We start from the raw sequence: 57,671 nt of genomic DNA, 5'->3' as shown, positions 1-57,671 counted from the left end.
GGTTACCAATTAAAAACCGTGCTTTCCGGGTCGATGGAGCCAGGCATTCAAACAGGTTCGATTATTGCTGTAAATTTAGACGTGGATGCAACAAAGCTCCAAGTTGGTGACGTCATTACGTTCCGAGAGACTGAAGAAATGCTAATAACACACAGAATTACCGAGGTTGTGAATAGTGGGGATACGGTATTATTTCGGACAAAAGGTGACAATAATAACGCGGAAGATATGAATCCGGTACTGTCTGAAAACGTGGTCGCACAATATACAGGATTTACAATCCCGTACGTTGGCTACTTCGTCAACTTTGCACAGTCTAAAAATGGTGCTCTACTGTTATTAATTCCAGGGTTTTTGTTACTCATTCATTCTGTCGTGACGCTGTGGAGAGTGTTTGCCCAAATCGAGTTGCCTCAGAAAAAGCAAGCGACAGTAGTCGGCGAAGAAAGCGGAAATCGCTCGTCTTAACGCAGTCGCTCAAGGAGGCATAAGGTTGATGAAGTCAATTCGAATCTCGTTCGTTGTCATATTCATGATCGGGTTATTGTACTTTTCTTTACCAGTCATAGACGCAGAGGCTGAGGGAGCACCTGCGCAACAAGATGTTGATATTAACATCTCTCCAGGAGGGGCCCCCTTATTCCAAGTTGAGAATATGAAACCTGGTGATTGGGCACCTCGGACGGTGACCGTGCAAAACGTTGGTATCCAAGACTTTGACTATTCAGTGCGCGTTCAAAATACAGGGGATCCTAAACTGTTTAATGCGTTAGTACTTGAAATAAAAGCTGGAGATCATACTTTGTATGAAGGGAAAATGACTGATTTCGACGCAATTCCGTCTAGAAAGCTAGTAAGCGGAAGCGAAGAATCGCTCGAAATGGTCATTCGTTTTCCAGAGCACCTTGGAAACGATTATCAAGGACTCGAAGCAGCATTTACATTCCAATTTGTAGCAGAAGGGCAAGGCAATCTAGTAGTCCATACGATGACAGAAGGACTGATTGGGAGTAGTGGAATATCGCAAACACTACCTACGTTTCCTTTCTCTCTCACGAACACCATCTACCTTCTTATAACTGGGCTATGTCTACTCACTGCAACCCTTATTATCATGCGCCAATACAACCGAATGAAACCGGTATAAACACATTTATCAACGATCCAAGCTGCCAAAGCACCCACCTATGCCTTGGCAGCTTTCCTCTCTTTAGAGGGGTGGTGTCTGTTGGGATGTAAGACCTATAAAACCGGTGCCTGTCCCCGGAACAATTCTGAATGAACTGATTTATATTGTCGAATCTATAGGTGATTGTTTCGACTTTTGGTGACATGAAAAGGTAAGAAGTGTTAAAAATAGTATGTTGATTGCCGCGCGTTTTGACATTTTATTGCCAGAGTATGCTGTAGAATAGGAGTAGAAGTAAGTGAATACGAGGAGACTGTGAAGTGCGTTCCTTATGTGGGCACCTGGGACGTATGGAGTAATTGGTGCAACCGACCTGATTAATATCGGACCGTCATCCGATTTAGTTAGGTTTTTATTTTGTTGAGAGGAGGAAGTGTACAAGCTTTGGCATCGTAAGTAAACACTTATCATTGACACAGTAATATACTAGTAATCGCACGTTGAACCTACACAACTACGACATGAAAACTTAAATGAAACCAATAATGATAAGAGGGGTTGTCGGTGTATGAATGTTGTAATTGTAGATGATCATCCGTTAATAAGAGCGGGTTTAGCGTCCATTCTTGGTAACGAGCAATCTTTAAAGTTGGTCGGAGAGGCAGCCAATCGTCTGGAGGCCATTAATCTGTTAACTACGTTGCATCCCGACATTGTCATTGTCGATTTGGAATTAGGAATGGAATCAGGGTTAGATGTCATTGTTGAGGCGAGAAGGCAAGGAGTCGTTTGCGAATTTGTCGTTCTCTCTTCTTCATCTTCTGAAGAAGATTTTAAACAAGCGAAAAACTTAGGGATATCGGGGTACATTTTAAAAGAATCTTTGCCGGAAGAGTTGGTTCTTGCTTTACGCATGATCAGTAACGGCAGAAACTATTATGATCAAAAATTCTTTGACTTCCTATTGAAAACACGAAAGTCTCCAACGGCTTCCCGCCAAGTTGAAACATTAACACGAAAAGAAGTTGAAGTGTTAATTGAATTAGGCAAAGGACTCTCCAACAAAGAAATTTCAGAGATCCTATTTGTGACTGAGTACACAGTTAAAAAGCATGTCAGTCAGATTTTGGCGAAATTAAATCTTTCCGATCGGACGCAAGCTGCGCTTTATGCAAACGCGAAAGGGCTTGTCCGCTATGTTGTGAATTAAGATTCAGAAACCAAATCCGGAAATACTGGATTTGGTTTTTTTATTTAAAAGTTTTTAGCGATGAACCGGTTCATAAGTATACGTTGTTATTCAAAAGTAGTAGAAGAAAATACTCGAAAGGCTACGTATGAGTCTCCAATGGATAAGTGAAGAGTATCCTTACGAGGGAGGAATTGGGAATGAATAGATTTTATACTGGAAACAGGTGAAAAAAGCTCTTGTACAAGACTTGTGAATTGTAGTTCTAGGTGGGGGCTAACGTATTGTGAATTTCAATAGAAAATTGTCACATTACGGAATTAAGCGGGGGGATGGTGATTGTGAGAAAACTTGTAATTGCTCTATGTATTTGCAGCTTTCTGTTCGTAGGTACTTCAATTTATGCACATGCGACTGCAAATATGTCATTGCTAGATTGGTATAACCGACAATTTCAGCGCGTAGTTGGACAAGTGTCTGACGAAGTACAAACCGGTCTTATTTCATTAGAAGTGTCTATTGAGAACCGAAAAAAGCAGTACCTCGTTGGAATTGGAAAGGGAATTGAGGAAATCGTTCTGACGACTTCGACAACTGCTAAAGCAGACATTGAGAAGTATAAAGAAGATTACGTCACTCGACTTGCAGAAACTGAAGCAACACTCTTGGAAAAAGAATTACTGAACATTGAGCAAGAGATGATGAAGACAGAAAAAGAGATTGAAAACAGTGCATTCGCTATTTTAGAAGAGCTCTTACGTGAAAAGAGCGCTGAAGACACAACAAAACAGTAAAGTGAAAAAACCTAAACATTTAAGGAGGAAATGAATTTGAAAATGACAGTGAAAAAGAAAATGGCTGCTGGTGCCATCTCAGTAGGGTTACTATCTGGAATTGGGCTAGCATTTGCGAATACGGATGCAGGAGGAGCACTAAAAACTTGGTATAGCGGTATCTTTAACAATGCTTCCGCTGAAGTTACGGATTCAATCGATCAATACGTGATGGATCAACGGGATGATTTATTGGATGATTACAATGGGATGAAAGCGGGTGCTGGGGAGAGTATCGACTTTGCTAAAAACTTTGAAATCGGTGAATCTTCAGCTGCAATTAATAATGCTAAACAAAGCCATCTCGACAGTCTCGGTGCTGCCAAAGCTCAAATATTGGAAGGGATGGAACAACAGTTTGATGCTGTTCATCAACGAGAATACCTACGGATACAAGAAGCCGGTGATAGAGCACTTCAAGCTGCACGCGCTGACTTGACGAGCTATACAGGTACTAAAGGGACAGCGGCAATTGAAGAAGTAACGACACAACTAAATGCAGTAAAAGAGCAGGCGGTTGCAGATCTAGGGCAAGCGATTGCAAACGCGAAAAGTGCAATTACAGCTCAGGTGGAAACAGAAAAAGCAAGCACTGTCAACAGCTTGAAACTACATGTTGATCAAAAAATTGAAGATGTATTCGACGAAATTCATGGAATTATTGGAGATTTAGTAGCCGCTCAAGAAGCTTTAATTGAAGCAAAAGCAGCTGAACTCGAAGCTGCAGCTATAACAGCATTGGACGATGTCGTTTCAGGAATCAATGAATAATTAACAACTAAGTAGGGCCCGCCCCGTTGTGGGTCCTACTATTTACGTTTGGAGGGTGTGCTGTGGATAAAAGAGAGGCGCGTAAACGGAGAAGAAAGAAGAAAAGTCGTGTGGAAGTAGCAAAGTTCCTCATTGGAGCTGTTCTTTTAATCGGAATTATTGGCAGCAGTGTATCAATTACGTTTGCTAGTCAAGATGTTCAATCTCTATTGACAAGTTGGTTTGATACACAAAGAGGAAACGCGATTGAAGATATCAAAGGCACAATTGATACAGAACGTGAGTTTCAAATGGAACGCTTAAAAGAAGAGCTGCAATCGGAAATTCAATCGGCAAATGAACGACTTCAAACATTTACGGAAGATGAAAAGACAAAACGGACAGCAGCATTACGAAGCTATACCGATGCACTTATTCAACAGTTTTCGGTTGATAACACCGAAGAAGAAAACTACGTGGTACATGAATTGGAAAGTATTTTTCAAAATGCCGTCAGTAAGATGGAACAAGTGATGGCAAATAGCGCTTCAAAAGATGGTCCGATATCGGAAAGCCCGCCTGAAGCTGAAGGGCAACCAGTTGAAGACCCAGTCTCTGAAAAAGATCCTGTTTCTGAACCAAATCCTGAGCCAAGTCCCGAGCCCGACCCAAGTGAAGATGCTGAAAATGAAATCAGCGAAGCAAAGGATGGTGACCAATAATGCATATGATTGAAATGGAAGCGAAGACGACAGATCGTGCGAATGAACGAGGTACATCACGAGAAAGCGTCCTTAGTTGGTTGAAGTTTCTGCTTTTCATCGCGGCAATATTTTTTATCTTCCGCTTTGCAATCGGTATTACAGTCATAAGTGGAAATTCTATGGCACCCACAATTCAAGATCGGACGATTATTGTGACGAGTAACCTACTTTATTCACCTGAGCTAAACGACATTATTCAATTTGAAGATGTCAATGGCTTTGATGTCATCAAACGCATTATTGCTATGCCGAATGATACGGTGGAAATTAATAATGGTCATCTATACGTAAATGGACAAATGCTTGAAGAGGACTATGCAATGGGTGTTCCGAACGACATGGCGCTAGTGACTGTACCAGAAGGTGCGTATTTTGTCGTCGGGGATAATCGGACGCCAGGTGAAAGCTTGGACAGTCGAAATGTGGAGTTTGGTTTTATTCCAAAAGAGCGCATAAAAGGCGAAATGCTCTTCTCGCTATTCCCATTTGAGTTTTAGTGTGAAAAGGGAATGCTGGCATATAAGAAAACATAGTATTTTGTAGTTTTGCTCGTTAATATTTTCCGAAATGAATATCCCGACAAGTCCTGACATACAGTGGTTTTGTGTGTTTTAAGGGCTTGTTCAACTATAAACAATGAGTAGTCGGTATTTGCTAAACAACTCGAAGGTAAATGGTATTTACACATATTAGTAGACGCCATGGAGACGCCATTATACTACCTAAGCAATTTTGAAAGGGGTGATGGGGTTAGTTTTTGTGCAACATGCATCGTCTTTTACAAGAAAGGGAGGAATGGAAGTTGAGGAAAAAGCGCAGTAGAAGTAGGATTTTTAGCATTGCGATGACGTTCCTAATGGTGTTCTCGATACTTACACCTGGAATGGTAAGCGCAGAACAAACGAACAAATTGCACCAATCTTTCAAGGAATCTTCATCAGTTTCAAAGAATAAAGTGAGCAATACTTTACTAGACAGTTTTAAAGATGAAGAAATGGTAACGTTCTTAATCAAATTTAAAGAACAAGCTGATACAGAAAAAGTTGCGGCTCAAGCGAAAATGGATGCAGGAAAAGCGAGTCTATCAGCTGCAAAGACAGAGTTGATGGTTCGTTCTGCTGTTGTTTCTGAGTTGAAAGCAACTTCGCTTGAAACGCAGGAAGATGTGAAAGAATTCCTTGAAAAGCAAATGGAAGAAGGATTTGTAAAAGAAATTACTCCCTATTATATCGTCAATGGGATAGCTGTTACAGCTACGAAGGAAGTTGCTGAAAAGGTTGCTTCATTCTCTGAAGTTGCAAAAGTTCTTCCGAATGAAACACGTCAGCTATTCACAACGAAATCTGCAAATGCAACAGCGCCTACTTCTGGAATCGCAAACGTTGAATGGAACGTTGAGCGTGTGAAAGCCCCTCAAGCATGGGCGATGGGCTTTGATGGAACTGGTACTGTCGTTGCGAGTATCGATACGGGCGTTCAATGGGATCACCCTGCCTTAAAAGAGAAGTACCGTGGATACAATGCAGTAACTGGGCAAGTCGATCATAATTATAACTGGTTCGATGCGACTGCAGGTCGTTCTGCAGCGTATGACGATCATGGGCACGGGACACACGTTACGGGCACGATGGTCGGTAGTGAGCCGAATGGGTCAAACCAAGTCGGAGTAGCTCCTGGTGCGAAATGGATTGCAGTAAAAGCATTTACAGCCAATGGTGGAACAGACCGTGATTTACTAGCAGCAGCACAATGGATTCTAGCACCAACTGATGCAAATGGGAATGCGCGTGTCGATTTAGCACCTGACGTTGTTAACAACTCATGGGGTGGCGGCCGCGGTTTAGATGAGTGGTACCGTGACGTCGTTAGAAACTGGCGTGCAGCGGAAATTTTCCCTGAATTCTCTGCAGGGAATACGACGTTGTCAAACCCAGGTGGCCCAGGATCAGTTGCAAATCCAGCAAACTATCCAGAGTCTTTTGCTACGGGTGCAACAGACATTAACAATAAGGTAGGAAGCTTCTCATTACGGGGTCCATCACCTTATGGGGAGATTAAACCCGATATTTCAGCACCCGGCGTAAACATTCGTTCTTCTGTGCCGGGTGGCGGCTATGAAGGTGGATGGAATGGTACGTCGATGGCAGGACCAGCTGTATCGGCAGTAGCGGCGATGCTTCGCCAAGCAAATGCCAATATTACAGTAGATGAAATGGAGCAAATTTTGTTAGATACGGCAATTCCTTTAACGGATAGTCAATATCCTACGACACCTAACCATGGTTACGGTTACGGGCTTGTCGATGCACATGCAGCAGTTTCGGCAATTGCAAGTGGGCTTGGAAAACTCAGTGGTCAAGTAACGAAAGACGGTGAGGATTCTGAAGCTCCAGTATACGAACACACTGCACCTGCAGAGACATTTGCTGGTATGGATTTAGACTTATCAATTCAAGTGAGTGATAACATTAGCGTTTCTTCTGTCAACTTCCAGTATGTTGACGGTGAAGGTGCGTGGCAAACGGTTGAAGCTCCACGTAAATCCGGAGATTACAAATCTGGAGTATATGGCGTATCCATTTCAGGGGATCAAGTAGTCGGTCCTGAATTCAAATACAAATGGGTCATTAGCGATTTTGGTAACAATGAAGTGACAACTGATGAATACGTCGTTGCTGTGAATGAAGGCATTACCGTTGGGTATTTTGAGGATTTTGAAAATGCACCGGCTGGTTGGCAATCATTTGGAGACAATAACTCTTGGCAATGGGGTGTTCCAACTTCAGGCCCAGGAAATGCGGCTTCAGGTGAAAAAGTGTATGCAACGAATCTAGCAGGAAATTACGATAGCAGAATGAATGCAACGCTTGTCATGCCTCCGGTTGATTTGCCAGAAGGCAATTCATATTTACAATTCAAACACTGGCACAATTTTGAACAATCCAGTTCTGGAAGAGCGTGGGATTACGGTCATATTGTGATTTCTACAGATATGGTGAATTGGACACAGCTTCAAAAGGTGCAAGGTTTATCAAACGGATGGATTAATGGACAAATCGATTTGTCTGCTTATAGTGGGCAACGTGTCTATATTGGATTTAACGCATTCTCAGATGGTAGTGTTGTTAGACCTGGTTGGTACATTGACGATGTGGCGTTAAGTGATGTAGTGCAACCTGCAAGTCCTTCCGTAGGTAAAATCGAGTTACCAGAACTTACAGAAGAAGAACTTGAAATGGAGAAAGAAAAAGAAGCAACAGAAAAACCAATTGATCCAACAACAATTCAGCCAGTCATGACGAAAGAGGAAGTTGCTTCTCCTTCAGTTGACATGAAGAAAAATCAGCCATCGGTGTTGCCGTTAGGTGCTCAAGTTAGCATTCTCGAAGCAAATCGTTCCGTTAATACAAGCCCAGCTGACGGTTCGTATTCCCTAACGCTTGGAGCGGGAACATACACAGCGAAAGCAGAAGCTTATGGTTACCAATCACAAGAACAAACAGTAACGATTACCGAAGATGCAACAACAACAGCTAACTTTACGTTAGAAGAAACACCTATCTCAACAGTAAGTGGAACAATTACTTCTGATGGTATCCCAGTAGAAGGTGCAACAGTTCTGTTACTAGAAGATGCAAACGTTACGCCTGTGGTAACAGATGCAAACGGTAACTATTCATTGACTGCGTATGCAGGTAACTACACAATGAAGATTGTTGCAAGCGGTTTCCATAGTAAAGAAGAGAGTATAACACTTGGTTCTCAAGCACTTGTGAAAAACATTGTTCTCGAACCATTCTTTACGTATCCTGGTGGCGTAATTGCTTATGATGATGGTACGGCAGAAAATGCTCGTGCATTCTATGAAGCTGGAAATGGTTGGGGCGTGAAGATGTCTCTACCTGAAGGAAAGAGTTCTGGAATCGTATCTGAAGGGATTTTCCGATTCTGGGATACAGAATGGCCAGTACCAGGCGGAACAAATTTTGCAATTGAAGTATGGGATGCAAAAGGTGCAAATGGTGCTCCAGGTAAGAAAATTGCTGGGCCAATCCAAGCGCAAGCGAAGCGTGATGGCGGATGGACTCACGTAAACTTGCAAGAACACAACATTGCAGTCGATGGCGATTTCTACATGGTTTATATTCAAACACAAGTCAATACAGCTTCTCCAGGTCTTGCAACGGATGAAAATGGTCCGAATGCTAAGAGAAGTTACCAATATGTCGGATCGGCGTGGGCACCATCCCCTGCAGCTGAAGGGAACTACATGATCCGTGCACGTGTTGACTATGAAGTAGCTGGTCCGCAAATCACGACACCGGGTTCAATTACGAATAAAGCAAATGTTGTCGTTGAAGGTACTGCATCACCAACAACAACGATTACATTGAAAAACAATGGAAAGAATGTTAGTTCAGTAGTTGTTGGGGATAATGGGGCATTCTCATTCCCGACTGTTCTGACAGAAGGTGAAAACGTCTTTACAGCCGTTTCTACAATTAACGGCAGGGTAACAGGCGAGTCAGCACCTGTGGCATTTACGTTGGATACAAAGAAGCCGATTCTCACAATTACAAGCCCGAGAAATGGTTCCAAAACAAAAAACGAAGTAGTGACGGTAACAGGTAAAGTTGCAGATGCAAACTTGAAATCTGTAACGGTCAATGGCCAAAAAGCTACAGTTACGGATAAAGGAACTTACTCGAAGCGCATTCTTCTTGATGAAGGAGAAAACGTCATTAAAGTCGTTGCAAAAGATGAAGCAGGCAATCAAGAAACAAAAACTGTAACGGTCTCAGCTAAATTCTCAGAAGAACTGACAATTACCAATTTGACACCTGCAGAAGATGTGTACGTCTCAGTTGGTCAAACTGTGAAAATTGAGTTCGATAGCGAAGCGGGTCTTGCGGCAACGTTCTCTGTTCACATGCCACTTACAAATGTCGGCCTGAGCAGAGGCAACGCATTTGAACTTCCGATACGCGAAGTTCGCCCTGGCCACTACGTAGGCTACTGGACAATCCCGTTCGGTGTAGCAGCTGAAGGAGCACAAATTGAAGTCAAAGTCAGAGACATCTTCGGCAACGAAACGAAAAAAATCGCACCAGGCAAACTTTTCATCAACGTCCAATAACAAAGGTGCCAGTCCCCAACACAATTCGGAATTGTTTTGGTGCCTGTCCCCGACAAAATTCGAAATTGTTTAAATGCTGTCTAGAAAGCTCTGTGCAACGCAGCTGTTTGCACAGAGCTTTTTCTACTGTCTAACTGTTGGGAATTATGGATTTAGCTTGTTTTTGGGTATACTTGGTGAAAGGAGATGAATGAGATGGGTGTGAAAAATTCCGATCGTTTTATTGTGGCTTACAACCGGATTGAAAAAACTTTATCAATGAAAGTAGATGATAATGGTTATTTACCGTTTTATAGACTTATTGATAAAGCGAAAATAAAAAATTCCGTTGTTCGCAAGTACGAAGATGATTTAAGGGAGTTTGGCGATTTGCGGAATGCAATTGTTCATCATCGAACAGATATCGATTATGTAATTGCAGAACCTCATGATGACATTGTTGAACGAATCGAAGAAATTGAACAAAGACTAAGCAATCCACTAAGTGTTGGTGCATTATTTGGATGCAAAGTACATACATTGCAAGCGAGTGATCATTTGACCTTGGCTTTACGAATGATGCGTGACAATAAGTTCAGCCAAGTGCCGATTTATGAGGAGGGAAAGTTTAAAGGTCTGATTACTGCAGCAGGTATTACGTATTGGTTGGCGGGTCAATCGACAGAAGATTCGATTTCCCGGGAAATACCGACACTTTCTACAGTTTATAACTATGAAAAACGAAAGGAATCTTTCGAGTTTGTCGAGAAAGACCTTTCTGTGTATGAAGCGGATGATTATTTTAAGAGGGCCATTTCAAGGGGAACTCGATTGGAAGCGTTACTCATAACAGAAAATGCTGAACCTGACGAAGATTTGATTGGTATTATTACTCCATTTGATTTGTTAAGGATACGATAGGACAGAACAGTCTGTATATTAGGCAGAAGTATATTAATGAAACTACAAAGTTCGTCTGGCAGTCAAAAATTGCTATGCTATTCTATAAATCGATTGCGTGAAGCTGGGTGTAGATCTTGGGCTTCACGCGAACTTTTTATGAAGATTAATGCATTTTCTCATGTGACAGCTGGTTTTATGTAGCGGTTGTATATAATTATATGATCATCCATAAGCTTTTTGATGAGCCCTCTTTCTCCTCAAATAATCCTCGTCTGCACGTATCTTATCCCAGTATTCCTTAAAGATAGCAGCAGACTCTGCTTTACCTGCATCAATATCGCGTTCTTTCACCGAACCATCCTCGTTATACTTGCGCCCGCCCTTATAATTGGCGTAACGTCGTGCACGTGTATAACCCATTTGAATGAATTTCCGAGCCATATCCATCCCAACGAAATCATCCTTTTTTCGGTACGCTTCAAACATCGAATAAATCTTTTCGGCAGATTTTTGAGCAATTGCAGGCGTCTTAAAACGCCAGTGTGGCAAGATTTCGCTCTTGTAAGGTTCCACAAGCAAAACGCCTTGTTCTCCTCGTCCTACCCGATACAATTCAGGCTTCTCACGCAAATTGAGGCTACTGTAATCTAATTCATAATCAAAAGCCACCGACCTCACCCCTTTTTTTCCACCTATTCCCGAAAACCCACAAGTCAAACGAAGATGAAAATTGTGAAAAAACAATTCTGAATTGTGCGGGTGCCTGTCCCCAAAACAAATCAGAATTAAACGGGGGACAGGCACCTGATCAATTCATGCTATTCAGCCGATACGCATAATCAGTCAAGTGGGCTATTGATTTTTTCCAAGACTTTCTATATGCTTAGTGAGAATTGAATAGCATATTTTGGTTCTTTGCAGTTTTCGCAAAGATTAAAAAGGAATCAGGTGAGAATCCTGAACGGTCCGGCCACTGTAAATAGGGAGTGACTTCTACAATGCCACTGGTTAACTAACTGGGAAGGCGGAAGGAACGATGGATACCTATAAGTCAGGAGACTTGCCAAAATATAAATGCGATACGCCTTCCGGAGAAAGGTTGCATGATGTATTTTTACAATGGGTCCTTGCTTGTAAATACGTACGATACATATGCTCTTGCCTCTCATCTGGAGGCGAGGGCTTTTATATTTTCACTACAACTTAAATGAGAAGGGAAGTAGACATGTTGGGGAAAATAAGTAGAAAAATCTTTACATCCGTGATGAGTATGCTTTTAGTAATTTCACTTTTTGCGCCTAATGTACAAGCGGAAAGTGAAGCAGAATTGCAACAAAAAGAACTAGGAAAGGGAAATCAAGAACATGGATTAGCACAGCAAGTTGACGTTGAAGCGAACGACTTGTCTGAAGAACTTTTGACTGAACAAGTAGAACAGCCAGTTGCATCCGTTGATACTATTTTACAAAACGTCTTTTCGTTCTATGAAAATGGACGACAGAACAAAGAGTTTTTTCAATGGGGAATTCCAGAGTTAAACTGGACTGAAATTGTAGCATTGGATGCGGTAGGTAAGTACCTTCATGAAGAAACGACAGTATTGCCTGATTGGGTTGAAAATGAACCATACCTACCTGAGAATAATAGAGGGACAGAACATATCCGCTATATCTTCGGACTACTTGCGTTAGATAAGGACCCGTCCGCAGCTTGGGAAACGAAAAGAAATCTATTTGCAGAATTAGCAGCCCAACAAAAAGAGGTAGACGGTTCAATTGGTGCTGTCAATAAACATATGTGGGCGATGCTTGCACTTGATACTGGAGAGAGATTAGGGTATCCAGTTGGAACTTGGGATGAAAATGCAAAGACAAAAGCTTTACATTTTTTATTATCTCAAGAACTAGAAGGCGGTGGATTTGCCTTTTACGGTACGAAGGTAGATCCAGATATGACAGGAATGGCACTCCTCCCCCTTGCAAATTACCAAGATGAAAGTGCAGCAGTAGAAGCAATAAATCGTGCAAAGCAAGTTCTGCTTACTATTCAACTTGACACCGCGGGATGGGCTGCTTTCAATAAAGAAAATTCGAATAGTATTGCAACAGTCGTTTCAGGACTAGTCGCAATTGGTGAAGATATTTCTTCTGAAAAGTGGACTAAAAATGGATTGACGCCCCTAGATGCTTTAGGGACATTCCAGTTACCGAATGGGGCATTTACGTATACGAAAGACCATCTATTAACGAACATGATGGCGACTGAGCAATCCCTTATTGCATTACAGGAAATCAAAACAGGTAAATCAGTTTGGTATCAATTTACAAATCCCGCAAATCCACCTGAACCAGAAGATCCTACGCATGAACCTATTGTTGTAGGGGGTGAAGAGTATACATTACCTACTTATGAACATGTTGATGTGGAAAAGCCAATCGTTTTACAAATTAATCAAGCAACACTACCGAAAATAACAGCAGAGCGCGCAGGCGCTACATTAGAGATTGACGGTGAGACCGTTGTAACGTCGTCAGACTGGGATCGTTTACTTCAAGTTCCAACTAAGAAAGCTACAACTCAAGAAGAGCATGATAAAATTTCTAACGGCATTAACGGTACATTAGAATCCATACAAACACATATAAAAGTTGGCGGAGAAAAGTCGATCGTATTTGACAGACATGTCACCCTACGCATGGCGGGCTTTGGAAATAAAGAAGCAGGTTTTATTGATACAACTGGTCGGTTCGCAGAAATTCCAAAGATGTCTCCGGATTCTCAACACGATGTATTTTCATATAAAGAAGGCGACGATCTCGTTATAAAGACCAAACATTTCACACAGTTTTTAGTGTATGAGAAAAGTGAGCCTTCTCCTTCTGTACCTCCAACATCACCAAGTACTGTGACATTCTCAGTGGAGAAGAGAACGATGGGGCAAGGGGACATAATATCGTCAACAACAGCAGCCATTCAACCGGGAGATACGGCGTATACAGTGCTCAAACGCATTGCTGAGGAAAGATCCATTGCTATTCGTGCAACGGGTGATGGTCCTACGCTTTATGTTCAATCAATTGATGGCCTCGCTGAATTTGACGGGGGTCCTCAGAGCGGTTGGATGTATTCCGTCAATGGCATTTTCCCTGAGTTCAGTGCGGGCATCTACAAGTTAAAAGATGGCGATGTCCTTCGTTGGCAATATACGAAAAATCTCGGTGAAGACCTTGGCCATTCATGGAATCCACCAGATAACACTGAAACAAACAAACCGGGTGATAACACTATACCCCCTCAATTACCGGAAGACGCGGCAAAACAAATTTCAACATCCATAAAAGACACACAACAAAAGCTTTTGAAAGATGGCGTGAAAAGTGACTGGGAAGCAATTGGCCTCTTCCAATCTGGTATTAACGTACCGAAAAGTTATGTAAAGACATTCCATGAGCAAGTACAAGACCAGATTATCTCAAAATCTGGAAAAGGTCGTATGAAGATTACAGATGTTGAGCGCCTCGTCATGACGGCAGGTGTGTTAGGCATTGACCCAACGAATGTGGACGGGAAAGGCTTTAACTTGCTTGATAAAATTTACAACAGTGAACCACGAATTACGGGCGAAGATAGTTTGACGTTCCAAGGGAATAATGGTGTCATTTTCGCGTTGATTGCGTTGGATTCCAAAAACTACGAAGTACCGAAGAACGCAAAATGGACACGTGAAAAGTTAGTTGCGCAATTGCTGAAAACGCAGAAAGATGATGGTTCCTGGAGTTTGGAAACGTCAAAAGAAGGCTCGACAAGTATTGACATTACAGCGATGGCGTTGACGGCTTTGGCACCGTATCGTAAGCAACCAGAAGTCAAAAAGGCTATCGACAATTCCGTAGCCTTTCTGTCAAAAGCGCAAGGTTCGACAGGTGGCTATGATGAAGCGTTTGTTGGAGGCGTGACGAGCGAAGCAACAGCCCAAGTCATCATCGGTTTGACGGCCAATGGCATTGATCCAAGAAGTGAACAGTTCACCAAAGGCCACACAAACTTGATCGACCATCTGCTCAGTTTTAAAGCGACTGACGGTGGCTTTAAACATGTGGCAGGTGATAAAACGTCGAACGCCATTGCGACCGAACAAGCACTACAAGCATTGGTCGCTTACGATTTATTTAATAAAGGAAAAGGTCGTTTATACAACTTTGAGCAAGTAACCATTCAACCGACTCCGATGCCGTTTACAGATGTAAAAGGCCACTGGGCAGCAGACTACATTCAGCAAGCTAGTGGACTCGGCATCATTAACGGCTATAAAGATGGCACATTTAGACCAAGTGAAACATTAACGCGCACGCAAACCGTGTCAATTCTCGTCCGCGCACTCGACTTGAAAACCGATAAGAAAAGTCCATTTACAGACACTAAAAATTATGCGGATGAAGTACAAGCAGATATTGCTGCTGCATATCATCACGGGCTAATTAAAGGTGTCGGTGGCAAGTTCAAACCGACGGATGAAATTACACGTGCAGAAATGGCTCTCCTCTTCTACCGTGCATATGAAATCCAAAACGGAGAGACATACAAAAGAAACAGTAATGCACCATTTACAGATATGCAGTATTCAACCAATGAACTACAAGCAGCAGTCAGTATGCTGTACGACTTCAAAATGGCGGTAGGGGTCAATGGACAGTATATGCCTACCGATTATGCGAGTCGCGCACATGGAACGAAAATGCTCGTGCAATTTTTACAAGCTCAATAAGTACAATACGAATTCAATCATACGCCATGCATTCAGCACAGATGCATGGCGCACATCATGAGGAAAGGAGTCATCGTTGTGAAGCTTTGGAAATCATTTGCAAGTCTACTCATCATGGTAACGCTCGCAATTTTAGTAACGGCATGCGGAACATCTTTGCAAAAACCGACCGGCCTTGAAGATACAGACCGTGGTAGCGAAACGGTCGAGCTTGCTCAGCAAGAAGATGGTGAGCAACAAACGGCTAACACTGAAAATGAACGTCAGGACATTGCATCGGGCACAACCGAGTCAGTTGAAGAAAATGCGACTGAAATGAAAGATACCGAACCGAGTAAACAGCCTGAAAAAGCAGCTCAAAAGGATGGCAAATCCGATTCAACAACTGCTCATAAGACTGAAAAACCCGCTCAGCAGTCAACCGAAAAACCGGCAACGCAACCCGCAGAAAAGCCAGCGGAAAAACCGTCTGACAAGCCAGCAGCAAAACCCGCGGAAAAACCAGTGACTAATCCGTCAGACAAACCAACGTCCAAACCGACAGAAAAACCAACGACCAAACCGTCCGACAAGCCAGCAACAAAACCGACACCACCCGCACAACCTACAAGCAGCAAAGTCGTCTATTCCATCGTCATATCGTCCACCGAAGTCCCGCTCGCACCGACTGAAATGGACATCCAAGACGGCGACTCGGTATTGTCAGCACTTATCGCCATTACCAAAAGCAAAAAAATTCAAATGGACTATCGTGGCGGACAAGGAGCGACTGCATACGTCGAAGGCATCGATAACGTTTACGAATTCGACAGAGGCCAAGGCAGTGGTTGGATGTATCGAGTCAACGGCATTTTTCCTGATCGCGGCGCGGGCGTAGTGCCCTTACAGGATGGCGACCGCGTCGAATGGTTGTATACGACGAATCTCGGTGTGGATTTGAATGCAAACTTACAGCCGTTCCGTCGCTAGTGAAAGGGGATAACCAAATGGGGAACGGCATTCATACGATCCACCCTTTTGTACTGTTTTTCTATTATCTATGTGCCGGCTTCTTCGCCATGTTTTTCAATCATCCACTGTTTCTATTCGCCGGCTGCCTTGCACTCATTGCGGTCAATTTAACGCATGTCGGTGGCAGTCGGGCGATGAAACAATGGACGCGACTCATGATCAGCATGACTGTACTCATTGTCATGATCAACCCATTCCTCAACTCGGGCGGGTCACATATCCTTTTTTACTTCCGAGGTAAGCAAGTGACGCTGGAGGCGACATTGTACGGTGTCGTCACATCGATGTCACTGCTAATCATTTTATTGCTGTTCATCTCATTAAACATCGTGTTGAATGGCAATAAATTGCTGTACATTTTTTCAAGAATTCTACCGAAAACGGCATTCCTCATCATGCTGTCAATCCGTTTCGTACCGCTATTAAAGGCTCGTTTGATCGAAATCCAAGACGTCCAGCGAATGAAAGGCATGTCCACTAAACAAGGAACGGTCCGCCAGCGGGCGAAAAACGGAATGGCAATCATTCAAATCTTGCTCGCCTGGTCGCTCGAAGAAGCAATCGAAACAGCAGATTCAATGAAAGCGAGAGGATACGGCTCAGGCAAACGTACAACGTATATTCCCTATCGAATGACCCCAACAGATTGGAAATGGCTAGCTTATCTTGCAATGGCTTTCACCATTTCATTGCTAGGCGGATTACTCGGTTATGGAAAAATCGTCATCTATCCAATGCTTGGCACGCTCCATTTGTATCCGCTTGATTGGGTCGTATTGGGGAGTAGTATGGCCATGTGCGTGTTTCCGATTGTTGTAGAAGGGAGAGAACAGCTGAAATGGAATTATTCTGCATGAAGGACGTATCCTTTTCTTTCCCAGAAGCAGAGGAAAAGGCATTGCAACACGTAAACGTTACCATTCACACTGGCGAGTTTGTCGTCATCGGCGGCGCTAGTGGAAGCGGGAAATCGACATTATTAAAACTGTTGAAAAAGGAATTGGCGCCAGCTGGAACGCTTGAGGGTACGATTACTTACAAAGGAAAGCCAGTAGATGATTGGGAACCCAGAACACTCATCGAACAGATTGGCTACGTTTCCCAAGACCCGGACAACCAAATTGTCATGAATGAAGTCATGCAGGAAATCGTCTTCGGACTCGAAAACCTCGGCTACTCCAACTTTGAAATGCGTAAACGTGTCGCAGAAATGGTGCACTTTTTCGGCGTCGAAGATTTATTGCGCGCTAAACCATCCGAGCTATCTGGCGGTCAAAAGCAACTGTTAAACTTGCTCGCTGTGTTGTTAATGAAACCTCGTGTTTTAGTATTGGATGAACCTACTTCTCAACTCGATCCCGTCGCAGCAAAAGAATTACTCCTCATGCTGGAACGGTTGAACAACGAAACAGGCATGACGATTATCATCGTGGAACACCGATTGGAAGAATTGTATGCGATGGCAGACCGAGTCCTCTTCATGGAGCATGGACGACTGCTAGTAAACGGACCGAGTCGCCAAATCATTGAACAACTTTACCGAGACGGAGTGACGCACCTCTATCCATATTTGCCTGCATTCGTACGTCTTTATATGGAATTTGAGCCGGATCCACAGCGAAGTGCCATCCCGCTTACCGTGAAAGCGTGTAAGCAATGGATTGGCATGGATGAACAAGTTCCAATTGATTTGGTGAAGGTGGACTTGGCAAAAGAGCACCGGCATGTACTGTTGGAGATGAAAGATGTTCACGTCCAGTATAAGAAAAACAGTCCATTTATATTGAAAAACTTTCATTTGCAAGTGCGCAAAGGGGAATTTTTCGCATTAGTCGGTGGGAATGGCAGTGGCAAAACGACTGCGTTACGAGCAAGTCTAGGAAGCATACGCCCGCAACGTGGAAAGGTCATATGGGAAGGTCGTGAGTTACGGAAAATGAAAGATGACGAGTGGCTCGGCCAGATCGCTTATTTACCACAAAATCCGAGAACTTTTTTTGTCCAACAAACAATTAAAGATGAGTTACGCAGCATTGGTGAACGATTTAACGTTCAAGAAGTAGAAGCGAAAATGGACAAGTACTTGCAGGCCTTTGGAATCTCACATTTACAAGACAGACACCCGTACGACTGCTCAGGCGGTGAAGTACAAAAGGCAGCACTTGCTTGTTTACTGCTAAGTGAACCGTCCATGTTGTTCATTGACGAACCAACAAAAGGGATGGATCCGCTGTCAAAGCAACATTTGGGTGAATTGTTATCAAATCTCCAACAGCAAGGGTTGACGATTTTCATGGTAACCCATGATATTGGATTTGCAGCACAATACGCAGAGCGATGTGCCATGATGTTTGACGGTGAAATTGCTGCAAGCGGTACACCTGATGAGCTGTTCAAAGGCAATTACTTCTACACAACGGCCATCAATCGTGCGACGCGTGAAACAAGACAAGCGGAAGTGCTGACATACGAGGAGGCGATTGAAACATGGCGCGTTCCAACAACTATTTAGCAATCGTCTCGGTTGTCTTGCTTATTCTACTTGTCGCATCAATCGTCGTGTTCCACTATAAAGCGTATTTATTGCTCAGTTTATTCATGATTGCCTGCATTATGGTGCCATTCTTCATCCGATTTGAATGGCGAGAAGTCGCAGGACGCGAAATTGTCCTCCTCGCCATGTTGGCAGCAATCGCAGCGGTGAGCCGCGTTCCATTCGCTGGTTTGCCAAGCGTCCAGCCTACTTCTTTCATTATCATCATGGCGGGCCTCGTATTCGGTGCGGAATCGGGATTTATCGTCGGTGCAGTGGCGGCAATCGTCTCGAATTTTTTCCTTGGTCAAGGACCGTGGACACCATGGCAAATGTACGCGTGGGGTATGATGGGTATGTCTGCAGGACTCCTACGTAATCTGTGGTGGATGAAAACGCTGTGGGGAAAAAGTATTTTCGGATTTGTATGGGGCTACGTCTTCGGCTGGTTCATGAATCTATGGATCATTGTCGGCAACATCGAAGCCCTTTCATGGGAATATTTCATCGGCATCTATGTATCTAGCATCTACTTCGACTTGGCCCACGCATTGTCCAACGTCTTCTTCCTCGTCGTCTTCGGTGCGAGCTGGATAAAAATCCTACAACGCGTCCAACGCAAATACGGCCTACTCAGTACTGCATAGGTACGCGTAGCTAGAGGGAGTCCTTCGAATAGGGAGAGGACTCCTTTTTCATGCAATGAAAAAACATAGATGATTGGTCAAAGGCATGTAGCGCGATGAGTAAACCTGTCAGCATAACATCTGCCCGCGAAACTAAATTTTGTCTACAAACGCTGCAAATTTTATTAGATTCCCGCTAATCCCTTGAAACGCGGCATATCTCAACGAAACGCCGCTAGTTCTAATTCCTTTCCAGCAATTATTCAACGCGTCTTCTCAAAAGAACTTTAATGACGCGCAATGAACGAATCTCCGTCATCCCGCGTCATAAAAATTAAGTTAACGACGCGCGAGCATCGAAATTTCGTTATACCGCGTCACTAAAAGTAGTTTAACGACGCGCGAGCATCGAAAATCCGGCATAACGCGTCAATAAAAGTAGTTTAACGACGCGCGAGCACCGAAAATCCGGCATAACGCGTCAATAAAAGTGGTTTAACGACGCACGAGTATCGAAACTCCGTCATAACGTGTAAATAAAAAGTAATTTAGAGATACGCAAGCTTCTTTTAAGAAGAAAAACGTCTCGTATCCATAGCACATTTCTTAAATTAAACCCTTTATATGCTCAAAGGCATTCAGCGCGATGCGTAAACCAGTTAGCATCTGCCGCTCCCCGCGGACTAAACAATGTCTGCAAAATCCGCTTAATGCTCTAGGAATTCCGCATAAATCCTAGAAACGCCGCATATCAACCTAGAACGCCGCATACTTGACCCAAACGCGGCATATTTAAACAATTTCCTCATAATCCAAACTCATCAAATCAGCACAAATGCCAAGCTTGTGATACAGTAAAAAAACAAGAAACTCGAGCAAGGAGCGATTTTTTGAAAGCGTATATCGTTAACATAACATTTGAACAGATTGAACCGAAAATTTGGCGACGGGTGGCCATGCCAGCAGGCGCGACTTTTAACCGCTTGCATGAAATCATCCAGCGCGTGACGAACTTTCAGAGTTTTTTCATGGACGAGCCCTATCATTTTTTTGAGATGGAAGTCGATGGGATGCTTATAACAAACAATGAAGCGATGCATGAACAATATGGCAAGTCAAGGTTGAATGGCCTAGTGCTGAAGCGTCCATCTCGTTTGAAAATCGACAGCTACTTAGAAAAAAACCGACAACTTATGTATCGGTATGATAGCGGAGACGATTGGCGGATTCTCGTAGAACTGGAAGCTATCGTGGATGATTATTATTTCGGTTTTCCTACACTACTTGACGGGGAAGGGACTGCGCCTCCCGAAGATGTTGGTGGGCCACCGGGGTATGAGCAATTTCTGCTAACGTATCATAATCCGACAGATCCCGATTATGAAGAAATCCGTGCATGGGCAGAATCACAACAATATCGCCCGTACGATCCTCATTTCCTAAACGATATGCTGAAGTTTTCCAAGTATCAAAAGACAGAATGGGACAAAATTGATCATCGGAATTATGAAGTGTTGTCCGATAAATATCGCGGTCCCTCGACACAAAAGGCAGTAGAAGAAAAAGTCGTAGCAGAAAAGGAAGTTAATCAAAAGGACCAACAGTTGCTCGATTATATTGTCGCATGCACAAATTTATACGGTATTGTGCCGATGGAGCAAGTAGTGGCGATTTATAATGAGCAAAACAGTGATTCCATTACTTTAAATACACTAAACGAGCTTGTACGTGCTGACAGTGTTCAACAACAGTTGGAAGCGCGGTTTGCTTATACCGAACAAGATACATTTGTTGCAGAAGCATTAATCGATCCTACTGACCGTATAGCATTACGAAAGGCGGCGGAAGGAAAGCCTTTCTACATTCCTGATGCAATAGAGCTTTTGCGCTACGTCGATGATCATTATTACGAACGAACACCTGCTCAAAAGAAATTAGTAAAGATGTTAAAAGAAGACTTCGGAACAGCGATTGATATTGAAGAAGAAGTGCATGAGCTCGTCGTAAACTTGCAAATTAGTGGCGGTGCCTTCACAACGCCTCTCTCTGACTTCCTTCAAAGATTGGAACTCTCTGTAGAAAAAGCACAACGTTATATCGGCGTCATTATTGAAATCGCCAACACAACGAGGCTGTGGGAGAACCGTGGCTTCACACCCGAAGAGTTGCAACCCTATGAACAAGAGCGTATGATTGCAACAGCTAAACATGCTCAAGTGAAAGCTGGCCGCAATGAGCCGTGCCCATGTGGAAGCGGTAAAAAATATAAGAAGTGTTGTGGGTAAAACGTATAAGAAGTGCCTGTCCTTTTATGAATGAAGGGCAGGCACTTATTTGTTTATGCTTAATTTCTAATCTCCCATCGTCTCATCTTCTGAATGCACATTTATTGACGTGGCTGTTAATGTAGAACTGTCACTACCGAGTGCCTGAATGGAAATGTGATCATGGAAAATCCGATCTCCGAAATCCCAAGTGATGGACACCAACCATCGCTGCCATCAATGTCATAACCAATGAGTTCTCTTTCACGCCAAGTTCCTGTTCCCGTTGGCGCTATCCAAAACAGCATCGTATCCACATGTTCTGCTTCCACTGAAATGGTCATTGAATGTGCATCTTTCGGAACGATGACCCATCCATGTTTTTCTTCAAAATCTGTTCGAACCTCTAAAATTTTTGGTAATGGCAACTGGACTTCAGTTGGAACGGTGGACGCGTCTGCACGTTCAAGTGGTTCGTTCTCACTGGTACACGCAGAAAGGGTCAAAATAGCCCATGCAGTCAACAAGGCGAAATTCTTTTTCATTGGAACCTCCATGACGTTTGTGATTGGTTGTTTCGTTTGGAATTTTATTATGCGTCCAAATAAAGAGTTTGTGTCTAATTATTCCGATTATGTTCGATTGTAACATATATTAATAAAGGTAGCGCATGTTGTCCTAGTATAAGCTGTTTTAATTGAATACCACCTAAGTTTACTCTAAAGTATAAATTATTGAAATATTTAAGTCGGTTTTTACAAAAATAGGGGGATACTCGATGGTTGATCAAAAAGATATATTACTAGATTTATTAACAGTACATTCAGCTTACGACGTACAAGCGATACAAAGGACAGGTGATTTCACATTCCTCTCTAAATTATCGGGTCTTCCACAAGTGTGGAAACTGGATGAAAACGATGAGCCCATCCAATTTATTCATGCGCATGATCGCGTTCAAAGTGTCTATCATTCACCAAGTGGTGATAGAACCGTCGTTGGAATAGATCGTGAAGGAAATGAAAAGCAGCAACTTTATATTGTAGGAGCAGCAGGTGGGACGCCTGAAGTGCTTGTGGAGTCGTTGCAACACTTTCATCACTGTGGTGGGTGGTCACCAGATGGCAAATACATTTCCTATTCAAGCAATCGACGGTCTCCGGGCTATTTTGATGTATTTGTAATGGACGTCGATACAAAAGAAGTGAAGCAAGTTTTTACGCACAACGGAAATTGCATTCCGCTCGGATGGGTGGATGAACAGACTCTTTTCGTCAATGTGAAGGAAACGAATATTGATAGCACCATTCATGTTGTTTGTCTACAAACAGGGAATCATTATCAAATTGGCGATCATGATGTGCTAGCGCGTTATGAAGCTCCCGTTATGAAAAAAGATGGAGAAGTAGGTTATGTCCTTACAGATGAGAATGAAGAAATGTTGTATCTTAGCGCATTTTCAATAGATGAACCTGATGAACTTACAAAATTGCTCCATTGGGATTCTTGGGATATAGACGCAATCAGCTTAGCCCCAAAAGAGGATGTCCTAGCGTTTTGTCTGAATGAAGGAGGAATGACGAAGTTAGGCATGTATAATACGTCCACAGGTGAATGGGAATGGGTAGAAAATATACCGAATGGTGTCATCGGATCGATGTCTTGGCGATCAGAGAATGCTTTATTATTTACGCTGAAAACACCAACCGAGCCTGGAGATGTATGGGAATATGATCGATTGAGTGGAACAGTAACAAGGTTAACGTCTATCGGGAAATTTGAAACATCTAGAAATTTGGTGGAGCCGGGATTATATACTTATAGATCTTTTGACGGGCTCCAAATCCCTTATTTTATGTATCATCAAGGGCAGCCTGACAATAAACCTGCAATCATCTACGTACACGGAGGACCAGAAAGTCAGACAAAAGCAGAGTATAACCCGATTTTTCAATTTCTTGTGTACCAAGGTTTCACAGTCGTAGCACCAAACATTCGAGGTAGCAAAGGATATGGTAGAAGTTATATAAAGCTTGACGATGCAGATAAACGATTGGACGCTGTCGCCGACTTGGCGAGTTTAGCGAAGGAATTAACGGATGCTCATCAAGTTCTTCCGCATAAAATCGGCATTATGGGACGAAGTTACGGTGGATTCATGGTATTGGCTGCTTTGTCGCACTATCCAAATTTATGGGCTGCTGGCGTAGATATTGTTGGAATGTCTAATTTAAAAACGTTCTTACAAAATACAGGTGAGTGGAGAAGGGGGTTAAGAGAGTATGAGTATGGTTCTCTAGATGTGTACAGTGACTATTTTGATAAAATAGCACCTATGAATCTTTCTGAGAACATTACTGCTCCCTTACTCGTTTTCCATGGCAGAAATGACTCGCGTGTCCCAGTGAGTGAAGCCGAACAGCTTGTACAAGATCTTGAATCTAGGGACCGAGACGTAGAACTCATTGTATTTGAAGATGAAGGACACCAAACTTCCAAAATTGAAAATCACGTAGCATTACATATCAAAACGGTTCAATTTCTTAATCGCCACTTGAACCAAAACTGAAATTTGTGAGAGGAAGGCACTTGCTTCGCTGAACAAGTGCCATCTTTTTCGTCCTGCACCCTCAAAAACACCTTCCTATAAAACAAACAGGTCTACCTCTCCTCTCTCATTAATACAGTAGTAACAAAGCACTCACCACGGAATCTACTAAATAATGGAGGGGACAAATTGAAATGTGTTCATTGTGGGAATGAACAAGCGAACGCGGGTTATTGTTGGAAGTGTGGAACGCCACTGGGCAGGTCGAGCGCAACTACTTCCAGTCAACTCGCTGTACCACATGACGAACGGACAGGGGATGGCCAGATTGCAAAAGTGAACGCGACCATTCAATTCGATAAACTTAAAGAACAAGCCAGCCAATACAAAGCGTATTTCTTTGCACATGTGAAACACCCATCCATCAGCTTTTCAGGACACCAGCCTGAATTTATCAATGGCATCATCTCTCTTTTTCTATATGCGATTCTGTTTGGTGTAGCGACGTTCATGGCCATTCAAGAGAAGTTGCAACAATCTTACGGCAACATGGAAGTGCTAGGTATGAACGAATATGGCAGCCCATCCGCATTTTCAGTCTTCTTTACCGTCTTTCTCTTCGTTGTCGTTTGCATGGCAGTCGTAATCCTTGCATTGTTCATTGCCAATAAATTGTTCGGTCCGGATGATTCAGGTAAAAAGATGTTGATCGTCTATAGCGCTCACACACTTCCCGCAATCATCATAAATCTTGTTGCTTGCGGCTTGCTACTCGTAAATTCAGGGTATTATGGCAGCCTCCTGCTAGTTGCTAGTCTTTTCTATGTGGTCATGCTGGCGCCAAGTTATGTCGTAAGTGTTCTCTTATCGAAGCGCCCTAAAGCTGTAGATCCCGTATATGGATTTACCGTTTTTGCCCTGTTACTTGTTATCGCATGTAACGTGCTCTACCGTGTGTTGGAAGATGCAGCCATTTATAGCTACTTGGCAAGTTTATGGCAACAAGTATAGTAAATCAAAAATACAGGAAGGGTAGACGCCTTCTTGTATTTTTTATTGTGCTTCTTTAAGATCTTTAATTCGCATAAAATGTCTATTAATCGTTTAACGAACTACACCTAATTATCGAACTTTTTACACATTCTTTACACCACCTCCATACGCCGTTGACAATCAATCTATACAATTGGGTTGATTGTTTAATAGAGGAGGAGTTGTGGTGGTATTGAAAAAGAAGTCCATGCTTTCGGCCGTCTTGGCAAGTAGTTTAGTATTCTCTGGGCTAGCGCCTTATGCGGTCATTCAAGCGGAGTCTTTCTCAGATGTTGGAAGTAGTCAAGTTGCGCAAGCAAGTTACCCACAAGTACTTATAACGGAGCTTTTGCCGAATAGTGTCAATGTACCCGGTAAGTCGGCAGATGCTTTTGAGTTCATTGAGCTGTATAACAATCGAAGTGAAGCGATTCAGCTGAGCGACATTAAGCTGGTGTACGGCTATCCGGACGGTCGTGCCACGGATTGGCAATTCGTTGAGAACAAAGAGATCCTTCCGGGTGAGACGATGGTCGTATGGGTGAAAAATGACAACAATGCTCATCTTACGAATGCGGATTTCAATGAGGCGTTCGGCACAACAATACCCGATGCTCAACTAACGTATGTAGAAACAGCTGGTATGGCGAATACGGCAGAGCGGACAATGTCAGTTGCAGACCAATCCGGTATGATTTTTACGACGGTCCGATACACGAAGGATCAAGTAGTGGAAGATAAAAGTATTCGTTACCGATTAACGGCAGACGGGACAGGGACAGAAGCATATCCGGAACTAACTGCTCCGAATCCAGGAACTGTACAGGCGGAACAGCTTCCTGAGGCCCCGGTCGAAGTGGATGGAGAACTTCCTGTCATTACGCATACACCTGTCCAAACAGCGGATAGCGCTCAACCATTGTCGATTGAAGCAGAGGTAACGGATAACATCCATGTACAAGCTGTTAAATTGTTTTATCGATCTGTCAATGAAGGCGTTTGGCTGGAGAGAGAGATGAACCGTACAGCTGGTGATAATTTTGCGGTGGAAATCCCTGCTGAGGAACTGTATACAAAACAACTGACGTATCGGATAGAAGCGTTTGACGGGCAGAATACAGCTTCCACAAGTGAATACACAATCCAGATTGAAGGACAGCCATTTGATCCTCAAGAAGTTCCTACACTATTAGTGACCGAGCTCGTGCCTGATTCGACGAATGTCGGAAGTTTGGATGGGTATGAGTTCATCGAAGTCTATAATAACTCCTCACAGGCTATCAATTTGAATGATTATACAATTCGATACCGTTATACAATGGAAGGTCCTCAAGCAGACTTGCTTTGGAAGCCTGAAGTGAAAGACCTCATCCTTCCATCTGGTGAAACGATGGTATTTTGGGTCATCAACAGTGCCAATGGGGCAAAAACAGTAGAAGATTTCAATGCGAACTATGGTGTGCAATTGACGGAAAACGTGGATATCGTCAAGTTGCATGTCGGAGGAATGGCGAACAGTAGCCCGCGTGGATTAGCCATTGCTACAAATGCAGGAGAAGACATTTCGGTTGCTTCTTATTTCGATGATCCGAAAGTCGATGACACGCAACCGGATAAAGGAATTCAATACACATTCCCGCGAGAACCTGGGAATAAGGAAATGAAAAAATATAGCCCTGGGTTGGAGCCTGCAACACCGGGTTCGGTCGCGACGGTTCAAGTCCCTACAGTGAAGGTGCAATTGCCGGTTGATACACAACCCCCTACGATGGAGGATTTGACAGCAAAAGGGACTGTGTCAGACAAGCAGAATGTGACATTGACGTTTGACGCGCAAGACGATCATTCTGTGAAGACTGTCCAATTGTTTTACAAGACAAAAGAAGAAGATGCATTTCGATCTGTGTACTTAACGAAAAACTACGACACGAAGTTGTTTACACATAAAATTTTCTCTCCTGAGTTGCTTGGAAAGAAAAGTTTGCACTATTATGTGTCCGTATCGGACGGGACGAATGTAGTGGACTCCCCACTTACGACGATTGCGATTGAGAATGAATCATATGATGATATCGGTTTGAATATCGGAGAGGGAGCATTTATTCGAGAGCAAGTGTTGTTAAAAGCATACGGGCATGATGCATCGCTATTGATTGACAATGAAGACGTGACAGCAGAAACATTCGCTGCATTACCAGGACAAGCGTATTTCGCGTTTGACGTGAAGAAAGTGAACTTATATTTTAAAAACGGCGTGACAATTGGAGACGAAATACTCCATATTTTCGACGATACGATTAATACGTATCAAACACTTACGATACCTGTTGACCCAAAATATTTTACACCTGAAGAGGCGACGAAAATTGCCATTCGATCAGGTACGAAAGTGTCACCGTTCGATCCAGAATCAGAGGAAAACCGAGATGACTTTTATGTGAAAAATGTACGGCTTGTATTGGAAGACGGAACTACTTTATATGATCCGGTCTATGCTAATACTGAAAAAGAACTGTTAGTTGGAGATGGAAGCGGTGCGAAAGAGGCGTTCGAATTTGCATTTACGATTCCGACTGAGAAGTATACGGCAAAAGCGTACCGTTGGGATACGACCGCAGTACAAGATGGGGCGCATGTCATCGAAGCGAAAGGATCAATTCCTGCAGTTGCAAATGTTATCGTCGATAATGTTGCGCCGACCATAACGCCTTCCATTGAAGAAGGCAAAACGTACAAAGGTGAATTTACCATACATGCAGAAGTGACGGATGAGCATTCTGGTGTCTCTTCATTAACGGCAACACTAGATGAACAAGAAATCACGTTGCCATACGAAACATCTTCTGCAAAACTAGCAGCTGGTGCGCATAGCGTTACGTACAAAGCTGTCGATACAGCAGGGAACGAAGCGGAAAAAACTATTCATTTTACAGTCGTTGAGGAAAAACCTTACGTGCCAGAACCGATTGCCCCAAAAGATGGAGCAATTGAAGTAAACCCTGATGGCGTGACATTGAAAGTACAAGTAGCCGATCCGACAGAAGATACGCTTAACGTCGCATTTTTCGAAGGCTTTGAGATCAGTGCAACGGATGAACAAATGCTTGTATTTGAAAATAGTAGTGATACGGAACCACCGAAAACGATGATTCCGGCAGGAGAGGTTGTTGTTTCGGACAAAGAAAAGCTTGCAAAAGTAGACGGTGAATACATCGAAACCTCTTCAATGGACCAATTCCCGTACCACAGATTTGAAGTGGAACTCGATGAGCAAGTGTCCGAGAATGATGAAATTGTCCTGAACTGGGAAGGAAAGTCCCATATTGGTCGGAAAGTGTCCATGTATGTTTGGAACAACGTTATCGACAAATGGGAACTGCGGGATTGGAAGATTGCTAAAGATGCATCCAATTTTAAGTTGACAGGCAGTGTTGTGGGGAATGATTATATCATAGATGGGAAAGTGCAAGTCCTCGTTCAAGACGAAATTGCTGCAACTACGGAATTCGATTATTCATTCATCTGGATGTCGGATACACAATATTATGCTGAGAGCTATCCGTACATCTTTGATCGAATGACAAAATGGATTGCGGAAATAAAAGATGAATTGAACGTAAAGTACGTGTTCCATACAGGTGATCTTGTCGATAAAGCACACGAACCCATTCAATGGCAACGTGCCGATGAGTATATGGGAACGCTTGAACAAGCGAATATTCCATACGGCGTGTTGGCAGGAAACCACGATGTCGGCCACAAGACAGGTGATTACGATGAGTATGGTAAATATTTTGGGGAGCAACGGTTTAACGGCAAAGACTATTACGGTGAGTCGTATAAAAACAACCGTGGACATTATGATTTAATTAGCGCAAATGGCAATGACTTCATCATGGTATACATGGGATGGGGTGTGAATGATGAGGACATCGCGTGGATTAATAAAGTATTAGCGGAAAATCCGCATCGGAAAGCGATTCTATCTTTCCATGAATACTTGCTCGTTTCAGGGAATCGTAGCCCAATTGGCGATCAAGTGTACGAAGAAGTTGTGATGGGTAATCCGAATGTTATTGCTGTATTATCTGGACACTATCATGATAGTGAAACATTAATCGATGAAATTGACGATGACGGCGACGGCATTGCGGATCGGAAAGTGTACCAAATGCTGGCGGACTACCAAGGGGGACCTGAAGGCGGGCAAGGCTTCATGCGTCTGTTGAAAGTGAATCCGCTTGAAAATCAAATCCATGTTCAAACGTATTCTCCATATTTGGATCAATACAATTACTACAATCCGGTTGATTACCCAGGGAAAGATGAATTTACAATCGACGTAGATTTGACACCCGTTGAGAAGTTGGTCGCTACGGATTTCTTCGAAGTGGAAGTGTTTACAAATACGGAAATTGGCACAGATACAGGAATTGAAAACGGAGAAGTGGCACAGGCAAATTGGACGAACCTCCTCCCAACAAGTAAGCATGGCTGGTATACGAAAGTGTCAGACGCATTTGGCGGAGAAGTCCGTTCAGGTGTTTGGTCGTTTGTGACGGGACAGAAGGAAGTTGACAATGGCGACGATAACGGGAATGTGATTGTTCCAGAATTGCCGCCAACTGATGGGGAAACCGTGCAAGTGACAATGGATAGCGTGCAAAAAAGTGAAAAAGCGTGGAAAGTGACTGCTTCAAAAGAGGCAGATATGAAATGGCAGATGACGGATGAAGTCGTCAAGGCGGCACGTGAAGCGAATGTTCCAGTCGTTTTTGAAATGAAAAAAGGCCATGCAGTGACGTTGCCAGTAGATGTGTTGCAAGCTGTAACAGATGAAAAAGTGACTGTAGAGCTGGCCGTTAAAGAAAAAATGGATGACACTGCAAATGATGGGCAAGCAACAATTGTAAAAACAGCTGGTAACAAAGCAATTTCTGTACAAACTTCTGGCGACTTCTCTAGTACTGGGAAGGCTACAAGCATACAAGCCGCGGAAAAGTCTGATGAGGTAAAATTGCTGAGTGACGTGCTAGATGTTCGTGTAACAATTGGCAATAAACCGGTGAACCTCGCTTTACCGATTCAGCTAAAAGTAGAAGGTGCGTTGGATCGTAATCAGGCAACGGGAGCGAGTTGGAGAGATGGCAAATGGGCATATGCTGGCGGAACAGAGAAAGCTGGAATGTGGACGATGCATACTTCACCATCAACAGTAGCAGTCGTATCGAAAACGCCAAACTTCAAAGATACGCAAGCACATTGGGCAAAAGAAGAGATCGATTCGTTATATGCCCGTCTCCTTACGCAAGGTAAAACGGAATCGGTGTTTGCCCCTGACGCACAAGTGAGTCGAGCTGAGTTTGCTGTCCTCTTAGCAAGAGTTTTCCAGCTTCCATTAGAAGCGTACGAAGGGAAGTTTACGGACGTACCAGCTTCCAAACAATGGGCGGCACAATCCATTGAGGCGGTACATCGAGCAGGAATTACACTTGGAAAACATGACGGTACATTCGATCCAGATGCAAACATTACACGTGAACAAATGGCCGCAATGCTCGTCCGTGCGATCAAAAGCGAGCGACCTGAATTGTTGAAGGGTGATGCTGCTAACATTTCCTTCAAAGATGAGCATTTGTTTGGTCATTACGCAAAAGATGCTATTCAACAAGCGGCAGCAGTTGGTTTGATTAACGGTCGTTCCAATGGCAAGTTTGATCCGAAACATACGGCGACACGTGCAGAGACCGCGGTTGTTCTATATCGGATGCTAGATTTATAAGTAGCAAACAAGCCTCTGTGGAGAATTTTCCGCAGAGGTTTTTAGGTATGGAGGAGACGAGCAGTTTCGTAGGGATAGGGCAATGTATTGAATCAGTACGTTTTATTCAATGAAAAGTGGTCCGTGGGTAACTGGCCTTCTGAGAATTTGTTTGACGCGCTACATGCATTTTACAAACTTGCGGTTGGGTGTGGAGGGATATGCGGTGTTATTGAGAAGTTTGCTGTTTTCGAGGTGGTTATGCGGCGATTGGGAGAAGTATGCTGTGTTTTTGGTGGTTATGCGGCGTTTGGGAGGAGTATGCTGTGTTTTTGTTTGTTATGCGGCGTTTGAGAGGAGTATGCTGATTTCTCGGTGATTATGCGCCGTTCGTGAGAAATATGCTGTGTTTGAGGTGGATGAATTGAATGATTAGATAGGCATATGCATGAGTTCACTCAATTCTATAAAAGACCTATCTATTCTGCAGTGAGTAGACTATAATTTTACTGGTTGTTTGGTTTAATTTTCCTTATCTAAAAGGTTGTAGGAATAGAGGTGAGACGTTTATACAAGCGATTAGGATTGTTTGTAGCTTTTCTTACTAATAATGTTCGAACACATTAGGTAGACGACCTCTTTGTGAAGAGGCATCGTGAAATTTAGTTGAATATAAAGGAGCGTATTATGAAGATACTTAAATCATTGTTTGTCCTATTGATAGGAAGTTGTTTATTTGTAAATTCGGCTGGAGCACAGTCGTTCAGGGATGTGCCAAGAGATCATTGGGCAAAAGATGAGATTCGTTTTCTAACGGACAAGCGTGTCATCAAAGGGTTTTCTGATGGTTCATTCCAACCGATGAAGGTTTTGACGAGGAAAGATGCATCGGTTATGTTAGTGCGTGCACTTCAACTGCCAGCAGAAAAACAACCTTCTGTGAAGCCGTCGGATTTGAAGTCAACGATGGGTGGATATGCTGAAATGATGGTTGTTGCGAATCGAGGCATGTTGACGATTGAGGGTGGTCGTTTTCATCCGGATCGGCCTTTGACACGCGGAGAAATGGCGAAAGCTCTTGCGGTTGCTTACAAGTATAAAGGGGCTGGAAAATCGATCTTTAAAGACGTGTCAAAAAGTAATGCCTACTATACATACATTGATGCCATTGCTGAAAATAAAATTACAACGGGTTATGTGGATGGCAGTTTTAAACCGACTGTTGCTGTCAACAGAGCACAATTTTCTACGTTCTTGAAACGTGTTTACGATCAACCGCATGCATTTACCGTTAAAAAGGCCGGCAAAGTTGTAAAGACTTTTACCTCTTCGGATGAAGCCATTCGTTATGCTGTTGGAATCGAAAATGCTACTGTGCATCCAGTGAGCAATTCATTAATGCGTTATGAGCAGAAACCTGCTGATTTAAAAACGGCTACTAGTATGAAAAATGGAGTGCTCATCTATAGTGGAGCTGAGAAAGAAAATTTTGCCCCTGAATTTTTTAATCCGTATTTCTACAACGGTAAATCCAACTTGTTCGATACGTTTGTTGTTCTCGGTAGAATGTATCCGGGAGGCGAGTTTCAAGAGACGTCTAAAAATCAAGCGAATTATAAAGAGTGGAAATGGTTTGCCGACAAGCTCTTCTCAAAAGAAGGACCACTACATGCTCTGAATGAGGCGGCACGTTCAGCAAATCAGAAAGCGAATGTCTATATTGCTATTCCTTATCCAAAGCGTAATGGAGCGATTGTTGACTTGAATGGCAAGAAGGTGTCAAATACATTGGCGGCTCGACAGCAGCTCGTGAATTGGTACATGACGAAAGTTGAGAAACAGTGGCAGCAGGCGGGCTATAAGCATCTTTCGTTCACGGGTTACTATTGGTTAAATGAAACCGTCATACACGCAGAAGATGAGCAGCTTGTAACAGATACGGCTGCTGCGATTCATAAAAAGAAAAAGAAGTTCATTTATGCACCACATGCACGCACCACAAATTTTGAGAAGTGGAAGTTGTATGGTTTTGACGGTGCGTATTTGCAGCCGAATACATTTCGATTGAATTTAGGCGATCCGAAGGCGCGGTTGCATAAGGCTTTCTTGGAGGCGCAAATAAAAGGAAGTAGTATAACACTTGAGATTGATACGTATTCCCCTCATCAAATGGGTGCCGGGTTAAAGAATTTCGAGACGTATTTAGCGTTTGCGGAACTTTATGGATTAAAGGGGCAAAGTTTGTTGTTGTATCAAGGGGTTGATATGGTGTACAGAATGAATCATTATAAACAGGAACCTTATAAAAAGGCGTATGATCAATTGAGTGCTCTTTTAGAAAAGTAACGTTTAATGCAAAGCGATTTGAAGAGTTTCTTTGCTCGTTATGGACTCTTCATTTTTTTTATTAGTAATGCTAGCAACTGCCACTGCCAATAAAATTCCTCCATACCCCTTTCAAATAAAATTCAATACGTTATACTTAAATGCGTAAACAACGATTATTGTAAATGACCTTTGAAAGGAACGTTAACATGAAAACTTATGCTGGACGGATAGAGAAAGATTTTATCGGGGAGAAACAAGTACCCGATGACGTGTACTATGGTATTCAAACGCTACGTGCAACGGAGAATTTCCCGATTACGAATGAGCGCATTCATCCACAAATGATTCGTGCCATCGGTATGGTGAAAAAGGCTGCTGCCATTGCAAATTGCTCGGCGAATGGATTGGTTGAACAAATCGGTCATGCGTTAGTTTGCGCGGCACAAGAAGTGATTGACGGGAAGTTAAATGACCAGTTCATCGTGGATCCGATTCAAGGCGGGGCAGGTACGTCTGTCAATATGAATGCAAATGAAGTTATTGCCAATCGTGCACTTGAAATGATGGGGCACGCAAAAGGGGATTATGCGTTCATTAGCCCAAACAATCACGTTAATATGTCCCAGTCAACGAACGATGCATTTCCAACAGCCATTAAAATAGCTGTACATACGCTTGTGAATGAACTTCTCGATACAATGGAGGAGATGGTAGGCGAACTGCGTGTAAAAGAGCAGCAATTCGATTTAATCATTAAGATGGGCAGAACGCATTTACAAGATGCTGTTCCGATTCGTCTAGGACAAGAATTTGGAGCTTACCGCCGAGTCGTTGAACGAGATATTGAGCGAATTGCACGGACGCGTATTCATCTTTCAGAAATTAATATGGGCGCAACCGCAGTCGGAACTGGACTTAATGCCAACATGGCGTATATTGAGAAAGTCGTTGAGCAACTGCGTGACATAAGCGGGTTGCCATTACAATCCGCAGAGCATCTCGTGGACTCTACCCAAAACACGGACGTCTACACAGAAATTTCAAGTGCATTGAAAATTTGCATGCTCAATATGTCCAAGATGGCGAACGATTTACGTCTTATGGCTTCAGGCCCACGTGCAGGCTTCAATGAACTCAACTTGCCTGCAAGACAACCAGGCTCATCGATTATGCCGGGTAAAGTGAACCCTGTCATGGCGGAAGTCATTAATCAGATTGCCTTCCAAGTAATCGGCAATGACCATACAATCAGTTTAGCGTCTGAAGCTGGCCAATTTGAATTAAATGTCATGGAACCAGTGCTTGTCTACAACTTACTGCAATCCTTGACAATCATGCGGAACGGATTCAACGTTTTCCGTGAGTATTGCTTAGTCGGTTTAACAGCAAATGAAGCGCAGATGCAAGAATACGTTGAACGGAGTATCGGGACAATTACAGCGTTAATGCCGTATATCGGTTACGAAAAGTCGTCCCAACTCGCACGCGAGGCGTTTATTACAGGAGCACCAATACGTGAACTATGCTTGCGTTACGAAGTGCTAACGGTTGAGGAGCTCGATAAACTACTCGATCCCCATCGGATGACGGAAATTCAACGTGAGAGAGAAAAAGTAAGTCAATAAATAAAAGAAGCACCAGACTCTCTTCGTTAAAAGAGGTCTGGTGCTTTTCGTTAGTTCGTTTTTCCAGCTACTTTAAATGGTTCAATCGGCATTTCTAGTACTGGAATGGGTTCTTTCGCATTCACGGATGACAAAAACCCTTCCGCTTGCATTCTACGTACAAATTTCTTCAATTCAATTTTCATCATGATGATTTCCATGTCCCTGAAGTCGATCGCATTTCGATGATCTAGTGCCATCCTCACACACTTCCCTTCTCCTATTTTTGATGTAGTCCATTTATCGTGAAAAAATATTGTGTAATTTATATCTTTTGTTCCTTGTGTAAAGTATAACATGTTTGATTCTGAAGCGGTTTACAAGCAAGTTGGGACATTTTTTTTCGAAAAGGGCATTTTTTATCGTTTTTTCTAATATATTTCCCAACATTTCATGGTATGATAGATGCAACCGATGATTTATGATAATGAAGAGAGGGAAGGGCGATGAAAGTAGGACATGTGATTCGTGCCGAACGGGTGCGGCAAAACATGAAACAAATTGTTCTTGCAAAAGGAATTTGCACGCCTTCTTACTTATCAAAAATCGAGCGCAACATGATCAATCCAAGTGAAGAAGTCGTCGAGCTGCTAATGGAACGGCTTGGAATGGATTCTACCAAGTTTCGCTCATCTGTTGAAAGCGATTTCGAGCAGAAGTTTGCAAAACTATTAAAAGACACGTATCGTTCAGTCATTACAAAACGTGATAAAACCTACACAAGAGAACAACTAGATCTATTAGTTAATGAAAACCCTGTATTTTATGATCAATCACTCTATTATACTTACCTACTCATCGTTTTTCGTTTTCGATTGATTCTTGGGCAAAATATTGAACAAAGGTGGAGCGACTTAGAAGTTATAGACGAATTTACATCTAATTTCGATGATCATCAAATGTACTTGTACACATTGAATAAGGCATTGCTATACTACTCGTCTGGGAAAATGAGAGAAGCTATTGAGAATTTTGAGCATGTTGTAGAAATGATAAATTTAATTCACTTGGAAGAATGGGAGAAAGCAGAGTTAGACTATATTTTAGGTGTAGCGTATACAGCCGATATTCGTCTTTTTCATTCCATTGAATATATTCGAAAAGCACTTACTTATTTTAGAGAACAGTTTTCAATGAAAAGAGTATTAGAATGCTATATACTTCTTGGAATTACGTACAAAAAATCAGAGCAATACCAAGAAGCTTTTGAAGCATATACAAAAGCGCAACAAATTTGTGAAGATTTTAACCTGGAAGACGAGATGGGTTTGATTTATCATAATTTAGGTAGTCTTAACTCTATTTTAGGAAACCGAGAAGAAGCAATAGACTATTACTTGAAAAGTATCAACAGTCAAGAATATACTAAAAATCCCTATATAACAATTTATTGCCTGATAATTGAATATTCAAAGATAGCACAAAAGAATAAAGTTATAACATGGGTAAAAAAAGGTATTCAACTTTATGAAGAACAGCCAGATTCACGTTTCATTACTTATTATTATCATTTTAGATTTTATCAATTTATTTATATAGAAAAATTCATGGATGAAAAGAGAGCAATTGAAGTTATTGAGTACTTTAAAAAACTCTCTGATTATCGATACGTACAAAAGTATTATACTGCATTAGCGGAATGGTATTATGATAACCGGAAATATAAATTAGCGGCAAATTATTATAGAGAGGCTAACCGCTATAGTTATATTAATAAAAAGATTGAAAGCTGGGAGGATTTAGGATGAAAAAAATTTTAATTGCACTTTGTCTGTTATCGGTTTTTCTGTTTAGTGTTGGTGATCATCAAGCACATGCAAATAAAGATAGAGAACCTGATATCATGAGCATCAAAACAACTTCCGTTTCAAAGTAAGTCACTCACAAAAAACGCCTTTTTAGGCGTTTTTTTTTTATTTTTCAACACTTAATTATTTTAGAACTCTATTTTCTGTATAATAGATCATATGAGTGGTAATCTATACTAATTGTAATTGTTACAATATAATAGTAGATATTGCATTATACATAGTCTTGTACCATTTCGATCAGTATATCATAAACAGTATTTGGTAATGTATTGAGAGTTTCTCTCCTTCATTTGCCTTATTATACGCTCTACTCTTCTTCTGTAAATATGTATCGTTTTAGTAACATCTACTAGGAAGTTCAATAGTTTTATAGACCTACTCGAAATATGGTGGTAGGATTTAATGACAAACCATTGATTGCTAGAGGAGAGATGAGTAGATGATCTGTATGGAGAATACGCCGAATTTTGCAGGTGTACACCTTGCTGGTGATCGAAATGACTTTGAGTGTCTGAGTAAAGCGATACATGCAATTGTTGGGGAGGAAGGGGAACATTTAGGGTACGAGCAAGTTCGGCAGCGTGTGTTGGATTTTAATGAAGAGATCGAGTACACTTTGAATGGCCATCGAGGTATTGCTTTTGTACCAAATGGAGTGGACAAACTCGTACAAAATGGTATTTCTGTTGCACCTATTTCGGAAAAAAACGCTTATTATCACTTTAAAGTGCTCTGGCCGGAAATGTTGTTTATCGGCTTTGTGATGAATGAATTCGTTGAACTGTCCGCTAAACACCGAAAGCATTTCTGGGATATGAATCCTGCAGTCATCCGACAATTCCAAGCAGTTCTTGGATGTTGTCTTGAACGAACGATAGGGGACAAAAAGTTTCGTTTATTAAAGAGTGCGCTCACGCCAACTTTTATTGGTTATTACCAAAATTATTATCCTCAGTATATTGATTACTTAAATGTTGAATTAGTTAAAATGCCAAAAGACAAACGCTTAGCGAATATCAGTATCGTTGCCAAGCGTATTGCGAACAAAGATAAAAATTATATCGATTTGAAACGTAAAATAGAAAATGAGGCGTTGTTGGAAAAAACTTGCCCGACAAAAATTGCACCATTTGAATTATGCCCTAAGGAAATTGTGTGGTAAGCTAAATGTTATTTTAGTATATCTTAAGTTAGAATAATCTTCGTGGTTCAGGTATTCTAACGATTTTGTAAAGGATCTTTACATAGGTCATTAAACTAAATAGAAGCTTTAATCATTTGGTTAAGCTCTATTCATCATGTGATGTGAATTGCTTGTGCAGATGAATAGTGAATTTAATATAATACAATTGTGAATAAAACGGCTATTATCGTTGGGTCGTTTTATTTTTGGTTTTTATTTAAGATGTAGAATATATGAAATTTTAAAGATCAATGGATATTTGAGGATAGCTGTCAACACGAGCTGTCAGTTAACAAGCTGTTTACCAAAGCTGATTTTTACTGTATTCTTTACTTTTAAGCAATAGTAATGAAGAAAAGATTATATATTTCGATAAATGCGAAAAGGAATTGAATGGGAATGGGGAATGGTTTGCGATTGTCAAAGAGGAAAATCTTTTTGACAATTGTGTTGTTTTTACTGGGTTTGACGTTGTTTAGGATAGCTTGGATTGTAAGCCACCAAGTTCCAGAACATCCACAAGCAAAACGGGGAATCGTCGATTTACAAGATTGGCGTTTTGGGGAAAATGATGCAATTACACTAGATGGTGAGTGGATGTTTTATCCAAATGAGTTTGTAATACCTGCTAGTAGAAGTTTAAAGGGCGGTCAATTCATTGACGTGCCAAGCAGCTGGGAGAAGACAGTACAGCTTTCTGAAACGATGCCTACATTTGGCTATGGAACGTACAAGTTAACCATTCTTCTTCCGCCGACAAATGAGAAGTTATATGGTCTGCGTTTTAAAAAAATGATATCTGCGTCAAAAGTGTTCATAAATGGCGAACTTGTTGCTTGGCAAAATGAGCCGGTTCAATTGGATAAAGGCTATGCAACAGAACGAGGGCCATTTATGGTTCTATTTCCGACCGATCAGCAAGAAGTTGAATTAGTCATCCATGTTTCAAATTATGACGTCCCATTTTTTGGTGGAATTGTTGACAGTATTAAAATAGGATCATCCTATTCGATTCTTAATGAATCGAAGAAATCCATTACGTTGCAAATTGTTGTTTGTATGATTTATTTACTGCATAGTCTATATGCTTTTTGTATTTATTTCTTTGGGAAAGGAAAATACAAAAGAGAGGTTTTTTATTACGGTTTACTTCTTATTATTAGCGGATTTGCAATACTGATTGATGATGATATTGTACTGCAACTCCCTACTCCGGTTGAATGGGATTATAAACTATTATTAATGTTGTTTCTAGCTACGTTATTCGTTACGGTTACTTTTATTAAGCATTTATTTGAGTTGTCATCACGTATGTATAATGCTTTAGTTGGTTTATTTGTGTTGCTTATTGTTGGAACGTTGATATTACCGTTCCATCTATACACATATTTGGGCGTGGGGATTGCATTGTTTTACGGAGTCGGTTTGTTTTTTCTATTTATCCAGACAATTAAAGCTGTGTCAACAGGTTTTCCAGATGCGATTTTTATTTTACTATTCATCACGAGTTATACATCTAATATTTTATGGGGGACTGCCATCAAGTTAGGATTTTCAAACATACCCTATTATCCTTTTGATTTTATTATTGCAATAATAATGATTGGTTTGCTTTTGGTGAATCGTCATATCCGAGTTGCGAAACTGAATGATTTGCAAACGTTGGAGCTCCAAAAGGCTGATAAGATGAAAGACGATTTTCTGATTAATACGTCACACGAGTTACGAAATCCACTTCATGGCATACTAAATATTACGCATTCACTTTTAATGGACGAAAGAGAGCAGTTGTCTGCTGAACAAAGGAAAAGTTTACAATTACTGCTGCGTGTAGGGAAGCAAATGTCGTTTACAATTAATGACTTGATGGATAGTACCCGTATTAAAGAACAGAAGTTGCAACTGAATATTCAGCCGGTACGTCTTCAGTCTATTGCTTCAGCGGTGCTGGACATGATGGAGTTTGTCATTTACGATAAAAAGCTTGAACTACAGATGGATATTCCGAATGACTTTCCAGCTATACAGGCGGATGAAAATCGATTACTCCAAATACTGTTTAATTTATTACACAATGCAGTAAAGTTTACTGATGAAGGGACAATCACGTTGTATGCAAAACATGATGGACAGATGGCTACCATAAGTATTCATGATACGGGCATTGGCATTGATGATGAATTCCAGAAGAAGATTTTTAACCGATACGTTCAAGATAATACGAACACTGCGGCAATTGGTGGTATAGGCGTTGGACTATCGATCTGTAAAGAGCTTGTTGAGTTGCAAGGAGGAAAAATCTCTCTCACTTCAAAGAGTGGGGTAGGTTCTACATTTTCTATTACATTACCACTTTCGGAAAATGTGAATGAAAACAATGTACAAGGCCAATTTCTTCTGGACAATGAAATGCTTATCGATCCAAGGTGGCAATCGGATGAGGAGTCAGTACTAGTAAACAAACCACGTGTTTTAGTGGTGGATGATGATGCTGTAAATTTACACGTTTTACGACGCTTATTCCAACCCTTGTATTTTGTAACTACTGCTATGAATGGTAAAGAAGCCCTTCAATTAGTAGATGAGTTTGTATTCGACATCGCAATAATTGACGTGATGATGCCACATCTATCAGGTTATGAATTGACAAAGTTAATACGAAAGCGATTTTCCCTTTCCGAATTGCCAATCATTCTGTTAACAGCTCGAAGTCAGCCAGAAGATATACTTACAGGTTATTTGGCAGGAGCGAATGATTATGTAGCCAAGCCGATGAATGCACTTTCAATGCAATCACGTGTTCAAGTGTGGACGAGTTTGCGACAAGCAGTGAAAGAGCAGAGTCGTATGGAAGCTGCGTGGCTCCAAGCGCAAATACAGCCGCATTTTCTGTATAATACGTTGAATACAATTGCTTCGTTAGCAGACATTGATGCAACGAGGATGACGCGCTTATTAAATGAGTTCGGCAATTATTTACGTAAAAGCTTTCATACCCAAAATATTGACGATGTTATTCCACTTACAGATGAATTGTCATTGACTAAATCGTATGTATATATTGAGCAAGAACGATTTGGTGAACGTTTGAAAGTTCGTTGGGAAATTGATGAGAAAGAAGGATTATTCATACCTCCATTAGCACTTCAAACAATCGTGGAAAATGCAGTGAGTCATGGTGTGCTTAAGCGTGTAGAAGGTGGCACTGTCGTCATTCGGATTAAAAGAGCAGACACATACTATGATGTAATTGTTGAAGATGACGGAATAGGGATGTCAATTGAACAAGTGCAACAACTGATGAGTGATGCGACGAAGGAAGAGAAAGGGATTGGGGTAGCAAATACACAACGCCGTTTAAGAAGATTATACGGTAAGGGATTAGTGATTGAAAGTGAACGTGGAATAGGGACAACTGTCAAATTTCAAATTCCATACATCGAGTCATAACGGGTTTGTAAGTGGCTAGTCTAAGATAAATATACCGCATGAAGCAAGAGAATCATATCTTTGCTTCATGCGGTTTTTTGTATGGATTTTCATTGTTTAAGAGAAGTTTAAGAATAAGGTAAGAAGACTTTAAGGGCTATTGCATAGAGTATATATGGTGGTAGAAGTTCTGTTTGATAAGGAGTGTGATGTACATTCGTAGAGTAGTAGGTAGTTTGCTACTGGTTGTTGGCCTTGGCATTCTTTTTTATCCTCAAATCGAAAAAAAAGCATATCACAAAGAACAACAAGATCTACTAGACGCTTTTGAAAGACTAGGGACAATTGAAGAATCTGAGCAACCTGTGGTAGATGGTGAGATGAAAGATGAGGTTGGAAGCACGGCGGATTCCGAGGAAGCCGATTTGTTGGAAGGGGTGACGGGACTATTACAAATTGAAAAGATTGATCTGAAAATCGCGATTTTTGATAGTTCCTCAGTTGAAGCGCTGACAAAAGGTGTTGGCATGATAGAGCCTGAAAAACAGTTTGGCATGAACAATATCGGAATAGCAGGTCATCGATCCGTCACACACGGAAAGCAGTTCAATCGATTGCGGGAAGTGGAACCAGGTGATACGGCGACTGTCGTAACGACTGATGGAACGTTTGAATATGTCATCACCGATTCATTCGTCGTCCACCAATCGGAAGTGTCTGTTCTAGATGATCAGGAAGATCCGCTATTGACGCTCGTTACGTGCACACCCTTAGGAAGTCACAATCCACCTTATCGATTAATAGTCCAAGGCAAACTTGTAAATGGTCAAGGTGAGAAATGACATTGGCCATACAGGATGGATACTGGTACAGGAAAGAGGGAGAATGGATGAAATGAAGAAACTATCAATTTTTGCATTATTTCTACTGCTCATCGGTCAAACGATTTTAGGACCAATTTCGATGGTGCATGCAAGTGAAGCTGGCACTTCCACACAGTCATTTATGGTTATGGAACGTAAGGCAACGACAGCAGGTGACAGTTTTACACACGATTCCACAATACAACTTCACTATGAATGGAAAGTTGAAGGAGAGGTTACTGAAGGACAGTCGTTCTCATTGCCGTTTCCTCAACAAGTACAGGTGGATCAAGCAGCTGGCGTATGGCAAGATGGAGATATTTCGATTGCCTATACCATTGCGGATGGATTTATAACAGCAAGTATTAATGAGCAACACCCACAGCAATCGGGTTCGTTCAGTGTTTCTGGTAAATTAATAGAAGAGGCAACAAACTTTATGTTTGCTGGGGAAACGTATGAAGTGGATGGTCAGCAAACAAGTGATTGGGAAACAAATACTGAAAATCCAATAGAGTCGGGTGAAGAGGCTACGGTGGAAAACGAACAACCTGAAGCTGATGGAGATGAAAGTGGGAACACTAAAGAAGAATCTCCTGGAGAAGAAGAGAATCTACCTGTTGGCGAAGGTGAGGAGCTGACAGAAAATGGCAATCCAACCGAAGCGGAGACTACAGCTACAACAATTCCTACAAATGCAGGATCAATTACGGAGAATATCTTAACGGATGTTGAGCTGACGTTTGAGAAGGAAAGCGATGGCACACCAGTTGATGAAGTCGATCAAGATACCATTATTGGTGTTCAATACAAGTGGGCATTAGAAAATGGTCATGGGTATACATCCGGAGCGACGTTTACGTTTCAGTTACCGTCTGAATTAAAGGTATACGAGCAAATAGTATCTGCAGAAATGCTATTTGAAGAGGAGGTTGTCGGCTATTTTTCAGTAGCTACAGATGGTACAGCAACCATTCAATTTACAGATGTAATCGGGCAATATTCCAATGTGAACGGCTATGTCAAAGTTTGGACTGAAATCAGTGAAGAAACAATCATTACAGGGGACGAACTAATTATCACGCCAATTGAAGGCAAGACTTCTATTCGTATCCCACTAAACTTCGAACCAGGCGGAGCTGCGATTGAGAAGCGAGGGACGCCAAATCGTGTGTACAATGGTGAATTTATCACGTGGACGATTGACGTGAATAAAAACTTGGCTTCTTTGACGAACGCTCAAATCGTCGATCCCATTCAAACCGGACAAGAACTGAAAGAGGGATCGATAAAGCTTTATAAGCTGCATACAAAATGGAATGGATCTGTCGAGGTTGGAGATGGGATTGAATTAGCTTCCCAATCGTTCCCAGTATCACTGGGCGATATTGACACAGCCTACCGACTGGTGTTTGAAACTACCGTAATCGACGAAGAAGCAACAACTTTCTCAAACACCGCGACTTTGACAGCAGATGGAAAGGAAGACCAGCAAGCAACAGCTTCCGTTTCCATTCAACGCGGCAAACCGCTTGCAAAACGTGCTAAGCAATATAACAGCGCGGAGCAGTCCATCGAGTGGGAAATTCTCTACAATTACAATGAGAAGAAAATTCCACAGTCCGAAGCGAAGTTAACAGACTTTTTTACGAACAGCCAAGAATTGCTTGGTGAGTCATTCACAGTTGAGCAAGTGACGATTAATCCGGAAACGGGTAAAGAATCCGGTTCGGTGCCATTTACCAAATTCACTGTTACCAATCAATCAAAAGAAGGTAAGAACGGGTTCGTTTTAAGTTTTAATCAGGATATCAATAAAGCCTACAAAATTACGTACAAAACAAAGTCGATCGATCGTGTGTATGAAGATGCGACAATTGTGAATGAAGTAGCGGCGGGTTCTTACGTTGTAGGAGATGTCGGTCAAAAGATTAGTCCACAAATACTGTTCAAGAGCCACGGAACGCCTAACTACAAAACGAAGGAAATTGGCTGGACGATTCGCGTGAACAGAGACCACCATACAATGAAAAATGTTGTTGTAACAGACACGTTTACAAACGGTGGCCTGACGTTCAAGGCGGATACTGTTGTTGTAAAAGAGGCAGGGGTTACGGTACCTGAAGACGAGTATACAGTCGTTGAAACAGGTGATGGCTTCACTCTCACTTTTCATAGAACGATCGAAAAAGAGGTTGTTATTACGTACAACACTCGTTTTGATTATGAATCGAGAACGGATAAAGATTCGGACTTTCTTGAAAATCAGGTGAAGCTTGACTGGAAAGACTCTTCCAATAGAGATCGTACTCTTACTGTGTCAAGAAAATTCACACCAGATGTCTATACACAGGCAAACGGTTTCAAAAATGGTTCCTACAACGCGGTCACAAAAGAAATTACGTGGGAAATCGGTGTAAACTATAACTTACAAACGTTAGAAAATGCGGTCATTGAAGACACGTATGACGGGAATCAAAAGCTGTTAAAAGAATCGATTACTGTCTATAAAATGTCGCTTACTGGCGGATCAAATGGAGTAGAAATAGGTGAAGCGGTCGAAGGAATCGATTACTCCATTTCCTATCCATCTGAGAAACAGTTCAAAATTAACTTTACCAGAGCGATTAGTGAACCATATAAAGTCGTTTACAATACGTCAGTGGATGAAGTATCCCTTGTAGCTGCATCCTATAACAACACGGCGATCTTAAAGAATAACGGTTCGCAACAATGGGAATTGAATGCAACTGTTCCGATCCCGAACGGTGGATCGTACATCAAAAAATCAGGTGTTCAAAAAGGTATGGTCATTGATTGGAAACTAGATATTAACTTCGCACAGTCTAATGTCCATAATACAGAAATTTATGATGTACCGGATGGCAAGCAAGTTATTATGCAGGATACTTTCAAACTTTACAAGACCGTAGTTTCTCAGGATGGATCTGTTGAGAAACAAGCATTGATGGAGAAAGATGTGGATTACACCCTTTCGTTTACAGAAGATCCTGATTCGTTTACGCTTAACTTTCTCCGTGTCATTAATGAGCCATATATTCTTGAATACCAAACTCGTATTCTTGCTGCGGTAGGAGAAGACATTAATAATGATGTAACGTTTAGTGGTAGTAACATTACTACTGAAACGGGTTCAAGTGATACGTTTAAAGTGAAGCGAACTAATGGCATGGGCGCAGGAACTGGTGAAATTGGTAGATTGACTGTAATTAAAAGAGATGGCAGTACTGGGGAGCTTCTAAAAGGTGCAAAATTTGCACTGATTGATAACGACAGCGGAGCAACACTAGCGACCGCGGAGACGAATGAGGATGGCGAAGCCTTCTTTAATAGACTCCTATATGGAAACTATCTTCTAAAAGAAATTCAAGCCCCTGTAGGCTATCTTGCTGGTGCAGATCAATCGATTACGATTGACTCGCCTTATGAGAAGGAAAATGCAGATAAGCCAGGAAACAAAGTAACCGTCAATAATACGAAGCTTGTCTATGAAGTTCAGCTTCAGAAGTTTGGTGAAGAGGGGAACGTACTTGCTGGCGCAGTATTTATGCTGCAAAAAGCGACAGAAAACGGTTTCGTAATTAAAGGAGAAAATTTAATCACGGATGAAAATGGATTAATTATCGTAACAGGCTTGGATCCGGGTAGTTATCGTTTTGTCGAAACGAAGGCACCACTTGGCTATCAACTTCTTCAAGGTTCTATTGGATTTGAAATTGAAGAAGATGCAACTGTTCGCAAAGAAGTCACTGCTACAAACATTAAAAAAGGCTCAGCATTATTGAAAAAAGTGGATAGTGTTGACAACACAATTACTCTAACAGGTGCAGAATTTAGGGTGGAAGATGAAAACGGCAATATCGTTAGAGAACTTGTCAGAACAAATGAACAGGGTGAAGCGATTGTTCAGAATCTTGATCCGGGCACATATTATTTCATTGAAACAAAAGCACCTGAGTTTTATCAACTAGACAATACACCGATAAAGTTTATTCTGAAAACTGGCCCGTCGAAAAACGTCCAAGTTGAAGTGGAAAACACGCTCATTCCACGTAACGTTCAGTTAGAGAAAGTGGATGCTAGCAATCCATTGAACAAGTTGAGTGGAGCAACATTCGAGTTGCAATACGAAGATGGAACCGTCATTTCAGAGCATACGACAAATGATGATGGTTTGGTTGTCGTGAAGAACCTTGCGCCAGGAAGCTATCAGTTTGTTGAAACGGTTGCTCCGAAAGGGTATGTGCTCGATACGACACCACTTCCATTCACTGTTGAGAAGAGCAGCGTTTCTCCAGCAGAAATGATGAAATTAGTGAAGTCGAATACAGCACGTCCTGGAAGTGTTGTCATTCAAAAAGTTGACAGCGTAACGGACGAACCGTTGGCAGGCGTAGAATTCCAAATTGAAACGTCTAGTGGGGATGTGCTGAGAACGGAGTTAGTCACGAATAAAGAAGGACAAATTAATGTGACAGGACTTGCGCCTGGGAACTATCAACTCGTTGAAACGAAAGCGCTTGAAACGTACAAAGCATTAAAAGAACCGATTCCTTTTACAATTATTTTCAATCAACAGGAACCACTCGTCTTGAAGGTTGAGAACACTCTCATCCCACGAGATGTTCAACTCTTGAAGATTGACGCAAAAGATGAAACAAAGACATTAAGTGGAGCGACGTTCGAATTACAACACGACGATGGAACAGTTATCTCGACACATACAACGAATGCTGACGGGATTATCCTAGTGGAAAATCTAGCGCCGGGCACTTATCAATTTGTTGAAACCGAAGCTCCAAATGGCTATGAACTTAATGCTGAACCATTAAAGTTCACAGTGGAAACAAGTGAAGTGGACCCTGCAGAACTGTTAGAATTACGTATGGAGAACAGTGCTGTACCTGGAGATGTACGTGTCAAAAAAGTGGACCGAGCAAATGGGAATCCTTTAGCAGGAGCGAAGTTTAGGGTGGAAGATGCATCCGGTACTATTCTCGATGACACCCTTGTATCGGATGAGAATGGTTTATTTGAAATAAAGGATCTATATCCAGGCAGTTACAAACTTGTTGAAACAGCGGCACCTTCAGGTTATGTGAAGCTGCGTGCGCCAATCGAGTTTACAATCGAGGTCGGCCAAACAGAGATTTTAGAATTGACGGTCGAAAATACGAAAGAAAGTCCTGGCGGATGGTTCCCCCCACCGGTAGATCCACCGACTGATCCGGAAGAGCCAGAAGAACCGGGTAAACCAGGTGAACCAGGTGAAGATCCTGAAGAACCAGGCGAACCAGAAACACCAGGTGAACCAGGAAAACCAGGTGAACCAGGAAAACCAGGAGAGCCAGAGGAGCCAGGAAAACCTGGTCAGCCGGGAACGCCTGAACAACCGACTCAACCAGATGATTCAGAAGTGGAGGGGGATTCAGGAGATAAAGGGCAACAAGAAAAACCAGGAAAGCCCATGCCAAAACCTCCTAATTCCGGTGTATTAGGAGATGGAGGGAAGAAGCTTCCACAAACAGGAGAAGCGTACCCAATTGGGTCAATCGCGTTAGGAATTCTGTTTATTCTATTGGGAAGTTGGTTAGTAGGGACGAAAAAAATACGTAATAGAAAGCTATAAAGTAAAACGTGAGAAACCACTTATTTTGTGGTTTCTCACGTTTTTTGTGTTGCCCTTATGAAGTGCATCGGCTATTTATAAAATTATAAAAGGTAGAAGTGCTGTAAATAACCACCACTCTTAGAAGAATGCAAGAACAATATTCTAGCGGAATTAACGCGTGATAATTGATTCGTATAGTTTGGTTGTTGCTTCATCAGGGGGGATGCCGAAATCGGTGATGAGCAGATTCTTCATGTCGTGATAGACTCGGACTGCTTCGCCACGATTTCCAACAGTAACATAATGGCGCATTAATTGCTGAATGACATTTTCTGAATAGGGGTTGTGCAACACGAGAAGTTGTAAGTACTTTTCCGTTTTTGTAAGATTACCGTTTTCATTGAAAAAGTCAACGAGTCGTTGCACTAGTTGTAAAAATTTTTGTCGAATTTCACTCGCTATCGGAATAGCCCAATTATAACCAGTTGTTTCTAAATAACCTCCACTATATTGGTCAACAATTTCTTCAAAGACATAGAACGTATCCTTAGTTATAAGATGTTGATCACTAATTAGTCTTTCAAATTGGTGTGCATCACATTGAAACCGGTTTAACGATAAAGTATAACCACTATTCGAAAACGTGATGGCATTGCTGAAGCCCATGGACGTTAACATTTTTCGTAAATAAGACATCGTCGTATGCATTTGAATTTTTGCTCTCTCAAATTCAACTTCAGGCCAAAGATTATCAATTAGTGTATCACGGTGTATGTGCTCACCTAAATGTGTAAAGAGGTAGGCGAAAAGTTCTTTTACTTTTGCTGTCTTCCATTTCACCGGCACATTGTGATGATACACCGTAAATTCATTGAAACAAATGATTTTTAGGGTATATGTTTCATTAAGTAAAACGGTTTTTTCACTCGTCTGTTGTTGGTCTACAATGCGATTCACAGTTTTGTGAAGACGATCAAATGTGATGGGTTTCAGTAAATAATCAATGGACTGCAATTCAAATGCTTCAATGGCATAATCTCGATACGCACTAACAAAGACAATTTTGATAGCACTATTCCAATCTCTGATTAGTTCGGCAAACTCGATGCCATTTAATTTTGGCATTTCAATATCTAAAAAAACCACATCGAAGTTTAATGTTTTCATTACTTTTAACAGATCAATTGCATTTGTATACTTCCCGATGATTTCGACCTGGTCTGTCTTTAAAAGTAATTTTTCTAAATGTTGCAATGCTAAAATCTCATCATCTACAATGACCGCTCGTATCAAAACCTATCACCTACTTCCATCACTTTCATATAAAAAGTTATATATTACCAATGATTATCCCAGTAAACTATTATGCACGCAACAGATAGAGTGAACAGGGAAGTATAATGATTCATTCGATAGGGAAGTGATTTTTAAAGAATTAATCAATAGTCATATTTTGAAGGAATGATTTACATTATCTTCTAGAATAATAGTCTTACAGGTCTGAATCTAAAGTTCGGTTATTGTATTTCAAAACAACAAGTGTTTTATCTACTGTCAAAAGGGTAGAGTGCGAATAAGTTTGACTTTACTGTCTATTCGAGAGGGGGTGATGTTGTTGAGTCTTAGAATAATAGGTATAGTCATTTTTGCAATATGTATGGGATTTCCGTTTACAATCGTAAAAGCTACAGAGCTGGATGACAAGGATGAGAGAAGTTTGTCGTCGGTTTTTGAAAAGGTCGGTACTACGGTAAAGAACTCTGTTGAATCGGTCGGAAAAGTTACGGATTCCACAGTTCGTAGTGTGGACGAGACACTTCGAGATACCCATTCCTTCACGCAAGATACGTTGAGAACAGTAACGAGCATTGATGAGGAAAAGCCGGTCTCTAAGGTGTTCAATCAAACGATTGACTACGTGGAATCAACCGTTTCCAATCTACCACAAGTCGTTGAGGAGACGACAAAAACGATTGACCGTACCGTGTCAGACGTAAAGGACGTTACGGAAGCATTACCTGAGTTGCCTGTAGTAACTCCTGTAGGAAAAGAAGTCGGGAAAACTGTTGAAAAAACGACATCTGCAGTTACCACGACGGTCAATCAGAAAGTGGAAGAAGTAGCGCAAGTGCCTGCTGTTTTGAAACGTAAGGAACCAGTCATTGAGGAACGTCCTGAAGCTGTTGAAGTACAAGATGAAGTCCAAGATGAAGTCCAAGATGAAGTCCAATCTGAAGGAGGTATAAATCCAGATCTATCTACAGAACCGTTTACTCCTAAGGATGATGGAGAGGATGAAATAAATCCATCTGAGGAGCATGTTCAAAAAATGGAGATGGTTGAACTGCAAAGCGCTATGCATATAGCGGACCATTCTAGTGAACAACTTGGAGAAACATTATTTAGGGATATACCCGCTTATGATGGTGGTGAAACCAGCTTTGTTGTTGGAGTGAGCAAGAGTGGAGTAAAAGAAGCAATTGAGAATGAAAATAACCGGGGATCTATGCAAAAAGAATTACCTTTGCAACTTATTACAAGTGGACATGACGCTCAGAACTTCGTTATTACAGCAAATTCTACATCTGCTCTCTCTTCTCCTTCAACGAGCGGACATGCAGATGTACTTGCAAACATTTTGCGTCCTATGTCGTTAAGTAAAGATGCTATCTATCATGTAGGCCGTCATTTTAGTCAGAATGTAAAAAGTCAGTGGTCAAACGCTCCGCCTGGGCAACCGCCTCGATTTATTCCTTTTTTAGTAAACAAACTGACTAACTAAAAAAGGAGAGAATGATAATGAGGCTAAACGTAAAAAAGGTAGTAGCAGGTGTCGGGTTATGTGCAGGATTTGTATGGGCGCCATCGTTCATGGAAGCGTCCACAGACGAGACGATGGTGAAGGTGAATTTACTAAATGACAAACAGGGTGAATCATCGTTGGTCGATGTGGAGGTCACGGGGCTTCCCGTCATTGAGGAATTACAAGTGAACATTCCTTCAAATAGGTCTACAGAGAGTGACGATCACGAAGAGGCGTCTTCAGAAGAAGAGCCAACGGAGGAAAGAGAGAGTACATCTCTCGTAAACCTAGAGTTGTCCACTTCATTAACGGGAGATGTGGAAGCTGACGTTGCAACAAGTGACGTGAAATCCGACACAGCTACAAAAGGCCTTGTCGAAGTGCAAGCTGAAGATTTGCCAGTCGTAGGCGATGTACATGCAGGTGTGTTGGATCAACATGTTGAAAAAGATGCGGAAGGCTTATCCGGTTCAACAGGAGTTGTCCAAGCAGATGTAGATGGTGAGTTGCTAGAGGATACTTCCGTTAACGTCCTTGCACGGGAGCACGAATCATCAACAACAAGTGAAGCGAACAGTGCTGCAGTAGCGGATATTCATGTCGGCGGAGGCCTTGTCGAAAGTGTGGTAGATGATGTTACGGTTTCTGTCCTCAAAGAAGAATCGTCTGCTACAGAGAATTCAACTTCTGCAAAGCATTCTTTAGCATCGATCGCAGTCACAACACCTTTGACTAAGGATGTAGCAGTCGATGTTGCGTCAAAAGAGGTAGCAATTGACAAAGAAGGCACTTCGTTTGACGGTGGTCTTGTAGAAGTGAATGTAGAAGAATTGCCACTTGTTGGTGAAACGCATATCGGTGTGTTGGATCAACATCTGGAAACAACTAAAGAAGGTTTGACGAGTTCATCCGGCGTGTTGCAAGTCGATGTAGATGGTGAACTGCTTGAAGAGACATCGATTGGTGTGCTCGATCAAGACGTCAACATGGATGAAGAAGGTTTCACAAGTTCGTCAGGCGTTTTACAAGTAGACGTTGGTGGTGGATTGTTGGAGGATACATCAGTCGGTCTGCTTGAAAATAATCTTTCACTGAGTGAAGAAGGAAATCTCAGTTCATCGGCTGTGCTAGATGTAAATGTAGGAGGCAATGTGCTGGATGAAACATCACTCAGTTTGGTGGATAAACAGCTTATAGGGACAAATGATGGCTATGTATCGCTAGGCAAAGTTGTCGGCATTCAACTCGGTTCATCACAAGTAGGAAGTATTTCCGTAGATCTCCTTCCTTCATTTGGATTCATTGGATCAAATGATGCACCCCAACCTGACGATGAAGAGGATACGAGTGGGGGTACGGATGAAGAAAATGGTGACACATCTGTAGATGGTAATGACAACGATGATGTGGGAACTGAAATGCCAGGTGATTCATCAGATTCAACGAATGGCAATGGGGATACGAATACAAACGGCAATGGCAATGGAAATACGACGACTGACGGAACAACAAACGATGACACAGGTATCAATGGTGGCGTAAACAATGCTGGGCCAACGGAAGACGGAACAACGACACCTCCGACGAACGGGAACGTGAACGGTTCTACAGAAGGGGGCGTAGCAGGTGCGCATGGGAATACATCCACGCAAACACCATGGAGCAATGCGGATGAACGTTCGGCATTGCCTACAACTGGTGGACTTTTAGATGGTAAACGAATCATTGTCATCGCATTGTTGTTACTGACAATGGGCGTTGGCTTGAGACATGTTGGAAAAACGTCCCCGCTAGGGCAGCGAGCATAAGTAGATGCGAAAAGCCATGAAGTGGATGGGTACGTTATTCATTGGATGTGGGTGTGGATTGCTCATCTGGTTATATGCCGGCAATGCGAAAGCGGACAATGAACAGCAAGAGGTAATAGAAGCATTCAAATCGATTCAAGTTACGGAACCGCTGAATGAAACCGCCGAGTCCACGAGCGATGGACAAGCAGGAAGTCGAGACGTAAGTGAAGTGGAAGGGATTTTATCCATTCCGCAAATCGACTTGAAAGCGCCCGTTGCTAAAGGAGCAGATGCGCAAACGTTGAATCGATCGCTTGGTGCAATCGAACAAATGGATCCCATAGGTGAAGTCGGAGGGAGTTACGCAATTGCAGGTCACCAAGCACGTGTCTTTGGTCAGTTCTTCAATCGGTTGCATGAAGTTGAAATCGGTCAGGAATTGTCATTTGAAACGTTGGAGAAAAATCTTACGTTCGAAGTGTTCAACATTAAAATTGTCCGTCCTCATGAAGTAGACGTGCTTAAAGCGCGTGACGGTATAGCAATGTTATCGCTCGTAACGTGCTATCCAGCTTATTCAAATGATTATCGGTTAGTTGTTCAGGCTAAAAAAATTGAAGAGTAAACAAGAACGGCTGTACTTCCAATGGGAGGTGCAGCTTTTTTACGTTTACAACTAATGAATTTTGCAGGCGTTTATCGACAGGTATTGTAAGTATATGTTGGAAAATACTGTTTTTAGTGGTATAGTAGATTGGCAGTTTGATTTTTCTGTTTTTAAATGAATGCTTGTGTGTCTAGTAAGCTGGATGTATGTAATTGGTAAATCGCTTTGTGCAATTTATTGGTACCTACACATACGTGCAAATGAACAAAGGGGAAGCTCGGATGAATCGTACATATTTGAAACATGAGTTTTTGATTACCGCGAGAAGTATGAAGAACATTCCGTTCGTCGTGTTTATCGGTGTGCTATTGCTCTGTTACTGTTTTCTTTTATTGCCAAACGAACAGGTGAAGGAAACTTTCTATCCTGAAAAGACGAAAGAGTATTTGACGATGTTGGATGCTGAGCAACAATTCCGTTTAAAAAAAGGGAATACCGGAATCGTGTTGTTTTCGGGGATGCCCGTCTATGCGAATAACGCCTACTATTACAGTTTATACAGTGCGTTGTTGACAGCTTATGAGGATAAAAACTATGATCGATTCTTGCACTTGCGTGCGAGTTACTTAGAGAATAATGTCTGGGAATATAAAAACGACAAAGAATTCTTTAAAGACTCTCCTTTTCCAGGAAAGGATCGAGAACATGCTTATCACCAAACGATGATCCGATTTGAGGATTATTTGTCAAACAATCGTCCGATTACATATGGATTGCTCATGGAAAAGACCGGTTTGCAAGCGTTGCAAAAGTTCTTGCTCAACTATGGCATGTACTTTTTCTTATTTTGTGCCATTTTCTTCAGTAGCGATGTGTTGACACGTAACCGGAAAAATCGATCAGTGTTGCAAGGGCTCCCGTTAACGTGGTATCGCCAGCTGAATTTGAAAACGTTCTCAACGTTTTTGTATACAAGCTTATTTGCATTCGTGACGATTGTAATAGCAGTGGGTCTCATCTCCATTCAATATGGATTTGGGTACTTGAACTTGGACGTGCCCATCATGATCGCGCAACAAACCTTTACGAGGGAAGAATATGACGTGTTATCAATGGGGACATTTATCGGTATCATGGCGGTTGCGATGCTCGTTCTTGTTTACTTGTTCACCCGTTTAACCATTGCGATCGGGTTGCTCGTTAAAAATGAGTGGGTTGTATTGATTATTTGTAGTGCATTGTTGTTTCTGGAGCAATTTTACTTTACGCGAACGACGCGCACGTTAGGTGGCATTGATATCAGCTTGTTCCCTCAAACGTATATCGATTTTGGAAAAGTCGTCACTGGGGAGAAGAATTTCTTGCTCAACGTGGAAACGATTACGATGACAAAGGGAATTGTAGTCTTGCTCATTACGGTACTACTCCTCGAAGTATGCGTATGGGTCTTGTCACGTATTGTCAATAAACGTCGTTTTTATAAAATCGGCTAAAGAAAGGACACTCAAATGTATCGGAACTATTTGTTATTTGAACTCAAATTAGTAATGCGGAATAAGAAAAATTGGTTGCTAGGTTGTGCATTGCTCCTCTTTTTCCCATTCTATTACATGCATTATAGTGATACGGAAGTACAAGATCTGCAAACATTGAAAAATGAAGAAGCAAACACGTATCAAGCGATTTTTTTCTACTTGCCTGAAGAATACCGGGAGACGTCAGTTGGAGATGAAATTTATACAAATCTTACTGAACAGTCATCATTCGTAAATAATCAGCGTTTTGCACTTTGGCAGAAAAACGTCGATCATGATGCATTCATCGAAAGTGGTTTACGTGTGAATGAACTGCGCCTTCGGTTACATGAGCTTAATAATGAAGGGATTCATCCTTCATTCGTCATACCGAAAGAAGAGATTTACAAGGAAATGGCATTGTTGCGCTACTATAAAGAGCATAGCTTGCCGCTCGTTCCGGATCCATTTGTGGCAAGCAATTATTTGCCTGTCGCGTTAGAATCGTTAAGCGGACTGGTGTTTTGTTTACTCGTATTACTTATAGGTAGCAGTATGTATGTACATGACTTGCAAAGAAAGACGATTATCGGCATCTTTCCTGTATCGTTTATGCAAAAACTGCTTAGTAAAGTGGGGATTCATGCGATGCAGATTTTACTGTTCCTCGTGATTGGACTCGTAGCAGGTGGTTTATATGTATCATTCCAAACAGGATGGGGAAGTGTTCAATCACCGATGCTGCTTTATACGGGTGGAGACTATATCGCTGTGTCGACAATTCGTTATGTACTGTATATGCTTTTGGCATTCATGCTCACTGCATTGCTGCTTTTATTTGCGCTTGCATTGTTAACGCTTGTCACAAAAAATGTGTATGCGAGTCTCTTTATCGTCATTCTCATTTTACTCGTACCAGCTGGCCTTCAGTTTGCGGATATGCACGTGGAGTGGTTATACCCGCTATACATGCTAGATATTGAAGCCATTTTAAATGGGAATGCTGCCCTTGCGCTAGGAAGTGAAACGCTCGATTATCGGCGTGCGCTTATTTGGCTCGTCGGGATGAATATAGTCCTGTTTGTAGGCTTATTCCTGAAAAATAAATGGTCTTACCGGAACGCAAGGTTGCCTGTGACCGAAAGCGGGGGGAGCGCGAATTGAGTATGCGATTGAAAAAGAGGACGCTATTGCTCATCGGTTATGGTATCGGTCTATCGTTACTCGTAGGTTGTAACGCAATGAACGCCTCCCCTACTGAAAAATTGATAGCTTATGAAGAAAACTTTGAGATTAAAGGACAAGAAAAAGAACAAATGATTGGAACAGTTTCTCCTGCAATTTACAAGCAAGTAGATCGGGGCAATGAAAACGCTGAACAAATATCCATTCCTGTCGTCCCGAAAGAAGGCGTGGACGTGCAGCTTGCGACAGGCAGGTATGTGATGACGGGGGATCCCGTTGGCAATATTTTTGTGTATGATAAAGAGGGGCGTCTCATTCTAACGGAGATTGTCGGCAGTTATGCAGGAGCGGGCAGTTTAACAATTGACGTCGACGCATCGTATACGGTCCGAGCAGATGGAGGCTATGATACTGTATCGTTCACACCTATTTCGACTTCTATCCAAACTGAATCATTATCGACAGGACTATGGGTAGTGGGAACCGATATTGAAGCAGGAACGTATACAGTTTCAATTGACTCCGGTTATGGCTATTTGCACGTTTTAGAGGAAGGCGAGGAGCCATTGGTCTATGAAATGATTGGTGGTTCGGTAGCGAAGTCGGAAAGCCGCATCGATTTACACGATGGACAAATTGTTCGCGTGAAGAATGCTTCTTTCATTTCCTTTAAGAAAGTTGATTGAAACGGCAGTTCAATAAGATGACTCTTTTTTCATAAAAAAATACGTAAAAACCACACGTAGTTGCTCTCATTACGTGTGGTTTTTGTGTATTTCAGATTGTCGACGCTTCTTAATTTTTTCTCTAGTCAATTGGATGATGTGCAGGAAGACGATAAAGGTAATTGCTCCTGACATGTCGAGGTATACGTCATTTATCGTTGGAGTGCGTCCACCTGTAAGGGATTGATGGTACTCATCTGCAATCGCGAGTAAAAACGTAATGCCGAGTGCAAAAACAGAACGTAAGCGCATTTTTGGCAAAACACTGTACACAGCAATGGCTAACAGGCCGAAGATGAAAAAGTGGGCCGATTTGCGCAGTAAAAACTCCACGAAGTAGTAGTAGCCCCGTTCTTCCACAGAGATAATTTTGCCCCAATAAGGAATTTGCAAAGTCGATAAAAGCCCTTCAAACGGTTTGCCAGGTAGCCATTTATGTAATGAAGGTACGAGTGATTGTTGTTCATATGTTTGGCCTGATGAAATGAAGAGTACACCAACGATCGCCAGTAAAAATAGGATTTTTTTCATAAGGTGAATGTACCACATAATGGTATTCGCGTCTAGTGAACATGCCAGAGACGTGTACGTTTCTAGCAAGTATTTATCAAGATTTATTCAAATAATACCTATTACTTTTACTGTTTTTACGATAGAATAAAAACGGATTCTATGGAATTAATAGAATTCAACTAGTAGATTACAATAGGAAAGAAGGAAATACTTGTTGAATAAATTTCGTACGTGGTTATATCGTTTTGTCCTAGTCGCTATCCTGTTTTCATTGTGTTTTAGTGCTCTTCCGTTAGCTGTTTTTGCGCAAGCTGGTAGCAGTAATGAAGTGGAAACGAATGAGTTGCTTGTGAAATATGCAGAAGGCGTTTCTTCCATTAAGGAGTTGCCGGTTGCAACA

38 protein-coding genes and 2 riboswitches (2 of these 40 cut by a window edge) are annotated in these 57,671 nt (G+C 41.9%); of the genes, 33 read left to right on the top strand and 5 right to left on the bottom strand.

The window, feature by feature from the left end:
- The 9 genes from sipW to NRI27_RS13270 form a co-directional block, all read left to right on the top strand.
- A protein-coding gene (gene sipW, locus NRI27_RS13310) for a signal peptidase I SipW (protein ID WP_371391138.1) crosses the window boundary here: on the top strand, positions 1 to 468 show its 3' portion. Its footprint begins 144 nt before the window's first position; the window shows 468 of its 612 coding nt (coding positions 145-612); the start codon falls outside the window, past its left edge; it ends in the stop codon at positions 466 to 468.
- A gap of 28 nt (positions 469 to 496) precedes the next feature.
- Entirely contained in the window at positions 497 to 1,147 is a 651-nt protein-coding gene (locus NRI27_RS13305) for a hypothetical protein (RefSeq protein ID WP_371391136.1), read from the top strand.
- A gap of 281 nt (positions 1,148 to 1,428) precedes the next feature.
- Positions 1,429 to 1,512, top strand: a riboswitch (cyclic di-GMP riboswitch).
- 185 nt (positions 1,513 to 1,697) lie between these two features.
- The gene (locus NRI27_RS13300; RefSeq protein WP_371391135.1) at positions 1,698 to 2,339 is read left to right on the top strand and encodes a response regulator; all 642 of its coding nucleotides are present in this window, start codon (positions 1,698 to 1,700) and stop codon (positions 2,337 to 2,339) included.
- Positions 2,340 to 2,659: 320 nt separating this feature from the next.
- A complete protein-coding gene (locus NRI27_RS13295) occupies positions 2,660 to 3,112 on the top strand; it encodes a hypothetical protein (RefSeq protein ID WP_371391133.1) in 453 nt (150 codons plus the stop codon).
- A 36-nt stretch (positions 3,113 to 3,148) separates the two neighbouring features.
- The gene (locus NRI27_RS13290) at positions 3,149 to 3,922 is read left to right on the top strand and encodes a hypothetical protein (RefSeq protein ID WP_371391132.1); all 774 of its coding nucleotides are present in this window, start codon (positions 3,149 to 3,151) and stop codon (positions 3,920 to 3,922) included.
- 62 nt (positions 3,923 to 3,984) lie between these two features.
- The gene (locus NRI27_RS13285) at positions 3,985 to 4,623 is read left to right on the top strand and encodes a hypothetical protein (RefSeq protein WP_371391131.1); all 639 of its coding nucleotides are present in this window, start codon (positions 3,985 to 3,987) and stop codon (positions 4,621 to 4,623) included.
- The gene (gene lepB / locus NRI27_RS13280; protein WP_371391130.1) at positions 4,623 to 5,162 is read left to right on the top strand and encodes a signal peptidase I; all 540 of its coding nucleotides are present in this window, start codon (positions 4,623 to 4,625) and stop codon (positions 5,160 to 5,162) included. The genes NRI27_RS13285 and lepB overlap by 1 nt, the downstream gene beginning before the upstream one ends.
- 305 nt (positions 5,163 to 5,467) lie before the next feature.
- Positions 5,468 to 9,802, top strand: coding sequence for a S8 family serine peptidase (locus tag NRI27_RS13275; RefSeq protein ID WP_371391129.1), 4,335 nt, complete (start codon positions 5,468 to 5,470; stop codon positions 9,800 to 9,802).
- A gap of 195 nt (positions 9,803 to 9,997) precedes the next feature.
- Positions 9,998 to 10,702, top strand: coding sequence for a CBS domain-containing protein (locus NRI27_RS13270; RefSeq protein WP_371391128.1), 705 nt, complete (start codon positions 9,998 to 10,000; stop codon positions 10,700 to 10,702).
- 204 nt (positions 10,703 to 10,906) lie between these two features.
- On the opposite strand, the gene NRI27_RS13265 is transcribed toward NRI27_RS13270, so the two are convergent.
- On the bottom strand, positions 10,907 to 11,353 hold the full coding sequence (locus tag NRI27_RS13265) for a DUF4385 domain-containing protein (protein ID WP_371391127.1): 447 nt from the start codon (positions 11,351 to 11,353) through the stop codon (positions 10,907 to 10,909).
- A gap of 222 nt (positions 11,354 to 11,575) precedes the next feature.
- Positions 11,576 to 11,766, top strand: a riboswitch (cobalamin riboswitch).
- A 146-nt stretch (positions 11,767 to 11,912) separates the two neighbouring features.
- Here NRI27_RS13265 and NRI27_RS13260 point away from each other — a divergent pair.
- The 6 genes from NRI27_RS13260 (at position 11,913) to NRI27_RS13235 (ending at position 21,904) form a co-directional block, all read left to right on the top strand.
- Positions 11,913 to 15,449 (top strand): S-layer homology domain-containing protein, encoded by a 3,537-nt coding sequence (locus NRI27_RS13260; RefSeq protein WP_371391126.1) that lies wholly within the window; start codon positions 11,913 to 11,915, stop codon positions 15,447 to 15,449.
- Between the two features lie 78 nt (positions 15,450 to 15,527).
- Positions 15,528 to 16,418 carry a DUF4430 domain-containing protein gene (locus tag NRI27_RS13255; protein WP_371391125.1) on the top strand — a complete coding sequence of 297 codons (891 nt, stop codon included), beginning with the start codon at positions 15,528 to 15,530 and terminating at the stop codon, positions 16,416 to 16,418.
- A 17-nt stretch (positions 16,419 to 16,435) separates the two neighbouring features.
- Entirely contained in the window at positions 16,436 to 17,317 is an 882-nt protein-coding gene (locus tag NRI27_RS13250) for an energy-coupling factor transporter transmembrane component T (RefSeq protein ID WP_371391124.1), read from the top strand.
- Complete coding sequence (locus NRI27_RS13245) at positions 17,314 to 18,972, top strand: ABC transporter ATP-binding protein (RefSeq protein WP_371391123.1); 1,659 nt, start codon at positions 17,314 to 17,316, stop codon at positions 18,970 to 18,972. The genes NRI27_RS13250 and NRI27_RS13245 overlap by 4 nt, the downstream gene beginning before the upstream one ends.
- Positions 18,948 to 19,640 carry an ECF transporter S component gene (locus NRI27_RS13240; RefSeq protein ID WP_371391122.1) on the top strand — a complete coding sequence of 231 codons (693 nt, stop codon included), beginning with the start codon at positions 18,948 to 18,950 and terminating at the stop codon, positions 19,638 to 19,640. The genes NRI27_RS13245 and NRI27_RS13240 overlap by 25 nt, the downstream gene beginning before the upstream one ends.
- Before the next feature lie 869 nt (positions 19,641 to 20,509).
- Positions 20,510 to 21,904: an IS1096 element passenger TnpR family protein gene (locus NRI27_RS13235; protein ID WP_371391121.1), complete on the top strand. Its 1,395-nt coding sequence runs from the start codon at positions 20,510 to 20,512 to the stop codon at positions 21,902 to 21,904.
- A gap of 116 nt (positions 21,905 to 22,020) precedes the next feature.
- Here NRI27_RS13235 and NRI27_RS13230 read toward each other — a convergent pair whose 3' ends face one another.
- On the bottom strand, positions 22,021 to 22,428 hold the full coding sequence (locus tag NRI27_RS13230; RefSeq protein WP_371391120.1) for a hypothetical protein: 408 nt from the start codon (positions 22,426 to 22,428) through the stop codon (positions 22,021 to 22,023).
- Positions 22,429 to 22,661: 233 nt separating this feature from the next.
- On the opposite strand from NRI27_RS13230, the gene NRI27_RS13225 reads away from it, so the two are divergent.
- The 5 genes from NRI27_RS13225 to aspA all read left to right on the top strand — a co-directional run bounded on the left by NRI27_RS13225 (position 22,662) and on the right by aspA (position 35,177).
- Positions 22,662 to 24,452, top strand: a complete 1,791-nt coding sequence (locus tag NRI27_RS13225) for a S9 family peptidase (protein ID WP_371391119.1) — start codon at positions 22,662 to 22,664, stop codon at positions 24,450 to 24,452.
- Positions 24,453 to 24,620: 168 nt separating this feature from the next.
- Positions 24,621 to 25,442 carry a hypothetical protein gene (locus NRI27_RS13220; RefSeq protein WP_371391118.1) on the top strand — a complete coding sequence of 274 codons (822 nt, stop codon included), beginning with the start codon at positions 24,621 to 24,623 and terminating at the stop codon, positions 25,440 to 25,442.
- Positions 25,443 to 25,650: 208 nt separating this feature from the next.
- Positions 25,651 to 31,245: an S-layer homology domain-containing protein gene (locus NRI27_RS13215; protein ID WP_371391117.1), complete on the top strand. Its 5,595-nt coding sequence runs from the start codon at positions 25,651 to 25,653 to the stop codon at positions 31,243 to 31,245.
- Positions 31,246 to 31,911: 666 nt separating this feature from the next.
- A complete protein-coding gene (locus NRI27_RS13210) occupies positions 31,912 to 33,570 on the top strand; it encodes a DUF4855 domain-containing protein (RefSeq protein ID WP_371391116.1) in 1,659 nt (552 codons plus the stop codon).
- A 188-nt stretch (positions 33,571 to 33,758) separates the two neighbouring features.
- On the top strand, positions 33,759 to 35,177 hold the full coding sequence (gene aspA, locus NRI27_RS13205) for an aspartate ammonia-lyase (protein ID WP_371391115.1): 1,419 nt from the start codon (positions 33,759 to 33,761) through the stop codon (positions 35,175 to 35,177).
- A gap of 50 nt (positions 35,178 to 35,227) precedes the next feature.
- On the opposite strand, the gene NRI27_RS13200 is transcribed toward aspA, so the two are convergent.
- Positions 35,228 to 35,422, bottom strand: a complete 195-nt coding sequence (locus NRI27_RS13200) for a hypothetical protein (protein WP_317943077.1) — start codon at positions 35,420 to 35,422, stop codon at positions 35,228 to 35,230.
- Between the two features lie 240 nt (positions 35,423 to 35,662).
- Here NRI27_RS13200 and NRI27_RS13195 point away from each other — a divergent pair, with 240 nt between their 5' ends.
- From NRI27_RS13195 to NRI27_RS13170, 6 genes are all read left to right on the top strand, one after another.
- On the top strand, positions 35,663 to 36,964 hold the full coding sequence (locus NRI27_RS13195) for a tetratricopeptide repeat protein (protein WP_371391114.1): 1,302 nt from the start codon (positions 35,663 to 35,665) through the stop codon (positions 36,962 to 36,964).
- Positions 36,961 to 37,092, top strand: coding sequence for a hypothetical protein (locus tag NRI27_RS13190; RefSeq protein WP_371391113.1), 132 nt, complete (start codon positions 36,961 to 36,963; stop codon positions 37,090 to 37,092). The genes NRI27_RS13195 and NRI27_RS13190 overlap by 4 nt, the downstream gene beginning before the upstream one ends.
- Before the next feature lie 374 nt (positions 37,093 to 37,466).
- Complete coding sequence (locus tag NRI27_RS13185; RefSeq protein WP_371391112.1) at positions 37,467 to 38,189, top strand: DUF6904 family protein; 723 nt, start codon at positions 37,467 to 37,469, stop codon at positions 38,187 to 38,189.
- 468 nt (positions 38,190 to 38,657) lie between these two features.
- Positions 38,658 to 41,660 (top strand): ATP-binding protein, encoded by a 3,003-nt coding sequence (locus NRI27_RS13180; RefSeq protein ID WP_371391167.1) that lies wholly within the window; start codon positions 38,658 to 38,660, stop codon positions 41,658 to 41,660.
- Positions 41,661 to 41,848: 188 nt separating this feature from the next.
- Positions 41,849 to 42,481, top strand: a complete 633-nt coding sequence (locus tag NRI27_RS13175) for a class D sortase (protein WP_371391111.1) — start codon at positions 41,849 to 41,851, stop codon at positions 42,479 to 42,481.
- 52 nt (positions 42,482 to 42,533) lie between these two features.
- Positions 42,534 to 48,152 (top strand): SpaA isopeptide-forming pilin-related protein, encoded by a 5,619-nt coding sequence (locus tag NRI27_RS13170; protein ID WP_371391110.1) that lies wholly within the window; start codon positions 42,534 to 42,536, stop codon positions 48,150 to 48,152.
- 153 nt (positions 48,153 to 48,305) lie between these two features.
- Here NRI27_RS13170 and NRI27_RS13165 read toward each other — a convergent pair whose 3' ends face one another.
- Complete coding sequence (locus tag NRI27_RS13165; protein ID WP_371391109.1) at positions 48,306 to 49,427, bottom strand: response regulator; 1,122 nt, start codon at positions 49,425 to 49,427, stop codon at positions 48,306 to 48,308.
- A gap of 322 nt (positions 49,428 to 49,749) precedes the next feature.
- On the opposite strand from NRI27_RS13165, the gene NRI27_RS13160 reads away from it, so the two are divergent.
- The 6 genes from NRI27_RS13160 to NRI27_RS13135 all read left to right on the top strand — a co-directional run bounded on the left by NRI27_RS13160 (position 49,750) and on the right by NRI27_RS13135 (position 56,719).
- Entirely contained in the window at positions 49,750 to 50,916 is a 1,167-nt protein-coding gene (locus NRI27_RS13160; RefSeq protein ID WP_371391108.1) for a hypothetical protein, read from the top strand.
- 17 nt (positions 50,917 to 50,933) lie between these two features.
- A complete protein-coding gene (locus NRI27_RS13155; protein WP_371391107.1) occupies positions 50,934 to 52,745 on the top strand; it encodes a hypothetical protein in 1,812 nt (603 codons plus the stop codon).
- A gap of 4 nt (positions 52,746 to 52,749) precedes the next feature.
- Complete coding sequence (locus NRI27_RS13150; protein WP_371391105.1) at positions 52,750 to 53,352, top strand: class D sortase; 603 nt, start codon at positions 52,750 to 52,752, stop codon at positions 53,350 to 53,352.
- Between the two features lie 263 nt (positions 53,353 to 53,615).
- Positions 53,616 to 54,827, top strand: coding sequence for a hypothetical protein (locus tag NRI27_RS13145; RefSeq protein WP_371391104.1), 1,212 nt, complete (start codon positions 53,616 to 53,618; stop codon positions 54,825 to 54,827).
- Positions 54,828 to 54,842: 15 nt separating this feature from the next.
- Positions 54,843 to 56,012 (top strand): hypothetical protein, encoded by a 1,170-nt coding sequence (locus NRI27_RS13140; RefSeq protein WP_371391103.1) that lies wholly within the window; start codon positions 54,843 to 54,845, stop codon positions 56,010 to 56,012.
- On the top strand, positions 56,009 to 56,719 hold the full coding sequence (locus tag NRI27_RS13135; protein ID WP_371391102.1) for a hypothetical protein: 711 nt from the start codon (positions 56,009 to 56,011) through the stop codon (positions 56,717 to 56,719). The genes NRI27_RS13140 and NRI27_RS13135 overlap by 4 nt, the downstream gene beginning before the upstream one ends.
- A 69-nt stretch (positions 56,720 to 56,788) precedes the next feature.
- Here the strand turns inward: NRI27_RS13135 and NRI27_RS13130 are convergent, their stop codons facing one another.
- A complete protein-coding gene (locus tag NRI27_RS13130) occupies positions 56,789 to 57,289 on the bottom strand; it encodes a VanZ family protein (protein WP_371391101.1) in 501 nt (166 codons plus the stop codon).
- A 196-nt stretch (positions 57,290 to 57,485) separates the two neighbouring features.
- Here NRI27_RS13130 and NRI27_RS13125 point away from each other — a divergent pair, with 196 nt between their 5' ends.
- On the top strand, positions 57,486 to 57,671 hold the 5' portion of the coding sequence (locus NRI27_RS13125; RefSeq protein ID WP_371391100.1) for a S8 family peptidase. The gene runs 2,436 nt beyond the window's last position; the window shows 186 of its 2,622 coding nt (coding positions 1-186); it begins with the start codon at positions 57,486 to 57,488; its stop codon lies beyond the right edge, outside the window.

This window comes from Sporosarcina sp. OR05, assembly GCF_041414805.1.
GTDB classification, from domain to species: domain Bacteria; phylum Bacillota; class Bacilli; order Bacillales_A; family Planococcaceae; genus Sporosarcina; species Sporosarcina saromensis.
This window is presented reverse-complemented; position numbering and strand designations above follow the sequence as displayed.

Coding starts and splice junctions, on each gene's coding strand:
- NRI27_RS13305 (WP_371391136.1), top strand. CDS start 497: ATGAAGTCAATTCGAATCTCGTTCGTTGTCATATTCATGATCGGGTTA.
- NRI27_RS13300 (WP_371391135.1), top strand. CDS start 1,698: ATGAATGTTGTAATTGTAGATGATCATCCGTTAATAAGAGCGGGTTTA.
- lepB (WP_371391130.1), top strand. CDS start 4,623: ATGCATATGATTGAAATGGAAGCGAAGACGACAGATCGTGCGAATGAA.
- NRI27_RS13270 (WP_371391128.1), top strand. CDS start 9,998: ATGGGTGTGAAAAATTCCGATCGTTTTATTGTGGCTTACAACCGGATT.
- NRI27_RS13250 (WP_371391124.1), top strand. CDS start 16,436: ATGGGGAACGGCATTCATACGATCCACCCTTTTGTACTGTTTTTCTAT.
- NRI27_RS13245 (WP_371391123.1), top strand. CDS start 17,314: ATGAAGGACGTATCCTTTTCTTTCCCAGAAGCAGAGGAAAAGGCATTG.
- NRI27_RS13240 (WP_371391122.1), top strand. CDS start 18,948: ATGGCGCGTTCCAACAACTATTTAGCAATCGTCTCGGTTGTCTTGCTT.
- NRI27_RS13230 (WP_371391120.1), bottom strand. CDS start 22,428: ATGAAAAAGAATTTCGCCTTGTTGACTGCATGGGCTATTTTGACCCTT.
- NRI27_RS13225 (WP_371391119.1), top strand. CDS start 22,662: ATGGTTGATCAAAAAGATATATTACTAGATTTATTAACAGTACATTCA.
- NRI27_RS13210 (WP_371391116.1), top strand. CDS start 31,912: ATGAAGATACTTAAATCATTGTTTGTCCTATTGATAGGAAGTTGTTTA.
- aspA (WP_371391115.1), top strand. CDS start 33,759: ATGAAAACTTATGCTGGACGGATAGAGAAAGATTTTATCGGGGAGAAA.
- NRI27_RS13195 (WP_371391114.1), top strand. CDS start 35,663: ATGAAAGTAGGACATGTGATTCGTGCCGAACGGGTGCGGCAAAACATG.
- NRI27_RS13190 (WP_371391113.1), top strand. CDS start 36,961: ATGAAAAAAATTTTAATTGCACTTTGTCTGTTATCGGTTTTTCTGTTT.
- NRI27_RS13185 (WP_371391112.1), top strand. CDS start 37,467: ATGATCTGTATGGAGAATACGCCGAATTTTGCAGGTGTACACCTTGCT.
- NRI27_RS13175 (WP_371391111.1), top strand. CDS start 41,849: ATGTACATTCGTAGAGTAGTAGGTAGTTTGCTACTGGTTGTTGGCCTT.
- NRI27_RS13170 (WP_371391110.1), top strand. CDS start 42,534: ATGAAGAAACTATCAATTTTTGCATTATTTCTACTGCTCATCGGTCAA.
- NRI27_RS13155 (WP_371391107.1), top strand. CDS start 50,934: ATGAGGCTAAACGTAAAAAAGGTAGTAGCAGGTGTCGGGTTATGTGCA.
- NRI27_RS13150 (WP_371391105.1), top strand. CDS start 52,750: ATGCGAAAAGCCATGAAGTGGATGGGTACGTTATTCATTGGATGTGGG.
- NRI27_RS13145 (WP_371391104.1), top strand. CDS start 53,616: ATGAATCGTACATATTTGAAACATGAGTTTTTGATTACCGCGAGAAGT.
- NRI27_RS13140 (WP_371391103.1), top strand. CDS start 54,843: ATGTATCGGAACTATTTGTTATTTGAACTCAAATTAGTAATGCGGAAT.
- NRI27_RS13130 (WP_371391101.1), bottom strand. CDS start 57,289: ATGAAAAAAATCCTATTTTTACTGGCGATCGTTGGTGTACTCTTCATT.